Source organism: Pontibacter sp. YIM B11418 (assembly GCF_059278805.1).
Genome location: NZ_JCAEMH010000001.1, coordinates 172,436 through 229,270, shown reverse-complemented (window position 1 = coordinate 229,270; position 56,835 = coordinate 172,436). Strand labels below are relative to the sequence as shown.

Annotated in this window: 56 protein-coding genes and 1 tRNA gene (2 of these 57 only partly in view); 25 read left to right on the top strand and 32 right to left on the bottom strand. The window is 49.1% G+C overall.

Translation table 11 applies throughout. The annotated features are described in order from the left end of the window. Window positions 1-148, bottom strand: partial view of a peptidylprolyl isomerase gene (locus tag AC4QZR_RS00970; protein WP_494479251.1) — the 5' end (the start) only. 311 nt of this gene lie to the left of the window's left edge; only the first 148 of its 459 coding nucleotides appear in the window; the start codon lies at window positions 146-148; its stop codon lies beyond the left edge, outside the window. Window positions 149-344: 196 nt separating this feature from the next. Here AC4QZR_RS00970 and AC4QZR_RS00965 point away from each other — a divergent pair, with 196 nt between their 5' ends. Continuing rightward, window positions 345-974 (top strand): fasciclin domain-containing protein, encoded by a 630-nt coding sequence (locus tag AC4QZR_RS00965; RefSeq protein ID WP_494479250.1) that lies wholly within the window; start codon window positions 345-347, stop codon window positions 972-974. Window positions 975-976: 2 nt separating this feature from the next. On the opposite strand, the gene AC4QZR_RS00960 is transcribed toward AC4QZR_RS00965, so the two are convergent. From AC4QZR_RS00960 to AC4QZR_RS00950, 3 genes are all read right to left on the bottom strand, one after another. Further along, window positions 977-1,678: an SDR family oxidoreductase gene (locus AC4QZR_RS00960; protein ID WP_494479249.1), complete on the bottom strand. Its 702-nt coding sequence runs from the start codon at window positions 1,676-1,678 to the stop codon at window positions 977-979. A 632-nt stretch (window positions 1,679-2,310) separates the two neighbouring features. Next, window positions 2,311-3,234 carry a ribosome small subunit-dependent GTPase A gene (gene rsgA / locus AC4QZR_RS00955; protein ID WP_494479248.1) on the bottom strand — a complete coding sequence of 308 codons (924 nt, stop codon included), beginning with the start codon at window positions 3,232-3,234 and terminating at the stop codon, window positions 2,311-2,313. A gap of 5 nt (window positions 3,235-3,239) precedes the next feature. Further along, window positions 3,240-4,481, bottom strand: a complete 1,242-nt coding sequence (locus tag AC4QZR_RS00950) for a 3-deoxy-D-manno-octulosonic acid transferase (RefSeq protein ID WP_494479247.1) — start codon at window positions 4,479-4,481, stop codon at window positions 3,240-3,242. 214 nt (window positions 4,482-4,695) lie between these two features. On the opposite strand from AC4QZR_RS00950, the gene AC4QZR_RS00945 reads away from it, so the two are divergent. From AC4QZR_RS00945 to crcB, 6 genes are all read left to right on the top strand, one after another. Continuing rightward, entirely contained in the window at window positions 4,696-6,105 is a 1,410-nt protein-coding gene (locus AC4QZR_RS00945; protein WP_494479246.1) for a leucine-rich repeat domain-containing protein, read from the top strand. 133 nt (window positions 6,106-6,238) lie between these two features. Further along, window positions 6,239-6,721: a GNAT family N-acetyltransferase gene (locus AC4QZR_RS00940; RefSeq protein WP_494479245.1), complete on the top strand. Its 483-nt coding sequence runs from the start codon at window positions 6,239-6,241 to the stop codon at window positions 6,719-6,721. Continuing rightward, complete coding sequence (locus AC4QZR_RS00935) at window positions 6,718-7,332, top strand: class I SAM-dependent DNA methyltransferase (RefSeq protein WP_494479244.1); 615 nt, start codon at window positions 6,718-6,720, stop codon at window positions 7,330-7,332. The genes AC4QZR_RS00940 and AC4QZR_RS00935 overlap by 4 nt, the downstream gene beginning before the upstream one ends. A 151-nt stretch (window positions 7,333-7,483) precedes the next feature. After that, a complete protein-coding gene (locus AC4QZR_RS00930) occupies window positions 7,484-8,110 on the top strand; it encodes an HAD family hydrolase (protein WP_494479243.1) in 627 nt (208 codons plus the stop codon). A 114-nt stretch (window positions 8,111-8,224) separates the two neighbouring features. Further along, entirely contained in the window at window positions 8,225-8,656 is a 432-nt protein-coding gene (locus AC4QZR_RS00925; RefSeq protein ID WP_494479242.1) for a VOC family protein, read from the top strand. A gap of 18 nt (window positions 8,657-8,674) precedes the next feature. Beyond that, window positions 8,675-9,046: a fluoride efflux transporter CrcB gene (gene crcB / locus AC4QZR_RS00920; RefSeq protein ID WP_494479241.1), complete on the top strand. Its 372-nt coding sequence runs from the start codon at window positions 8,675-8,677 to the stop codon at window positions 9,044-9,046. A 3-nt stretch (window positions 9,047-9,049) separates the two neighbouring features. On the opposite strand, the gene AC4QZR_RS00915 is transcribed toward crcB, so the two are convergent. Then, on the bottom strand, window positions 9,050-9,364 hold the full coding sequence (locus AC4QZR_RS00915; RefSeq protein WP_494479240.1) for a winged helix-turn-helix transcriptional regulator: 315 nt from the start codon (window positions 9,362-9,364) through the stop codon (window positions 9,050-9,052). A 123-nt stretch (window positions 9,365-9,487) separates the two neighbouring features. Between AC4QZR_RS00915 and AC4QZR_RS00910 the strand changes: the two genes are divergently transcribed. Together AC4QZR_RS00910 and AC4QZR_RS00905 are read left to right on the top strand one after the other, a co-directional pair. Then, window positions 9,488-10,399, top strand: a complete 912-nt coding sequence (locus AC4QZR_RS00910) for a ClpXP adapter SpxH family protein (protein WP_494479239.1) — start codon at window positions 9,488-9,490, stop codon at window positions 10,397-10,399. 116 nt (window positions 10,400-10,515) lie between these two features. Then, the gene (locus tag AC4QZR_RS00905; RefSeq protein WP_494479238.1) at window positions 10,516-11,553 is read left to right on the top strand and encodes a DKNYY domain-containing protein; all 1,038 of its coding nucleotides are present in this window, start codon (window positions 10,516-10,518) and stop codon (window positions 11,551-11,553) included. 86 nt (window positions 11,554-11,639) lie between these two features. On the opposite strand, the gene AC4QZR_RS00900 is transcribed toward AC4QZR_RS00905, so the two are convergent. The 5 genes from AC4QZR_RS00900 to AC4QZR_RS00880 form a co-directional block, all read right to left on the bottom strand. After that, window positions 11,640-12,269: a peroxiredoxin gene (locus AC4QZR_RS00900; protein WP_220625553.1), complete on the bottom strand. Its 630-nt coding sequence runs from the start codon at window positions 12,267-12,269 to the stop codon at window positions 11,640-11,642. A 32-nt stretch (window positions 12,270-12,301) separates the two neighbouring features. After that, on the bottom strand, window positions 12,302-12,766 hold the full coding sequence (locus AC4QZR_RS00895) for a Fur family transcriptional regulator (protein ID WP_494479237.1): 465 nt from the start codon (window positions 12,764-12,766) through the stop codon (window positions 12,302-12,304). 416 nt (window positions 12,767-13,182) lie between these two features. Next, a complete protein-coding gene (locus tag AC4QZR_RS00890) occupies window positions 13,183-13,956 on the bottom strand; it encodes an enoyl-CoA hydratase-related protein (RefSeq protein ID WP_253400621.1) in 774 nt (257 codons plus the stop codon). A 136-nt stretch (window positions 13,957-14,092) separates the two neighbouring features. After that, complete coding sequence (locus AC4QZR_RS00885) at window positions 14,093-14,242, bottom strand: hypothetical protein (RefSeq protein WP_494479236.1); 150 nt, start codon at window positions 14,240-14,242, stop codon at window positions 14,093-14,095. Between the two features lie 172 nt (window positions 14,243-14,414). Then, entirely contained in the window at window positions 14,415-15,680 is a 1,266-nt protein-coding gene (locus AC4QZR_RS00880; protein WP_494479784.1) for an aspartate kinase, read from the bottom strand. A 92-nt stretch (window positions 15,681-15,772) separates the two neighbouring features. On the opposite strand from AC4QZR_RS00880, the gene fbp reads away from it, so the two are divergent. Next, entirely contained in the window at window positions 15,773-16,798 is a 1,026-nt protein-coding gene (gene fbp, locus AC4QZR_RS00875; RefSeq protein WP_494479235.1) for a class 1 fructose-bisphosphatase, read from the top strand. Here the strand turns inward: fbp and AC4QZR_RS00870 are convergent. From AC4QZR_RS00870 to yihA, 4 genes are all read right to left on the bottom strand, one after another. Further along, entirely contained in the window at window positions 16,795-17,103 is a 309-nt protein-coding gene (locus AC4QZR_RS00870; RefSeq protein WP_253400618.1) for a hypothetical protein, read from the bottom strand. The two genes, fbp and AC4QZR_RS00870, sit on opposite strands and share 4 nt — an antisense overlap. A 71-nt stretch (window positions 17,104-17,174) precedes the next feature. After that, complete coding sequence (locus AC4QZR_RS00865) at window positions 17,175-17,678, bottom strand: DUF5606 family protein (protein WP_494479234.1); 504 nt, start codon at window positions 17,676-17,678, stop codon at window positions 17,175-17,177. Between the two features lie 21 nt (window positions 17,679-17,699). Beyond that, a complete protein-coding gene (locus AC4QZR_RS00860; protein ID WP_253400616.1) occupies window positions 17,700-18,098 on the bottom strand; it encodes an energy transducer TonB in 399 nt (132 codons plus the stop codon). Between the two features lie 74 nt (window positions 18,099-18,172). Next, on the bottom strand, window positions 18,173-18,775 hold the full coding sequence (gene yihA, locus AC4QZR_RS00855; protein WP_253400615.1) for a ribosome biogenesis GTP-binding protein YihA/YsxC: 603 nt from the start codon (window positions 18,773-18,775) through the stop codon (window positions 18,173-18,175). A gap of 503 nt (window positions 18,776-19,278) precedes the next feature. Here yihA and AC4QZR_RS00850 point away from each other — a divergent pair. From AC4QZR_RS00850 to AC4QZR_RS00830, 5 genes are all read left to right on the top strand, one after another. Continuing rightward, entirely contained in the window at window positions 19,279-21,276 is a 1,998-nt protein-coding gene (locus AC4QZR_RS00850) for an OmpA family protein (protein WP_494479233.1), read from the top strand. Between the two features lie 136 nt (window positions 21,277-21,412). Continuing rightward, the gene (ubiE, locus tag AC4QZR_RS00845) at window positions 21,413-22,135 is read left to right on the top strand and encodes a bifunctional demethylmenaquinone methyltransferase/2-methoxy-6-polyprenyl-1,4-benzoquinol methylase UbiE (RefSeq protein ID WP_494479232.1); all 723 of its coding nucleotides are present in this window, start codon (window positions 21,413-21,415) and stop codon (window positions 22,133-22,135) included. Beyond that, complete coding sequence (porT, locus tag AC4QZR_RS00840; protein WP_494479231.1) at window positions 22,084-22,842, top strand: type IX secretion/gliding motility protein PorT/SprT; 759 nt, start codon at window positions 22,084-22,086, stop codon at window positions 22,840-22,842. Before ubiE ends, porT begins: the two co-directional genes overlap by 52 nt. Window position 22,843: 1 nt before the next feature. Further along, window positions 22,844-23,596 carry an SDR family NAD(P)-dependent oxidoreductase gene (locus AC4QZR_RS00835; protein WP_494479230.1) on the top strand — a complete coding sequence of 251 codons (753 nt, stop codon included), beginning with the start codon at window positions 22,844-22,846 and terminating at the stop codon, window positions 23,594-23,596. A gap of 96 nt (window positions 23,597-23,692) precedes the next feature. Next, a complete protein-coding gene (locus AC4QZR_RS00830) occupies window positions 23,693-23,911 on the top strand; it encodes a hypothetical protein (RefSeq protein WP_494479229.1) in 219 nt (72 codons plus the stop codon). 73 nt (window positions 23,912-23,984) lie between these two features. On the opposite strand, the gene AC4QZR_RS00825 is transcribed toward AC4QZR_RS00830, so the two are convergent. The 5 genes from AC4QZR_RS00825 to typA form a co-directional block, all read right to left on the bottom strand. Next, entirely contained in the window at window positions 23,985-25,571 is a 1,587-nt protein-coding gene (locus AC4QZR_RS00825; protein WP_494479228.1) for a hypothetical protein, read from the bottom strand. A gap of 84 nt (window positions 25,572-25,655) precedes the next feature. Beyond that, window positions 25,656-27,254, bottom strand: a complete 1,599-nt coding sequence (locus AC4QZR_RS00820; protein ID WP_494479227.1) for a hypothetical protein — start codon at window positions 27,252-27,254, stop codon at window positions 25,656-25,658. A gap of 252 nt (window positions 27,255-27,506) precedes the next feature. Then, a complete protein-coding gene (locus tag AC4QZR_RS00815) occupies window positions 27,507-28,721 on the bottom strand; it encodes an OmpA family protein (protein WP_494479226.1) in 1,215 nt (404 codons plus the stop codon). 419 nt (window positions 28,722-29,140) lie between these two features. After that, window positions 29,141-30,010: a DUF4349 domain-containing protein gene (locus AC4QZR_RS00810; RefSeq protein ID WP_494479225.1), complete on the bottom strand. Its 870-nt coding sequence runs from the start codon at window positions 30,008-30,010 to the stop codon at window positions 29,141-29,143. 188 nt (window positions 30,011-30,198) lie between these two features. Beyond that, window positions 30,199-32,010, bottom strand: coding sequence for a translational GTPase TypA (typA, locus tag AC4QZR_RS00805; RefSeq protein WP_494479224.1), 1,812 nt, complete (start codon window positions 32,008-32,010; stop codon window positions 30,199-30,201). A 213-nt stretch (window positions 32,011-32,223) separates the two neighbouring features. Between typA and msrB the strand changes: the two genes are divergently transcribed. The 3 genes from msrB to AC4QZR_RS00790 all read left to right on the top strand — a co-directional run bounded on the left by msrB (window position 32,224) and on the right by AC4QZR_RS00790 (window position 33,741). Further along, window positions 32,224-32,772, top strand: a complete 549-nt coding sequence (gene msrB, locus AC4QZR_RS00800; protein ID WP_494479223.1) for a peptide-methionine (R)-S-oxide reductase MsrB — start codon at window positions 32,224-32,226, stop codon at window positions 32,770-32,772. Between the two features lie 279 nt (window positions 32,773-33,051). Then, entirely contained in the window at window positions 33,052-33,318 is a 267-nt protein-coding gene (locus AC4QZR_RS00795; RefSeq protein WP_253400602.1) for a hypothetical protein, read from the top strand. Between the two features lie 90 nt (window positions 33,319-33,408). After that, window positions 33,409-33,741, top strand: a complete 333-nt coding sequence (locus tag AC4QZR_RS00790; RefSeq protein WP_494479222.1) for a hypothetical protein — start codon at window positions 33,409-33,411, stop codon at window positions 33,739-33,741. 43 nt (window positions 33,742-33,784) lie between these two features. Here AC4QZR_RS00790 and AC4QZR_RS00785 read toward each other — a convergent pair whose 3' ends face one another. Then, on the bottom strand, window positions 33,785-34,045 hold the full coding sequence (locus AC4QZR_RS00785) for a hypothetical protein (protein ID WP_494479221.1): 261 nt from the start codon (window positions 34,043-34,045) through the stop codon (window positions 33,785-33,787). 152 nt (window positions 34,046-34,197) lie between these two features. Between AC4QZR_RS00785 and metG the strand changes: the two genes are divergently transcribed. Beyond that, window positions 34,198-36,237: a methionine--tRNA ligase gene (gene metG, locus AC4QZR_RS00780; protein WP_494479220.1), complete on the top strand. Its 2,040-nt coding sequence runs from the start codon at window positions 34,198-34,200 to the stop codon at window positions 36,235-36,237. Window positions 36,238-36,305: 68 nt separating this feature from the next. Here metG and AC4QZR_RS00775 read toward each other — a convergent pair whose 3' ends face one another. Beyond that, window positions 36,306-37,484 carry a Pycsar system effector family protein gene (locus AC4QZR_RS00775; RefSeq protein ID WP_494479219.1) on the bottom strand — a complete coding sequence of 393 codons (1,179 nt, stop codon included), beginning with the start codon at window positions 37,482-37,484 and terminating at the stop codon, window positions 36,306-36,308. A 442-nt stretch (window positions 37,485-37,926) separates the two neighbouring features. On the opposite strand from AC4QZR_RS00775, the gene AC4QZR_RS00770 reads away from it, so the two are divergent. Continuing rightward, complete coding sequence (locus AC4QZR_RS00770; protein WP_494479218.1) at window positions 37,927-39,936, top strand: adenylate/guanylate cyclase domain-containing protein; 2,010 nt, start codon at window positions 37,927-37,929, stop codon at window positions 39,934-39,936. Window positions 39,937-39,969: 33 nt separating this feature from the next. On the opposite strand, the gene AC4QZR_RS00765 is transcribed toward AC4QZR_RS00770, so the two are convergent. The 5 genes from AC4QZR_RS00765 to AC4QZR_RS00745 form a co-directional block, all read right to left on the bottom strand. Then, entirely contained in the window at window positions 39,970-41,253 is a 1,284-nt protein-coding gene (locus AC4QZR_RS00765; protein WP_494479217.1) for an MFS transporter, read from the bottom strand. Between the two features lie 73 nt (window positions 41,254-41,326). Beyond that, on the bottom strand, window positions 41,327-41,890 hold the full coding sequence (gene pth, locus AC4QZR_RS00760; protein ID WP_494479783.1) for an aminoacyl-tRNA hydrolase: 564 nt from the start codon (window positions 41,888-41,890) through the stop codon (window positions 41,327-41,329). A 245-nt stretch (window positions 41,891-42,135) separates the two neighbouring features. Then, a complete protein-coding gene (locus AC4QZR_RS00755) occupies window positions 42,136-42,723 on the bottom strand; it encodes a 50S ribosomal protein L25/general stress protein Ctc (RefSeq protein ID WP_253400593.1) in 588 nt (195 codons plus the stop codon). Between the two features lie 206 nt (window positions 42,724-42,929). Then, window positions 42,930-43,859 carry a ribose-phosphate pyrophosphokinase gene (locus tag AC4QZR_RS00750; RefSeq protein ID WP_253400592.1) on the bottom strand — a complete coding sequence of 310 codons (930 nt, stop codon included), beginning with the start codon at window positions 43,857-43,859 and terminating at the stop codon, window positions 42,930-42,932. Between the two features lie 161 nt (window positions 43,860-44,020). Continuing rightward, window positions 44,021-44,093 (bottom strand) — tRNA-Gln (locus AC4QZR_RS00745). Window positions 44,094-44,679: 586 nt separating this feature from the next. Here AC4QZR_RS00745 and AC4QZR_RS00740 point away from each other — a divergent pair. Next, window positions 44,680-44,916 (top strand): hypothetical protein, encoded by a 237-nt coding sequence (locus AC4QZR_RS00740; protein WP_253400591.1) that lies wholly within the window; start codon window positions 44,680-44,682, stop codon window positions 44,914-44,916. 324 nt (window positions 44,917-45,240) lie between these two features. Here the strand turns inward: AC4QZR_RS00740 and AC4QZR_RS00735 are convergent, their stop codons facing one another. Further along, window positions 45,241-47,751, bottom strand: a complete 2,511-nt coding sequence (locus AC4QZR_RS00735; protein WP_494479216.1) for a S9 family peptidase — start codon at window positions 47,749-47,751, stop codon at window positions 45,241-45,243. Window positions 47,752-48,072: 321 nt separating this feature from the next. On the opposite strand from AC4QZR_RS00735, the gene AC4QZR_RS00730 reads away from it, so the two are divergent. From AC4QZR_RS00730 to atpC, 3 genes are all read left to right on the top strand, one after another. Continuing rightward, on the top strand, window positions 48,073-48,366 hold the full coding sequence (locus AC4QZR_RS00730) for a hypothetical protein (protein WP_494479215.1): 294 nt from the start codon (window positions 48,073-48,075) through the stop codon (window positions 48,364-48,366). 317 nt (window positions 48,367-48,683) lie between these two features. Beyond that, window positions 48,684-50,189, top strand: coding sequence for a F0F1 ATP synthase subunit beta (gene atpD, locus AC4QZR_RS00725; RefSeq protein WP_494479214.1), 1,506 nt, complete (start codon window positions 48,684-48,686; stop codon window positions 50,187-50,189). A gap of 74 nt (window positions 50,190-50,263) precedes the next feature. Continuing rightward, entirely contained in the window at window positions 50,264-50,509 is a 246-nt protein-coding gene (gene atpC, locus AC4QZR_RS00720) for an ATP synthase F1 subunit epsilon (RefSeq protein WP_116542831.1), read from the top strand. Window positions 50,510-50,753: 244 nt separating this feature from the next. Here the strand turns inward: atpC and AC4QZR_RS00715 are convergent, their stop codons facing one another. From AC4QZR_RS00715 to AC4QZR_RS00695, 5 genes are all read right to left on the bottom strand, one after another. After that, window positions 50,754-51,272, bottom strand: a complete 519-nt coding sequence (locus AC4QZR_RS00715; RefSeq protein WP_494479213.1) for a hypothetical protein — start codon at window positions 51,270-51,272, stop codon at window positions 50,754-50,756. A 118-nt stretch (window positions 51,273-51,390) separates the two neighbouring features. Further along, window positions 51,391-52,746, bottom strand: coding sequence for a hypothetical protein (locus tag AC4QZR_RS00710; RefSeq protein WP_494479212.1), 1,356 nt, complete (start codon window positions 52,744-52,746; stop codon window positions 51,391-51,393). Window positions 52,747-52,824: 78 nt separating this feature from the next. Then, window positions 52,825-54,441, bottom strand: coding sequence for a serine hydrolase (locus AC4QZR_RS00705; RefSeq protein ID WP_494479211.1), 1,617 nt, complete (start codon window positions 54,439-54,441; stop codon window positions 52,825-52,827). 16 nt (window positions 54,442-54,457) lie between these two features. Then, on the bottom strand, window positions 54,458-54,802 hold the full coding sequence (locus AC4QZR_RS00700; protein WP_494479210.1) for a hypothetical protein: 345 nt from the start codon (window positions 54,800-54,802) through the stop codon (window positions 54,458-54,460). Window positions 54,803-55,045: 243 nt separating this feature from the next. Then, window positions 55,046-56,188: a flavin reductase family protein gene (locus AC4QZR_RS00695; protein WP_494479209.1), complete on the bottom strand. Its 1,143-nt coding sequence runs from the start codon at window positions 56,186-56,188 to the stop codon at window positions 55,046-55,048. A gap of 70 nt (window positions 56,189-56,258) precedes the next feature. On the opposite strand from AC4QZR_RS00695, the gene AC4QZR_RS00690 reads away from it, so the two are divergent. Further along, window positions 56,259-56,835, top strand: partial view of a trans-sulfuration enzyme family protein gene (locus tag AC4QZR_RS00690; RefSeq protein WP_494479208.1) — the 5' portion only. 557 nt of this gene lie beyond the right edge of the window; 577 of the gene's 1,134 nt are visible here — the first part of the coding sequence; it begins with the start codon at window positions 56,259-56,261; its stop codon lies beyond the right edge, outside the window.

Genomic DNA, 56,835 nt, shown 5'->3' with positions numbered 1-56,835 from the left:
AGTCCGGAATAACGCGGTGGAAGGTAAGGCCATTGTAAAAGCCTTCTTTAGCAAGCTTTATAAAGTTGTCTACCGTCTTTGGAGCGTCTTTCTCATAAAACTCTACTTTCATGACGCCTTTACCGGTATGGATTTCTGCGGTTTTCATAATTCTACTTGTTTAAGATAATGTAATACTAACAAGTACAAAAGTACGCAAAATATTAATTGGCAGCCAGGCACCGCCCGGCGATTTGGCTAAACATAGGACTGGCCCGGTATTTGCCAAAACTTGTAGCGCTCTAAAACAGTAATTGTACTATAGCCCGACCCCTGTATCTATCTGATTAAAACCTGAGCCTACTATGCGAGCCATTCCCTACTTGATAACCCTATTTGGACTAGCCATACTACTGATAACCGGCTGCGACCAGTCCAACAATAGCCGAACCGGAAACGAAGCCGCCCAGCAGGAGAGGGCCGATGCCCTGCTGGCAGACGGACCTGTTGAGTCGCAAGCCAGTAACGCGCTTCAAAATCCGGGCAGCACAAAGTCTTCCCGCGTATCTTCCCGAAGTTTATTGGACAATATAGCTGCCGACAGTGATTTGAGCACTTTCAACTCGCTTTTGCGCAAAGCGGGCGTATCCAAAGGATTGAGTGGCACGGGTCCGTACACAGTTCTTGCCCCCACTGAAGCCGCTTTTCTGGACCTTCCCGACAGCCTGCGCGACAACCTGGAAAGTGCGGAGCATCGCGAACTGGTGCAGCAACTGCTCAACAACCACATCATTGCAGGCAAACTGACTACGAGCGACCTGCAGGATGGCGCCATTCTAAAAACAGCGGCCGGACATCAGTTGAAAGTGGCAAAGCGTGAGGAAAAAATTCAGATCGGCAATGCCTTGATGGATAAGCCCGACGGCATGAGCAGCAACGGTGTGCTGCACACGATCAACAGGGTATTGGTACCCGTAAAAGAAACGGCCCTGTAAACTTAGAATGGGTTTGTCGCCCACACCGCTAGTTCAGGTATAAAGCCCCGGTCGTCAAGCTCGAGTGCTCCTTTTATAGCCCAGGCAATCTCTTGGCCGCGTAGTTTGTTTGGCTGGCTGCTGCGTTCTTCTCTGTCTTCGCGGCCAAAGGCGGTAGTCACTTCGCTGGGGTTGAGTAACATAACCCTCACATTATACTTCCGCAACTCTGCTTGCCAGCACTGGGTCATACCGCGCAGGGCGAACTTAGACGAAGCGTATACCGAGCCGCCTTCGTAGCCTTTGGTCGCGGCCGTGGAGCCGATGTTGATGATGTTGCCGTAGTTCTGCTTTTTGAAAATCTCTGCCGCATGCTTGCCCATCATGGCAGCGCCAAACACGTTCACGCTGTATACCTGCTGAAAATCTTCTAGCTGTACGTCTCCCAGCTTTTTGGAAATGCCTATACCTGCATTGTTGATGAGCACATCGAGCCGGCCATACTCGGTCATGAAAGTCTCAAAGGTCCGCTTCACGTCTTCTGGGTTTGCCACATCGGCTGTGATCGGCATTGCCCCTAGCTCCCGTGCCGCCTTGTTGGTCCGTTTCTCGTCACGACCCGTTATGGCCACGTTCGCGCCATGCTCGATGAGTAGTTGAGCAGTAGCGTAGCCAATGCCGAGGGTTCCGCCTGTGATGAGGATATTCGCGTTTTCGATTTTCATAGTGGTCGTGGTGAGGTTGATTTTTAATAACGGAGTGGGGGAGCTTGTAGTTTGCTTTTCGCCTAGCCGGCGGGGCGGTTTTGCAGTTATAGTTTAATGGCGCGAGCGTCCACGCTCGTGACTACTATCGTGGGGTCTCTGGCCTAGGTATAGCTTATTTTGCTTTGTGGTAATTGCTGTTGCAGGTATAGCTACTTGAGTTGTTTCATTGCTTCGCCTGTGCGGCGGGCACTTACTTTTTTCCTTGATGAAAAAAGTAAGCAAAAAAATCAAGACTCCCCAAACTCGCTGAACGCTCAAACAGTGGGTAGTCGTAATGGTGCACATGGCTCATGCTGTCTGTTTCATTGCTTCCGGGGCAAGTTACTCTTGCTATACCTGCCAAGGGTATGTGCTACGAAGCTATACCTAACAACTGGCAGTTACAGAGATTCCCCCTTCGAAGGGGGCAGGGGGATGTTGATCGTGCACGAAGATTCCCCAGTTCAAGGGAAGGATGGCCTAAAGGTAACTCACTCCTGGAAATCCTTACTAATCCTGTAAATCCTGATTCAGACAAATTAAATTGTGCACGATTCGGACAGGTCGCGACCTATTCCTACAGGTTTACCTTTCAAACTCTTAAACTCAAATCACTTTCGATTGTCTTCCCCGTGCATCATACTCAGGTAACTCTCATACCTGGTCAGGGCGATTTCGTTGTGGCGGACGGCTTCTACTATGGCGCAGCCGGGTTCGTTGAAGTGGGTGCAGTTGTTGAAACGGCACTGGTTCAGGCGCTCGCGCATTTCGGGGAAGAAGTGGCCGAGCTCTTGTTTGGGGATGTCGACGATGCCAAGTTCTTTGATGCCAGGTGTATCGATGATGAAGGTTACGGGATCGATTTCGAACATCTCGGCGAAGGTGGTGGTGTGCACCCCTTTATCGGAGAAACCGGAGATTTCGGAAGTTTTTAGGTCGAGATCGGGAACGATGAGGTTGATGAGCGTGGACTTGCCTACGCCGGAGTGTCCGGAGAAAAGGGTGGTTTTGCCGTGCAGTAACTCCTTGAGCTCGTCTATACCTTGGTCGGCATGGGCAGATACGCCCATAACTTTGTAGCCGATACGTTCATACAGGTAAGCGATCTGCCGTTGGTATTCCTGCATGTCCTCGTCGTAGAGGTCGGTTTTGTTATATACGATCACAGTAGGTATACCATAGGCCTCGGCTGTTACCAAGAAGCGGTCGATGAAGCCGAAGGAGGTGCGTGGCGACACCAGTGTGGCAATCAGCAGGGCCTGATCGAGGTTAGCGGCGATGATGTGGGCGTGCTCGGCTTTGTGTGTGGATTTTCGGATGATGTAGTTTTCGCGGTCTTCGATTTTGTGAATTACAGCCGTTTCTTCGCCGGTGGTTTCCACATCGAACTCCACACGGTCGCCGACGGCCAACGGGTTGCTCACCTTCATGCCCTTGAGCTTGAACTTGCCGCGCAGACGCGCCCGGTGCAGCTTGCCCTCCGCGTCACGCACCAGATACCACGATCCCGTCGATTTTACTACAACTCCTTTCATTCGTTTTATGTCAACAGCTGGCGCACATCAGCCATGATTTTAGCTGTGGCACCTGCCTGTTCGTGTACGTAAGTTTTTTCTTTGTCGGTTATACCCTGGCGCAGCCCCGGCGTGGTATGTACCCGCTCAAAAGCCTGCAGCAATTCCTCCGCATTGTTTATCGGGAAGGCGCAGCCCAAAGCCACCAGATCCTTCGCCTCCTGAAATTTTTCGAACTTCGGCCCAAAGAACAGCGGCAGTCCAAACACAGCCGCCTCCAGTGTGTTGTGCAGCCCTTTGCCAAAGGCCCCGCCGATATAAGCGTAAGTGCCGTAGCTGTAAAGCGACGAGAGCATGCCAATGTTGTCGATCACCAGCACGTTATACCTGCCCACATCTGCCTCCGTGGCCTGTGAAAAGCGCACTGCCCCCTCACTGAGTTGTTGCATGAGCTGACTAATACCGCTGTCATGAATCTCGTGCGGCGCGATGATGTACTGTATTTTGTGTCGGTGCTTCTGAATCAGGGGCAATAACACTTCGATATCCGCAGTCCAGCTACTGCCGACCATGAACACCACCTTGCCCTGCGCAAAAGCCTCCACCACAGGTATAGTTTTTACGCTGGCGGCCGTCTGCAACACCCGGTCGAAGCGGGTGTCGCCGGCGATGCTGGCTTTGGCTATACCTATACCTTGGAGCAGCTTCAGGGAAGTCTCGTTTTGGGTATAGATGTGCGTGAAGCGCTGCAGCATACTGCGGTTGAAGCCGCCGTAAGGTTTGAAGAACACCTGGTCAGGCCGGAAAATAGCCGAAATGGACAGTACAGGTATAGCCCGCTCCTGCATGGCCTGCAGGTAGTAATGCCAGAACTCGTACTTTACAAATACCGCAAGCTTTGGCTGCACGATATCCAGAAAACGGTTGGCATTGCTGTGGCTGTCGAGCGGCAGGTAGAAGATGTAGTCGGCACCCGCGTAGTTTTTGCGCACCTCATAGCCCGAAGGCGAGAAGAATGTCAGCACCACCTTGTACTCTGGAAACTCCTCCCGAAACGCTTCAATCACCGGCCGCCCCTGCTCAAACTCCCCCAGCGAGGCGCAGTGAAACCACACCGTAGGAGCCGTGTTGCTCTGTAGTTGCTTCGCCATCCGCTCAAACTGCCCTGCACGCCCCTCCTGCATCAGCTTCGCCTTCTGGTGAAAAGGCGAAGCCAAAGCAATAGCCGTCTGGTAAGCTTTCAGTCCAATGTCGTAGAGTAGTTTCAAGATGTAATTTTCTGGCAATGACCTCGCAGTGTCTTCCAGACCTGCGAGTGTCTGCGTACTGGTTTCATGCTGCAAATATAGGGTATTCTGAAGGGATAGTGGTAAAGGGGTTTTAGTTTGTGAAAGGGAAGGAGGGATGTGGTATATTTGATAGGTTGAACATAGATTGATTCGTTTAGCCGACCAATATTGGGGATAATATCAAAACGTAACAATGAAGCGGATAGTAAACTCACCACTAAAAATCACAGGATTTATAACATTCGTTTTCGGATTGTTCGGTGTGTTAACTTTCAGTTACCTTTTCTTTATCGGTATTTACCTTATTGGTATTGCCCTGCTTATATATCTTGTAGACTTCTTCACGCTAAAATTAATAAGGAACAGAAGGGTTTATAGTATAACGCAATTGATATTGACAACTGCCTATTTAGCTCTCGCCTTTGTGACATACATGAAGTGGCAAGAGCACAATTACATTGTATTCCAAAAGGACTTCAATGGGCAAGCAGGAATTGTTTTCGGAGTAGAAGGATATCCTGAGCTATCAGAGACTAAATTCTGGAAGAAAACAATAGAAATACCTAAAGACGGAATTATAATAACATCAACCAAGGTAGAAGATATTCCGAGCACAATTCGCTTTGCATTCACCGATAATTCAGAAGTTAATTATCAGAGTATTGATTGGGATCCGAATTTTGAAATTGACTGTATTGTAAATGATAGCAAGGTAAAGAGTTGGCTTTTTCAGGTTAAAGGGAATAAAAGTATTGCTGTAAAAGAGGTAATGACGTCATTGTGCAATGAAATCTCCTCAAACATGAAGAAGAGTGTTTATAAGAGTGAGTATTCCCCTATAGTAGCGGATAGCAGGGGAAAGTATTTATGGCTTCAAAATAAAGGCTTGACTTCCCTGCCTGACGGACTCGGAAGCCTGGATATTTATAAAGTAATACTAACTGGAAACAACTTCAATGAAATTCCGGAACAGATTTTTGAAATAGGTACGCTCGAAGATTTGATAATGGCAGTAAATCCTATCAGTGAATTTCCTTGTAACCTTACGCAACTAAAAAGTCTAAAAAGTATATCATTTGCAGCAACCGGAATTAAAGAAATTAACTGCGATCTATCTCAACTTGACAGTTTAGAACATATTTCAATTTCACGTAATGAATTGACAACATTCCCTGACCAAATTAAAACCTTGCCTAATTTAACCTGGCTATCATTGAATGATAATCAGTTAACGGACATTTCATTCATTGACGAGAGACTTAACAAGCTAGAAACGCTTGACTTGTACACTAATAAGGTTAGTCGCATTTCATCGGAAACAAAGAACCTCGGAAATTTAAAAGAGCTTTTAATCTTTGACAACGAAATAGATAGTATCCCAGATAATATTTCCGACTTGAAAAGTCTAGAAAAACTTGAAATTTGGAACAATCCAATAAAACATATTTCGCCTAGAATTGCCGAGTTGACTAGATTGAAATCTATGCGAATTGACGACGACTATTTAACTCAGGCAGATAAAGAGAATTTAAAAATATGGCTTCCAAATTGTAATATCAGTTATCAGACAAGGAGTGGAAAGTTAGAAATTCTAGAACGATAAAATGAACTGGTTTTCGGGTAACATTTCGCATTCTGACAAAAAAAGGTTTAACAGTAAAAAGATCCGGCAGTAGAGATTCTTGGTCAGGCAAAATTCACAGGGATGTTCATCCCTAATTCAACAAACCAACCACATGCCCCTCACTATCCGCCCCATTCAACCCTCCGACAACGAACCGCTGGCAACCCTAATCCGGCAGGTTTTCCGCGAGTTCAAGATCGACAAGCCCGGCACGGTGTATACCGACCCGACCACTGACACCTTGTACGAACTCTTCCGGCAGCCCGGTAGCGCTTATTTTGTGGCCGAAGAAAACGGTACCATTCTGGGTGGCTGCGGTGTATACCCAACCGAAGGCCTGCCCACTGGCTGTGCGGAATTGGTGAAGTTTTACCTGGCCGCCGAAGCCAGAGGCAAAGGGATTGGCAATCAACTGATGCAGCAAAGTATAGCAACTGCCCGTGAGCTAGGTTTCAAACAGCTATACCTGGAGTCGTTCCCCGAACTGGCCAAAGCCGTATCTATGTATGAAAAAGCAGGTTTCAGACCCTTGCCGCATGCGCTGGGTAACTCGGGCCACTTTGCCTGCAACATCTGGATGCTGAAAGACCTATGACCGTAGAAGACGCTTATAATGACTGGGCCGCGCAGTACGACACCAACAAAAACCGCACCCGCGACCTGGAAGCCGTGGCCTTGCGCACGACGCTGGCAGCTATACCTTTCGACACCTGTCTGGAGATAGGTTGCGGCACCGGCAAAAACACCGAGTGGCTGGTACGGAAAGCGATGCACCTCACGGCGGTGGATTTGTCTGGAGAAATGCTGGAGCGGGCACGAAAGAAAGTGAGCTCCAACAAAGTGACTTTTTTGCAAGTCGATATCACCCAACCCTGGCACTTTGCCACACAGGTATACAACCTTGTTGCCTTCAGCCTGGTGCTGGAGCACATCCAAAACCTGCATTTTATTTTTGAGCAGACAGCAGCGGCACTGAAGTCCGGAGGGTATGTATACATCGGTGAACTACATCCTTTTAAGCAATACAGCGGCACCAAAGCCCGCTTCGATACGGAAAAGGGGCGTCAGGAAGTCGAGTGCTATACCCATCACATATCTGAATTTATACAGACTGCCAGCGAGCACGGCCTGAAAGTGGTCGACCTGAACGAGTATTTTGATGACCACGGAAAAACAGGTACACCCTTACCCGGTGCTATCTCTTAGAAAGAGGATACTGCAAGTGAGAGAACTATCCCCTTGAGGGGAGTATAGGGGTGTTAACGCTCGGTATATTCCTCACTTGTTTTAATCAGCCCAATCCACCGGTTTCCCGTAAACTCCATACCTGCCCCGGCAGGTATAAACGCACCTTCGCATGACGGAAAATAAGCAAGACAACATTAAAGTCGTGGTCTTCGACCTGAACGGCACATTCTATAACAAGAGCTCCAAAGAGGAGTTTTTCAAGTTTATCAGTAAGAAGAAACCGCACAAGCTGGCCTATTATTTCCAGATGGTGTATTACAAGGCGCTCCTCAAAATGAACCAGATCCGGATGACCGAGTTCAAAGAGAACTTCTTTAACTACCTCGACAACATTCCGCCCGAGCAGGTAGAAAAATATGCGCGTGAGTTCTGGAAAGAGGAGTTCCCTGGTGAGTTTAATAAAGAGATAAAAGCCAAACTGGACAGGTATAGGCAGGAAGGTGTGCAGGTGATCTGCGCCACCGGAGCGCTGGAGGTATACGTGAAGCCGTTGTTCGAGCTATACCCAATCGATGCGTTCTTTGGTACGCAAACCAGGTATAACGGCGAAACCTACCTCGTGGAAGGCAAAGCCTGCAAAGACGAAGAAAAGATAAAGCGCCTCGATAAGCACTTCAAGGTTAAGTCCTACAAGATTGTGGAGGCTTTTTCGGATGCCAAAGAAGACATACTGGATCACGCTGAAAAGGCGTGGCTGGTAAAGGACAGCGGGAAGTTGGTCAACTATGAAAAATGAGCTCACCATACCTGGCAGCAACCGATCTTTAAATTTGCGGGCCTCTGACGAATTATATGCTGATTATGGTATAATAAGGGTAAATTGCCTTATATAAATCAAACAAACAGAAAAATGGCAGCCATCAACCCTTACCTCACCTTTGCGGGTAACTGCGAAGAAGCGTTTAGCTTTTACAAATCTGTATTCGGCGGCGATTTCCCTTATGTAGGCCGTTTTAAAGACATGCCATCTGAGAATCCGCTTCCGGAAGCCGAAGGAAACAAGATCATGCACATTTCACTGCCGATCAGCAAAGAAACCACCTTGATGGGCAGCGATTCTTCCGAGGCCTTTGGTCATGCGACCATCATAGGCAACAACTTCTCGATCTCCATCAACGCGGAAAACGAGGACGAATCCAAGCGCTTGTTCGATGGCTTATCGGAAGGTGGCAAGGTAACCATGCCGTTGAACAAAACTTTCTGGGGCGCGCTGTTTGGCATGTTTACTGACAAATTCGGTATCCAGTGGATGGTGAACTACGATTACGAGCAAAAGCACTAAGCAGAACCACAGTTTAAGATGAAAATACTATTGGCAATTGGGGCAGGCAGTTTTATAGGAGGTGTCGGGCGTTACCTGCTGTCGCAGCTTATACAAACAAAAAACCTGACCCAATTTCCGGTAGGTACGCTGGTCGTAAACATAGTTGGGTGTTTTCTGATCGGGCTTGTATTCGGGTTTGTAGCCAAAGGCAATTTGCCGGATGAATGGCGCCTGTTCCTGGCTACGGGTATACTGGGAGGTTTCACCACCTTCTCAGCTTTCTCCCTTGAATCTATCACGCTGCTGCAAAACGGACAAACTGGGCAAGCTATCCTCTATATCCTGGCAAGTGTGCTGCTGGGGCTGCTGGCTACTTTCGTTGGTATGTGGCTGGTAAAACTGGCCTAACTCTTAGGTCAAGAAACTTTCCAAACCTCTAAACACTGACACCATCGCCTGTCCTTTCTCCGACAAGGTATACTCAATGTGCAGGGGCTTCTCCTGTATCACGGTCTTCACCAGAATATCCGATTCCTCCATTTCTTTTAGTGCCGTCGCCACCGATTGCTTGTTAGAGCCCGGTAATTGTCGCAGCAAACTGTTAAAACGTACCGGTCCATCCAGGGCCAGTTTGAAAATCTGCGGCTTCCATTTGCCGGATAACTGCTTCAGTATACCTTCGGCAGGGCAACTCGCTTCCTCTTGTGGTAAATTGTTGGTAGTCATGTTTTTTTGACTAATTGACTCTCTTAAAGGTTAGTCCGACCTTTGTAAAAGTAATTCAGCAAAGCCTGCTGGCTACGGGCTAACAGGCTGATTTTTATAAAGTTTAACACAAGATAGAGTATTATGGAGACGAAACCAACGATGCATTGCGATATTGAGACCGGGATATGTGAAGTTCCGGGAACTCAGAACACTACAGAAGATACTAACATTGCTGCAGCCCAAAAACCAATCAAGCTGCTATACTTTACCGACCCGATCTGCTCCTCGTGCTGGGGCATCGATCCGCAACTGAAGAAACTGGCGCTGGAGTACGGCCCATACTTTGAGGTGGAATACCGCATGGGCGGGCTGCTGCCGAGCTGGGAAGTCTATGGCGGCCGCGACGTGAACGGACCTGCCAGCGTGGCCCAGCACTGGGAAGAAGCCGGTGCCCACTACGAGATGCCGATAGACGGCGACCTGTGGCTGGAAGACCCGCTGCCATCCTCATATCCGCCATCCATTGCCTTTAAGGCGGCTCAACTACAAGGCGAGGATAAGGCCGGGGCGTTCCTGAGAAGAATAAAGGAAATGATCTTTTTGGAGAAGAAAAACATTGCCCGCTGGGAAAACCTGGCGCTGGCCGCCGAGCAAACCGGCCTGGACGTGGCGCAACTCAAGGCCGACTTCGAAGGCAAAGCAGTTGAACTGTTCCAGCAGGACCTGGCGCTGGCGCGTCAGTTGGGCGTACGCGGCTTCCCGACCATCTTTGTAACTGACGGAAACGATAACCGCATTCTGGTATATGGCTCCCGCCCTTACGCACAGTACGAGCAGGCACTGCTTCAACTGCACCCGGAGGCTACAAAGCAGCAGTATGACACAAGCTATACCTCGCTTTTCGGCAAGTATAGCACGCTTACCACCAAAGAGTTTGCGGTACTTTCAGGTATGAAAACCAGCGAGGCCGAAGCTCACCTGCAGGAACTGCAATCGCAGGGTAAGATCGGAAAGTATGCTTCCAAGAACGGCCCGCTTTGGAAAAGATTCTAAGTGGAAAGTCCATGTCATTATAAACAAAAGGGCCCCGGCAGTCGCCAGGGCCTTTTTGTTTTCGAATGCCTTTTCCTATACTTATACCTTGTTTGCATAAGCGTTATCAAAATAATATGTTCTTTATAAAGAAAATATCTCCGCTGTTTCTTTTCGTTCTTCTGTTCACTTCTTGTGCACCGGGAGAGCTCATAGACGAGGCAAAGTCAAAGTCTTACTACTATCTGGCCGGTCGGATATTTTACTCTCCTGGCGGCAACTGGTTTGAGATTGGAATAGAAAAGTGCGAAGCAGATAAGGCTACATTTCAGGTGTTATCCAACCATATCGCAAAGGACAAAAATTATATCTTTTATAGTGGGATAAGGCAGGAACAGGTTGACTATGAAAGCTTTTATATAGACAGAGGGGTCGCCAAGGATAAATTTTACGCTTATACACAGAGTTTTCAGGAATTAGAACCCATTGCTGGAGTTGATGCTGCTTCTTTTGAGTATCTGGATATTGATACGGTCAATAGAACCTGGTCGAGAGATAAGAACCATTACTACTTAAACCATAATAAGTTTCAAGTTGACCGGGACAGTTTCGTTTTTCTAAATGACAGATTCTCCCAAGACAAAGACTCCATTTACGCAGATTTTAATAGCTCGTATTTGGCTGCTGTAAAACCCAACTCGGGAAATATTGAAGTAATAAATGAAGAGTACATACGGGATTCAAATCAATTATACTACGTAGCTACTTTCCGTTATGTAGCTTTATTAACACATTCCTTCCAGTCTTTCGATACCGTTCGGATTGTGGACAGAGACGTAATTTGTGTAAATGATAAAGTGCTATACTATGGTAATGTTTTCAAGTATAAGGAAGTTGACGCTGCGTCCTTTGAACTGTATTTCCCCAACAGAGTAAGCGGTTATGCAAAAGATAAAAATAAGGTATATTACAGAGAAGAGGTCATCGAAGATGCTGATCCTCGAACTTATGTGCCACTAGAGTTAGGTTTTGGGAAGGACGCCAGACATGTATTTCACGAAACTAAGTTATTGAAGGGAGTAGATCCAAAAAGTTTTAGGGAAGCTGGCAGATTTGGGGTAGAGTATCAGGATGATCTTGGAAATAAGTTTGACTGGGAAGGTAACAGACTATAGCTTACCTGCTATATTGTATTCAGCCAAAAACAAGAAGCCCCGGCAATTTGCCGGGGCTTCTTGTTTTATCAATAAGTTATTAAAGCTTAGTGCTTTGCAAGGTAGTTAGATACACCTTCTTTTGTAGCGCTCATGGCTTCTTTGCCTTCAGACCAGTTTGCTGGGCAAACTTCGCCTTTCTGCTCGAAATACTGCAGGGCGTCTACCATACGCAGGGCCTCGTCGATAGAACGGCCAAGCGGAAGGTCGTTTACAACCTGGTGACGAACAACACCTTCTTTGTCGATCAGGAACAGACCGCGGTAAGCAACCGGCTCACCTACAAAGATCGCTTCGCCTTCTTCGTTGTAGTCGTAATGACCAGCCAGTACGTCGAAGTTCTGAGCGATTGTCTTAGCTGCATCAGCAACAAGCGGATACTCAACTCCTTCGATACCACCTTGGTTACGTGGAGTGTTCAACCATGCAAAGTGAGAAAAATGCGTGTCGGTAGAGCAACCAACTACGGCAACATTCTTACGATCAAACTCTTCCATTCTGTCCTGGAACGCGATGATCTCAGTCGGGCAAACGAAAGTGAAGTCCATTGGGTAAAAATAGAATACCACGTGCTTCTTGCCGATGTACTGGTCAAGAGAGAAGTCTTCTACGAACTCGCCGTTTACTACTGCTGTTGCCTTGAAAGAAGGTGCTTTTTTACCTACTAATACTGCCATTTTGTTTTGTTTTTATTGGGTTTTGAAATAATCTATTTAGAAACTTTTGTAATGCTTATCTTTTTATCGGGCTCTACCTTACAGCCTGTCAGCTGAATCGAAAAGCCCTTGATTTCGAAGTTCTCCACCTGGCGCTCACTGAAAAACCTGATCAAGAGCTGCTCCAGTTCTTGATCCTCAAAGTCAACAATTTCCTTGGTCTTGCTGCAGTAGATGTGGCTGTGCGTCATCGTATTCGAATCGTAACGCTTACTGCCACCTTCTGAAACCACGCGCCGCAGCATACCTGTCTCGGTAAAAGTATCCAGCGTTTTGTAGACTGTACCGAGCGAAATCGTCGGGTTTGCAGGCCGTAGTCGCTGGAAAACATCCTCTGCGGTTGGGTGCGACCCATGCAGTTCCGTCACCGCTTCGAGCACCACAATGCGCTGCTGTGTCGCCTTCAGGCCACATTCAGTCAGGCTTTGTCGTATTTCGTCTCGGGTCAGGTGTTGCATACTGAGATAAGAATGATTCTTAACTAGGAATAGTTCCGTAAAGGTAAGACTTATTATTAAAAGTTAAAAGTGAAGCGTTAAAAGTTGTTCGTGAATGGGGGAACTTTGGGAGTTGAGGAGTTTAAGAGTTTATTAGTTGTGGAAAGTAAGATGCCCTCGCTCGCGTCCCGCGAGTGTGAGCTATCGGGTGGCCACTGACCGCTTCGCCAATACCTTTCGGTACAAGTAGCGGGACACCAATAAAACATACGCTCGCCAAAGGGGAGAGGCCAGGCATTAGCTTAAATTGTCATTTCGAACGCAGTGAGAAATCTGAAGTGTTCCGGTACTTTATCCAGATTTCTCACTGCATTCGAAATGACAAATGGATTTTAACTCCAAAACTCTTAAACTCCCCAACTCCTAAACTTAATGGCCTAACGGCCTTTAAACTCCGGCTTGCGTTTTTCCACAAAGGCATTCATGCCTTCGGTCTGGTCTTCGGAGGCGAAGCAGAGGTAGAAGTTTTTGCGCTCGAAGTGCAGGCCTTCGTCGAGATTGGTTTCGAAAGAGCGGTTAACGGATTCTTTAGCAAGTTTGGCTGCTACCGGCGACATCTGCGCAACTTCTCCTGCCAGCTTAAAAGCTTCTTCCAGGTATAGCTCCACCGGCACCACGCGGTTGATCAGGCCGTGTTTCTCAGCTTCGTCGGCAGAAATAAATTTGCCGGTCAGCACCATTTCCATGGCTTTGGCTTTTCCGATGGCTTTGGTCAGACGTTGGGTGCCGCCCGCGCCCGGCATCACACCTATTTTTATTTCCGGCTGTCCAAACTGTGCTGTTTCAGATGCCACGATCATATCGCAGGTCATGGCCAGTTCGCAACCACCGCCCAGCGCAAAACCTGATACGGCCGCGATGATCGGTTTCTTTGTTTTGCGGATCTGATCCCAGGTGGAGAACTGGTCGATGTTGAGCATGTCGATGGCCGTTTTGCCAGCCATTTGCTTGATGTCGGCACCGGCAGCGAAAGCGCGTTCGTTGCCCGTGATGATAATGGCGCGCACTTCATCGTTCTCGTCAAGTTCCTTCAGGGCATCGCGCATTTCGCCCATCAGCTGCAGGTTCAGGGCGTTGAGTTCTTTTGGTCGGTTGAGTTGGATCAGGGCCACATGCGGGCGGGCCTGTGGTGTTACAAGTATAAATTCCATAGTTTAGTCTTTTTTGTTCGGACTAAGTTACGGCTTTTAGGGAATAGGGGAAAGGCGATTCCATGTTATATGGCGTAGTCGGGCACAGCCGAAATAGGAATTAACTTGGTGCTAAGGTATAGGGTCGGGTTTGCGACTATACAGGAGTAGAGCGCCTGATAGGTATAGGTATAGGTATAGGTATAGGTATAGGTATAGGTATAGGTATAGGTATAGGTATAGGTATAGGTATAGGTATAGGTATAGGTATGGCGCCAAAGTCGGGCATTACAAACCTGTTGCGCAACAGACTCAACTTTATACCTGGCTATACCTGGACATAAATCAGGAGTTTCATCTCAGTTGTATTTTTGAGCTTTCAGGCGGAATACGGTTGCTGCGTATAATGCTTCAAACACAGGCGACAGGAGATTAAGCGCAATTTCGGCGAGTGAGGGTAGTTTCGTGCAGGCAGTAATTTATCGGCACACCACCTGAAACGTCGTTCTGGTCCGCTGTTCCATCAGTATTTCCTTGCCTTTCGTGATCTCCTGTATACTCTCGTTGTCGTAATTTTTGATGGTAAAAAGTTGCAGCCTGGTGTTGTAGTGAATTGTGAACTGGTCTGTTAAAGTATCAAGCAACTTATGGAGGCGTTCTTCATTATAATCAGTACAGATCGAAAACGAGATGGCTGAGTTCTGCATGAGGTTGATCTTGAGCCGCAATTCCGACAAAGCATTAAAAATGGTGCCGAGGTTCTTCTCGCTGATAAAGGTAAAATCCTTGGCGCTGAACGACACCAGACACTGGTTATCCTTCACTATATACGCCGGAGCCAGCTTTTCAAAGCGACAATCGCAGATTTTGGTGCCTTCAGCCGTTGGGTCCAGGAAGGATTTTACATACAGCGGAATCGACTTGTTAGCCAGCGGCTTTATCGTTTTGGGGTGAATGACCGAGGCGCCATAATAAGCCATTTCCACTGTTTCTTGGTAGTCGAGCTCGCGGTAGCGCACGGTATGGGCAAAGCGTTTCGGGTCGGCGTTGAGCAGGCCGGCCACGTCCTTCCAAATATAAAGCCCTTCGGCATCGAGGCAGTAAGCAAAAATGGCGGCGCTGAAGTCAGAGCCCTCGCGGCCAAGTGTGGTGGTGAGGCCATTATTGGTTCCGCCCAAAAAGCCTTGCGTCACGATAAGCTGCTGTGAAATTATGTCAGGCAGATCGCGTTTGATCACCCGTTCGGTCCAGGCCCAGTCTACGCGGGCTTCGCGCCAGCTACTATCCGTCTGAATATATTTTCGGCTGTCCACCCAGGCGTTGGCTATACCTTGTTCCTGCAAAAAATAATGCACGATAACAGAAGATAGTAGCTCCCCAAAACTCACGACCTGGTCGTAGCCTTTGTCATAATTAGTAACTGATTGTCCTTTAGAGGCTTGTAGTACTTGGTGTAATTTAGCGAACAGATGTTCGAGTCGTTCGTATACAGGGTGTTCCCTGTTCGGGAAAAGCTCATGAACAATAGCTAAATGATACTGACGGCTCTGATGCAGGGCGTCACTGAAATCATGACCCGCAGCGGCCAGGTCGTATACCTGTTCCAGGGCATTAGTCGTTTTGCCCATGGCAGACACTACCAGTAGCAGTTCCTTTTCGCCGCCTTGTGCGGACACGATCTGAGCCAGATTTTGCAATGCACTGGCGTCTTTTACCGAGGCGCCGCCAAACTTAAATACTTTCATCAATTGAGACTATTACTGCGTAAATGTAAGTATCCTTCGGTTATGTTTCAAAATGTCATATTTTTGTAGCTATATATTTAAATTTCACCATAATGAATGACAAACTAGCGCTTCCTGTCGGTACCACACTAGACAGGTTTATCATGAGAAAGCAGGAGGACTTCCCTTTTGCGACTGGAGAACTATCGCAGTTGCTGCGCGACATTGCCCTGGCAGCCAAGATCGTGAACCGTGAAATTAACCGTGCCGGCCTGATTGACGTGACCGGAGCCTACGGTCAGCAGAATGTGCAGGGAGAAGAACAACAGAAACTCGACGTGATCGCCAACATCCGCTTCATACGCGCCCTTCGTAATGGCGGCGAGGTGTGTGCCATCATTTCTGAGGAGGAAGACGAAATCATTCAGACAGGCAACCTCAAAGGCAAGTACATAGTGGCCATCGACCCGCTGGACGGCTCTTCCAACATCGACGTAAATGTGTCGATCGGCACCATCTTCTCTATTTACCGTCGTGTATCAGAAGCAGGCAATGAAGGTACGATGGAAGACTGTATACAGAAAGGTGTCAACCAGATTGCGGCCGGCTATGTGGTTTATGGCTCGTCAACTATGCTGGTATATACCACGGGTCATAGCGTAAACGGCTTTACCTATGAACCATCGCTGGGCGAGTTTTTCCTTTCTCACCCCAACATGCGCACACCAGAAACAGGCACCATCTACTCTTGCAACGAAGGTAGCTATAACAGCTTCCCGGAAGGCATCAAAAACTACCTGAGCTATTGCAAAGAGAACGGTTACTCGGGTCGTTACATCGGCTCGCTGGTGTCTGATTTCCACCGCAACCTGATCAAGGGAGGGGTATACATTTATCCGTCTACTGCGAAAGCGCCGAACGGCAAACTGCGCCTGTTGTATGAGTGCAACGCACTGGCCTTTATTGCAGAACAGGCAGGAGGAAAGGCTTCTACGGGCAAAGGCCGCATCATGGAAGTAGAGCCAACAGAACTGCACCAGCGCTCTCCGCTCATTATCGGATCTTCGGAGATGGTGAACAAAGTGGAGGAGTTTATAAAAGCAGAAGTGGAAAAAACAGAAGCAGTTGTAGCAAACTAATTCTGACTATATCGGAAGCGGATCTGCGCTTTGAGCAGCTCACGCTCCACAATTAAACGGGCTATGTTGTCGGCTACCTCTTCTTCGGAGGCCGCGAGCATAGCCTGTTTTAATTTGTGCTCCTCCACATCGATGCGGTACAGAATATTGAGCAGTTGGTTCAGACTATGGCGAAGCAGGTATAGCACCATGCGGGCTACCTCTCTTGTCAGGTCACTTTTCTGGGAAGGCAGCTGGTGTTCTGATTCGAAGACCCGCTGCAACTGACGCGCAGCGCTCTCAAGAAGGACAGGGGAGTAGATCATGGTTGTAAGCGTAAGGTATAGCGATAAAAAAAAGCCCTCCTGTCCGGAGGGCTTTTGTATGGGGCAGGTTCTTATTTCTTGGCCTTCTTTGCCTTTGATTCAGCCTTCTCTTCTTTCCCTTCCGCTGCTTTCTTTTCTGAAGCAGCTTCTGCTTTCTCTTCCGGGGCAGCTTCTTCGTCTGCTGTAAAGCCTATGTGCTTGCTCGCAATGCTGTACCAGGTAGCCAGTTTGCGCATGTCAGACACATACACGCGGTCTTCGTCATAGTCAGGCAGTACGTCCGACATAAAGCTTTTCAGTTCCTCGTCAGATGGCTTCTCGCCGAATGGCAGCTCACCGTTGTATTTCTGGTGGATGCGGTCCATTACATCGGCCAGCGGTACGGTTGCCTCCTCGTCGTTGGTATAGATCGATATTTCGTCCAGCAGCGACATACGGTGGCGCGCCTGTGCCACCATGCGGGTAGGCGTATCAGAAAGGCTCTCCACAATTACGCCGTTGCGTGTAGGCTTTACGATGCGGTAAAGTCCGCTCATGCCGGCAATGGCTGAAACTTGTCTTAAATCAATAGGCATAATCAGGTATAAAAACTTTGGTTATAGTTTAAACATTATGGGCACGCTGGCCATCATGCCGAAGCCTGGGCCGGGTGCTTTGAATTTTAGCATTTTGGCGATGCGCATGGCCTCCTCACCGGTGCCTGCACCTGCATTTTTCAGTACTTTGAAGCCCGAAGTGGAGCCGTCTTCATTTAGCGTAAAGCTGATGATGCACTCGCCCTGCACACGGTTTTTGCGGGCCATAGCCGGGTACTTAATCTGCTTGTCGATGAACTGGTACATAGCCTCCTGGCCACCTTTGTAGTACTCCGCCACAGGTATAGACTTAGACGGCATCCATACCACTTTCTCCTTAGCCGTATCAGCTGACTGGGCAGTGGCGGCAAAGCTCACAAAGGCAAATAAAAGAAACAAAATTGAGATTTTACTTTTCATAAGGGTAAACAATTTAAGTTTAAGTTGGTGCACACCCGGTATACCTTCTTCCTAAACCGCAAACCCCGTGCCTGTTAGGGCTGCACCTGCGCGTTCACCTCGTCTATAAAATTGAGGATCTCGTCGCGCCCGGCTTTGTCTACAGCTGAGGTTTTGAACATGCGGGGAAGTTCGTCCCAGGTTTCCTGCATCTTACGGGCGTAGGCGGCTATGGTTGAGTCGGTCTTGGTGGCCGACTGCTTGTCGGTTTTGGTGAACACGATCACAAAAGGAACGCCAAGGTTGCCCAGATAGTGTATAAAGTCGAGATCGACCTTCATGGGCTCGTGTCTTGAGTCGATGAGAACGAACACACAGGTCAGGTTTTCGCGCTTCTGCAGGTAATAGTTGATCATCTTGCGCCACTGCTCCCGCGACTCCCTGCTCACCTTGGCGTAGCCGTAGCCCGGCAAGTCGACGAGGTACCACTTGTCGTTGATCAGAAAATGGTTGATGAGCTGTGTTTTACCCGGAGACTGAGAGGTTTTCGCCAAGCCTTTCTGCTCGGTGATCATGTTGATGAGCGAGGATTTGCCTACATTGGAGCGGCCAATGAAGGCGTACTCCGGTTTGTTGGGTTCGGGGCATAAGTCGACCCGGGTATTACTTATTAAGAATTTTGCTTCTTTTATAACCATGCTGTTGCTAGCTTAAGCCACCGGGCCATTAGTTGGCCTGCTGATGTGGCAATTTTAATTTACGGTACGCGTTTGCCTGAGATGGAAGGCGCGTGGCGGATTTGTCAAAATTACTATTATTTTAGTTAACATGTATTGATTGGCCGCAAGCTGTACCAGCCAGGTATACCAAGGTGACACTAAGAGGAGTTGCAAAACGTTTTACTAAATAATCCAGAAACGTATATAGTTTATATGTATATTTTAATATATTTGCTCTCTGATCTGGAGTTGGGTTACTGCGATAGTATATAAAAATAGATATTAGTGAATCTATTATGGCGTTAGTAGCGTAAGGGGGATGTTGTTGGGTGTGGGGAAGGAATGAAATAACATAGTAGGATAAGGGTAGTAAGCCGCCGGCATACCGGATCAAACAGGTGGGCAGGCCTTTGTCGCGTTCTTCAAGAAGAGATTAACACATATTTCCAAACAAACAATAAGTATAAAAAACCCTTTACAGCATGAATAATTTAGCCAAATTATTTTCACGGCTTTCCTTAGCACTAGCGGTTACCTGTGTGAGTGCCTACACAGTAGATGCACAGAGCAACAGAAAGCTGGTACGGACTGGAAACAAATTTTTTGACCGTGAAAACTACCGCGCTGCCTTGCCTTATTATGAGCAAGTGCTTGCCAACGACCCAAACAATGCTGAAGCCCTCTACTTTGCGGGTATCAGCTACATGACTTTCGATAAGGAGAAAGCTGCAGAGTACATCAACAAAGCACAGTCTGTAAAGCCTAATGTAGATCGTGACATTGAATACTGGCTGGGCCGTATCAATCACATCAACTACCGTTTCGACGATGCTATTAAGCACTACCAGGCTTACATTCCGAACGTGCGTAAGCGTGATGACTGGCGCCGCGAAGAGGTAGCTATGCTGATCCAGCACAGCCGCAACGCCCAGAAGGAAGTAGCTAATCCGAAGGACATCTTCGTGAAAAACCTTGGTGGCGTAGTGAACACGGAGTACTCCGAGCACAGCCCGGTAATCTCTTCTGATGACAACTACCTGCTGTTCACTTCACGCAGCGCCGGTAACAATCAGAATAGTGCCAAAGCCTCTGACGGTGAGTATTTCGAAGACATTTACGAAACACGCCGTGTCCAGGGCGACGAGTGGGAGCAGCCGCGCTCTATCGCCGGTAACCTGAAAAGCTCAGGCCACGATGCTTCTATCCAGTTGTTTGACAACGACACCAAGATGCTGCTCTACCGCTCTGTAAACAACGGTGACATCATGTACGCTGAGCGTCAAGGTGACGGTTCGTGGGGTGATGCCAAGAGCATCGGTTCTAACATCAACACGGCAGACTTCGAGTCAGATGCCTTTATCACGCCGGACAACCAGCGTCTTTACTTCTCAACCAGCCACTACTCTGAAGACGGCGACCTGGATATTTACGTATCACAGCGTCAGCGCAACGGTGAGTGGGGCAAGCCTCGCAACGTAGGTGCCGCCATCAACACTAAGTTTGATGACGACAGCCCGTACATGGCTTCTGACGGCTCGATCTTTTTTGCTTCACGCGGACACAACACCATGGGTGGTTATGACATCTTCGTAGCCAAATACGACTCTGTTGCCAAGCGTTTCGCGCGTCCTGAGAACCTGGGTTACCCGGTTAACACGCCAGACGACGACACCTACTACCGCCTGAGCCCAGACGGAAGCTACGCTTACCTGTCTTCTTACCGCATCGGTGGCTACGGCGAAAAGGATATCTACACCATCAACTACATCCGTGCCGCCCGCGTGACTGGCCGTGTGTATGCCACCAACGACAGCCTGGCTATACCTGGCCTGGAGCTTGTTTTCAACGGACAGCAGGCTGACAAGCGTCCGATTTCTTACCGCGACGTGACCAAGCAGGAAGATGGTCTGTATGACCTGCGTATCCTCTCTGGACGTACGTACCAGGTGGAGATCACAAAAGATGGTCAGGTGCTGACGACAGAGTCTTTCGAAATGCCAATGGTATTGAATGACACGGCTACCATCGAGCAGAACTTCTACATCGATTTCGGTGATTCGACGCGTGTAAGCCCAGGTGCTCCTACCTTGGCAGGTAAAGACGCCATCGCTGCTATGGAGTTCAAAAACATATACTACGATACTGATAAGTACGAACTGCGTGCCGAGTCTATTCGTGAGCTGGATGCAGTGGCAGCCTTCATGAAAGCCAACCCGGACGTGAACGTTAGCATCGAAGGTCACACCGACTCACGCGCCAGCGAGCAGTACAACATGACGCTTGGTGAGAACCGTGCTAATGCTGCCTACGATTACCTGGTGCAGCAGGGCATCTCTGCGCGCAGACTCGTGACAGAGAGCTACGGCGAGCGCCGTCCGGTTGCTACTAACAACTCTGCAGACAACATGCAGCTGAACAGAAGAACAGAGTTCAGAATCATTCAGCGTCAGGACACAGAGCAGGAAGTGCCTGTAAACTAATTTGCCTGATCAGATTGTATAAATAAAAACAGGCTGGGCATTCGCCCAGCCTGTTTTTTTATAATAATGGAACACAAACGGTGCATAATAGTTACAGTTAGAGTATTTTTGTTCTTTTATTACATAAGCATAACCCATGGCGGTAGTACCCTACAAAGACCAGAATAACGACAAGAAATCGCAGGTTGCTCAGATGTTCGACAACATTGCGGGCAAATACGATTTTCTGAACCACTTCCTGAGTGCCGGTATCGACATCATCTGGCGCAAAAAAGCAGTGAGCCTGCTTAAGGCCGAAAAACCGAAGCAAATGCTGGACATTGCCACAGGCACAGCCGACTTTGCGATCGAGGCACTGAGCCTTAACCCTGATAAGATCACAGGCGTTGACATTTCGGAAGGCATGCTGGCTGTGGGTCGTGAAAAACTGAAGCGCAAAGGACTAGCCCACAGAATCGAGCTGAAGTACGGGGACTCTGAGAACCTGCCGTTTGAAGATAACAGCTTTGATGCGATTACGGTGGCCTTTGGGGTGCGTAACTTCGAAAACCTGAAGCAGGGCCTGTCTGAGATGCAACGTGTGCTCAAACCGGGCGGTACAGCTGTGGTGCTGGAGTTCTCCAACCCGCAAAGCTTCCCGATGAAGCAGCTGTATCAATTTTATTTTAAGAATATACTACCGATGGTAGGTAAATTCGTTTCTAAGGACCGTGCCGCCTATACCTACCTGCCCGAGTCGGTGCAGGCCTTTCCGGACGGCAAGAAATTCCTGAACATCTTTGAAGAAGTTGGCTTTAAACAAACAAAATGGCATTCACTTACATTTGGCATCAGCTCCATCTACACCGGAAAAAAATAAGCTTTACGGTATTTTTACTGACTTTTCTGGCTAGTGCTACACAGGTACAGGCCCAGACTCAGAAAGTAAGAGGCGAGAATAAGCCTGGCTACGATGAAAAGCGCATTCATTACGGCTTCTACCTGGGCATGTCTTATTCGAAGTACTACATTGAGCACTCACAGGCGTATGCGGATCAGGTAGCTGGTGGCACGCAGGTAAACACCATGAACAGCCTGGGCTTTTATCCTGGTCTGGTGCTAAACGTGCGCCTGCTCGAGTACCTGGATGCCCGCTTTGTGCCGGGTGTGGGCTTCTATGGCCGCAGCATCGATTTTGAAAGCGGAAGTGTGCCGGAAGGTGAAGGCGGAAGCTTTGATAATACGACCTTTGCCTCGCCGGTGATCGAACTGCCGGTGCTGCTCAAGTATAGAGCGAAACGCCGTGGCAACTTCAGGATGTACATGGTAGGCGGAGTGAAGGCGAGCCGGGTGCTAGGCAATACCAAGCATACACAGAATAAGGACCTGCTACGCATTAATCGCAACGACCTGTCAATAGAGTATGGCGTTGGTCTGGATGTTTTCTATCCGTACTTCAAGTTTGCGCCGGAGCTACGCTTCTCTCACGGACTCATGAATCAGAAAAGTAACTCCGGGGGGGAATACAGTTATCTGATCGATAAAATGACTACCCGTAACGTTTCATTAATCTTCCATTTCGAATAATATGGCACGCATTGCACTTGTAACAGGAGCTACATCAGGTATAGGCCGCGCTACGGCAGTTGCTTTGGCCAAAGCAGGCTATCACATCATAGCAACTGGCCGCAGAACTGAGCGCTTGCAGGAGCTGCAGCAGCAGATCACAGAGGTGCCGGTGCACACGCTAGCTTTTGACGTGCGCGACCGCGAGGCCGTGGCTGACGCCTTCAGCAGCCTGCCCGATGACTGGAAAGGTATAGACGTGCTGGTGAACAACGCCGGCAATGCACATGGCCTGGCGCCGGTGCAAAGTGGTAGCCTGAGCGACTGGGATGCCATGCTCGATATCAATGTGAAGGGCTTGCTCTACGTGACGCACGCGGTGCTTCCACTTATGATTGCCCGAAAGCAGGGCCATATCATCAACATCGGTTCTATTGCCGGGAAGGAGGTATACGCCAACGGGAACGTGTATTGCGCTTCTAAGTTTGCAGTGGATGCCATCTCCAAAGGTATGCGCATCGACCTGGTGCAGGAAGGTATAAAAGTATCGGAAGTGAATCCTGGTCTGGTAGAGACGGAATTTTCGGAAGTTCGCTTTAAAGGCGACAAGGAGCGAGCTGCCGGCGTCTACCAGGGCTATGAACCGTTGCGCGCAGAAGATATTGCCGATCTGATTACCTTTATGGTCACGCGTCCTGCCCATGTCAACATCGCTGAAGTGTTGATCTTGCCGGCCGCGCAGGCATCAGCTACCGTGCTGAACAAACAGCTGTAGCCAACTTACGCTGACAACCCACCCTCAAGCTGGCCGTACTTAAGGGGGAATGTCCGTAATAATTGCGGGCTTGAGTTGAAGAAAAACAGCAGAAATATGGCTACAAACAAGCATAATTCAGAAGAGAAAAAGAACAGACAGAAACCAGAAAAAGGCGCAAATTCACAGCCGATGCCTAAGGATTATTCGAACGAGGCGAACCATAAAGGTGCTACCGATCTAGGTACGGCTGGCACAAAAGCCAGTGCCAGCCAACAGCAGGGGCAGGGCGCCTGGAACGCAAAAGACTCGAATGACCAAGATAAAAAGAAATAGTCTGATAATTAGATACAAAAAAGAAGGAGCCAGTTGCTAAGACTGGCTCCTTCTTTTTGTGCTTGTTATTTTTCTAATCCAGATAGTAGCGCAGCAGCCAGCCTTCGGCATCAAACTGGTTGGCCTGTGGGTTTTGATTGGTCTTTTGGCGCGTACCATGGCTCAGGTCATAGGAGTTGCGGTATTCCGTGTCTTCAATCCAGATGCGCCGGGCCATGGACTTGGGCCCTTTCACGGTATAGCTGTCCTCACCAGCGCCTCCCCATACCCTCACTTTGATTTTTGGCCGGGTTTCTCCCTTCACTATAAATTCATCGTCTCCGTTGAGGCCGTATAGGTGGATCTCTTTTGTGTCGGAGGCCTGAAACACCCGGTCAAATAGCTGTCGTCGCTCTTCACCCTTTTTGTTGATCTTGTATACCTGTACCCGCACTTCGTTGGCAGACAGAATCTCAATTTCAAATCTCTCGTGCTTGTCAGTACCCACGACGATCGTCTCCCGCATTAAACTCTTGTAGTACTTTTGGATGGACTTGTTCAGTTTGTCGCGGCGGGACTTCAGTTGGGCCATAATGGGAGTAGCCGTGAGTTGGTAAATATTATCGGGCATTTGCCGGAACGACTGCTCAATTACCTCATCCGTAAGCGCGCTGCTTACGCTGTCAGCCACTTCCATCCAATCCTGATAGGAGAGACTGGCGAGTATGGTTTCGTCCAGGTTGCGGCCGCTTCTGTTCAGGTCATCCAGGTTTGACAAGTTATCACTATACGTCCGGAAGTGTTTTTTTAAGCCCGTGCGCATGAAGAGCCAGGGAATGATCGCATCATTGAGCTTGTAGAATACATTATCACGGTCGCGGGGAACGGCCTGGTATACTTTTATGTCGTCGTGCTTATACTGCGCCCAGCGCCAGTTGTCTTCGTGCCGGCTCCAGTCACCGATCAGCATATCGAAGAGGCGGGCACGCAGGTAGTATCGGGCGTCCATGTGGCTGTCATTGTCAAAGAAGCGGTCCTTGAGCATGGCCCGGGTGCTTTTGATGTTTTCAGAGTTCCCCATCCCCGGCTCGCCGGACAAGTCATCGTTTGGTCTGATTTCCATCAGCGCGACCATGCCCCCGAAGTCCTCTAAATACTCGCCCAGGCGTGGATCGTGCGGTATATAAACCAGTTCCGGCTTGGTATGGTGTATGCCGATGGCTTCGGCCATAGGAGGCAGTACTAACGCAGCATAGGGGTGCGTGGCGGAAGTCGCATCGCGGATGATGTTGGCGGCATAGCTTTGCTGCCACTTTTCAGGAAGTGCCGTGGCAGGATCTTTATTAACCGAGCGCAGCACGTATTCTATACCGTCAGCAGTCTCCAGGCGCAGGTTCCTGGTCTGCCGGCTGCCGCCCTGTTGGGTAGGCGTCAGGCCACCTTTCTCGGTGCTGAGGTCCAGTACCCTGAATTCAACTGGCTTAGTCCAGGCAGGGCGGTAGTGCTTGCCATAGAAGAACGTGTGCAGCTCACCGCGACCGTAGTGTTCCCCAACAGCTACCATGATGGTGCTGTCGGTGTAGGCAGATATAGCAGCAGCAGGTTGGGCAGGAGGGGGCACCTGCTGCAGGCTGTGTGTGTACTTGTTGCCGATACAGCCTGCCATAAACAGGCCTAGCAAACAGAAAAGGGTATTAGTAAAGTGATAATAACGTTTAGGGTACATGGTACGGGGTGTCAGTTGGTGCTTTGCGGTAGGGTTGGATTAGTGGCCCTCCCTGTCAAAGGCGTGTACTCTTACGTCGCTGGTGGTTTTATCGACGGTTTCTGGTCCAAATTCGATTTCGGTACCCCGTTTGGTGTCATACACAATGGTTTTGCGGCGCCAGCCTTTCACATTCGATTTGTCTTTGATCTCGTCTTCACCGCGGCCACCCACAATCACGATGCGTATACCTTTGCTCACATCACCCTTCACTTCAAATTCATCGTCCTCGGCCAGCCCCTGCAGGGTGATCTGTTTGGTTTCGCTGCGTTTGAACACCCGGTGGTATACCTGTTTATCGTCAGACAATCGGATCACCTTCACTTCTGTCTCTTCGTCGTTCAGGCGCTCCACCTCAAACCGCTCTTCCTGATCAGTCCCGATCACCAATGGGTTCTTGGCCAGGTGCAGGTAAAATTCCTGAGCGGCCTGCGGTAGCAGGTCGCGGCGGCTTTTGAGCGTGCGGATCGTCCGTTCACCCAGCTGGTCGTATACCTTGGGCGGAAACTGGCGGATAGCCCGTTCAATGACCTCGTCTGTCAGGGATGCCTGCAGTTCGGTGGCAAGTTGCCGGAAGTCCTCCGCAGTCAGTTCAGTCAGGGCGCGCTGGTCAATAAAGCTGGCATTCATCATCAGGGCATACACATCCCTATACTCAGGGCCAAAGGTCTCGAACTTTCGGATGGCCCACTTGCGGCTGAAGAGCCAGGGAATGATGCCATCGTCAAACTTAAAGAAGGCGTTGTCGCGGTCTTTGGGGATGGCGCGGTAGCGTTTGTTGTTGCCATCGTCGTACACCGCCCATTCCCACTGGCCTTCGTGCCGGTCCCAGTCGTTGATGAACAGGTCGAAGAGACGGGCACGGGCAAACTCGCGCTGATCGATAAAGTGGTCATCTTCGCCAAACCGTTTGTTGAGCATCTTTTTGGAGCTGGCAATATCCACGGCGTTGCCGAGCATGGGCGTGAGGGTGCGATCGTCGTTGTATTTCTCCTCGATCATGAACACGCGGTCCTGAAACCTGTCGCTGTATCCTCTGAAGGTGCTATCGGATGGAAGCACGTATACCAGCTCTGGTTTTGAGTGTGGTATACCTGCTGCCTCCGCCATGGGGGGCAGTACGAAGGCGGCATAGGGGTTGATGGCCGATGTTTGATCGCGGAGCACATTTGCCACAAAGGTTTTGCTCCAAAACTTAGGCAGAATGCCAGCCGGGTCCTTGTCCAGCGAGCGTAGCGCGTAGGTAAAGCCCTTGTCATCAATCAGGGTGAGGCTGGTGGTCTGCATACCTCCTCCGAGCTTCTCGATAGACAGGCCGCCTTTGGCCTTTTTCATATCGAAGACGCTGACTGTGACAGGTGTGGCCCATACCTCACGGTAGTGCTTGCCCCAGAAAAGATTATGGAACCCGGAGCGTTCGTAATGCCTGCCAGCCATTATGGTCACACTGTCTACATCGGCAGGAGATGCAGTTTTAAGCTGTTGGTATTGCGTCTGGTCAACGACAGGTGTTTTAGCGAAGAAATTCCTCCGGGCGCAGCCTGAGGAAAAAAGGAGGATGCACGCGAGTGAGAAAACGTGCAGGTGGTAGCTTTTCATGCAAAGTAGGTTATCAAATTTATTTGCCTATCTAACGTAAATCAGCGCTAATGTTTACAAACGAGCTGTTGTATAGACAATATTTTCGCTGTGAAACCCATGAAGTAGTGCAAAGCAGCGACAGATGAAAGTGAAGCGTGCGCAAAGACTCAGGTTGGCGCTATACCTGAATAAGGATATAAAACGCTATAAAACAACGGGGGCTGCCGCATCGTGCGACAGCCCCCGTTACCGGCAGGTATACCTGCTGTTTTATTTTTTCACGAACTCCACCCGCCTGTTATTCGACTTGGCTTCGGCCGTAGCGTTCTTGTCGATGGGTTTGGACTCGCCCAAGCCTTTGGCCTCTAACCGCTCTGCTGCAATGCCCTGCCCGATCAGGTAGGTCTTAACTGCCTCAGCCCGCTGCTGACTGAGTTTCATGTTGGCATTGTCGTCCCCATCGCTGTCGGTGTGGCCTTCCACGCTGAACTTAAGGGCAGGCTGTTCCTCCATGAGTTTGGCGATGCTGCTGAGCGTTCCCGCTGACTCTGGGCGTATATCAGCTTTGTTTACATCGAACTTGATGCCGTAGGTAATTATTTTGCCGTCGGCCGCCATCTGGTCGTACAGTTTTTTGCCGCCTTCCGCAATCAGCACATTCTTCACCATTGTGTTCGCATCAATGCGCTTGTCTATTTCTATGCGGAGTCCGGTTGGCGTACCTGTCACATTCGGGATGTTAATGAGGCGTTCTTCGTCCAGGTATACCTTCATGCTGCGCTTGTTAAAAGCGATGGACAGGTGGCGCCACTGGTTACTCACCCCTTTTGCTTCCAGCTCCTCTGACACAGAGCCATAGGTTTTGAACCGGAGGCCGTTCGCTCGCACATCTATCGGTTCCCAGAAGTGCCCGTTGATCTCTTCCTTATAATCATTAATGTCGTCTACCAGGAAAATTTCATAGGCCACGTTGGGGTTGTCGCTGTCAAAATAGAGGTCCATCTCGATGGTAAATGTTTCGGGGAGCCAGTTTTCCCGCTTCATGAGGGGCTTTATGCTCGTGCCGGTGGCTACCATGTTGATGACGGGTTCACCTCCGAAATCGGCTACCTCGGCGTTGCCCTTGTTCAGGTCCCAGCGCGATGGAAACTCACTGTTCTCTTCACCCGAAAGATTATCTGCAAACAGTACCTTGTCGCCCGGCACAAAATCGTACTTGCTCCAGGCTTTCGTTTTCACTTCCCCTGCTCCTGACCCGCTTGCTTTGGCAGTACCGCTCTTTCCATCGCTTTTGTCGGCAGAAGCTTCTTTTTTGCCTTCCAGCGTTTCGTCTATAGACTTGTCAACCTGCTGATCCACCTTCTGGTTGATCTTAGAGTTGATCTTATTTTTGAGGTTTTTCCCCACGTTGAATTGGGCTGCAGCTGGCGTGAAACATAAAAAAACCAGTGCAAGAAGTCCGGCAAAGAAAGCATGTTTTCTCATAATATAATAGGTATGGTACTATGAGAAAGGTATGGTGTATAATTATATTTTAAATGCGTAAAATTATAAAATAAGCATAGGTATACTTTTTAAGAGTAAGCGTACAGTAGTAAAGGGTAAAAAGCAGCTAGTTCGAGCTCTACTCCGGCTGTAATTTTCTTTTTGATGATCATTACTGCACGTTGTACCAACGCTCCCTTGCCTGCTTTGGAATCTTTAGCAGCCGTTTTTACCTCCACATCTGGTACAATTCTTATACGCTGATCATGCCTTCAGTCATGGTACCAGTTGCCTATACCTGATAGCATGGTCATTGGGCAGGAGATAGGTATGGACTTAGCGCAAAGAGAATCTTTTGAAGCATAGAGTCAGGCGTAAGGCTGTTAGTTCAACTTTATTTTTGGCTGCTGCATGTGGGGCTATTTTTTGTATCGCTTTCTATAGACGTTTAGCCCGAACAGCAACAGGAGCCCCAGGAGTAGAAAGGGCCAGATGTTGGTAAGGAACACAAAGAACCAGATCAGGTTGTCCCAGCCATTCCGGAAGCCGGCCTTAAACTCTTTCGAAAACTCGGTATAGACAGGGGCGCTTTCGTAAAAAGTCATAGTCAGGGTAGAGAGGAAAACCTGGTTTTCAAGGTATTTCAGACGCCCTTCAATTGATTCGATGTCAGAGCGCAGGGCTGAGATTTGCTTCTCGATCTCCAGCACCTCCGTTACGGTATTTGCTTTCTTGAGCAGCTCCAGGAACCTGGCTTCGAGCTCCTTCTTAGTTTTAAGGTGGGCTTGTATGTCCAGGAACTCTTCTGTAACATCTTTCACATTTACTTCCCTGGCGTCAAACTTCTTCACACCTGCAGTAGCTTCACGCAACAGGTTGTCAAAATTGTCGGCGGGCACTCTGATGACCAGGGTATTGCTGGTCCTTCCCGGAGATTTAAACTCATTGTCAGAGGCAATATACCCTTTGTGTTTTTCTACCACAGCGAACACTTGCTGACGAGTTTGCTCAATCTGGTCAGTCTCGTATTCCACCTGTCCCTCTTTAATCAGCTTGCGCTGCAGTTCCATTGGCGGCGCTTCGGGAGGCGGAGGCGCCATCATGGACGCAGCAACTTCGTACTCAGTCCCCTCATTTTGTGACTGGCATCCGGAGATGGAGAAAATGAGCATGAGTAAAATCATCCCGGCAATGGCCGGAAGGCTAGATTTCGTGCGACTGGTTGCCGGTTTGTGAAGGCGGCTGAAGGCTGGGTGCAGACCAGTTTTAGAGAAGAGCTGTCGTAACATGGCAAATTTTTAGGGTGTGATTATATAGCAGCTTAAAGATGCAGTTGGCCCTGGAATTCCACACGAACTACTGAAAAAATGTTTTAAGTCCCGTGCAGGTATAAGGGCGTGCGTTCACAAATTCTCCAAAACAAAAAGCCCCGACCAGGTATACCGGTCGGGGCTTTCTTATTTAGAGCAGGCTATACCTACGCTACTTCTTCTTTTTTGCTCATGCGGTTACGCTCGTTCTCGTCGAGGTAAATTTTACGCATGCGCAGGCTCTTAGGTGTCACTTCCAGGTACTCATCTTTCTGGATGTATTCCATGGCTTCTTCCAGCGAGAAGTTCTTGGCCGGAGCGATCTTGGCGTTGTCATCAGAACCGGAAGCACGCATGTTTGTCAGCTTCTTGCCCTTCTGGATGTTCACCGTGATATCGTTCTGGCGGTTGTGCTCGCCAATTACCTGACCCATGTAAACGTCTACACCCGGATCAACGAAGAAGGTACCTCTGTCTTGCAGCTTGTCAATTGAGTAAGCTGTGCCCGGACCTGTTTCCATCGAAATGATAGAACCGTTGTTACGTCCAGGTATAGGACCTTTGTGCGGCTCGTATGACTGGAAGCGGTGGTTCATGATGGCCTCACCGGCAGTGGCGGTCAGTACGTTGTTACGCAGACCGATCAGACCACGCGCTGGAATTGTAAACTCCAGGTGCTGCAGGTCGCCCTTCGGCTCCATAATGGTCAGTTCACCTTTACGCATCGACACCAGTTCGATTACCTTACCGGCAGTCTCCTCCGGAACGTCTACTACCAGGTGCTCGATTGGCTCGTGGCGTACGCCGTCAATTTCTTTATAGATTACCTGTGGCTGACCCACCTGCAGTTCGTAACCTTCACGACGCATCGTCTCGATCAGTACTGACAAGTGCAGGATACCACGACCAAATACTAGGAAAGAATCCTCACGGTCGGTTTCCTGTACGCGCAGGGCCAGGTTTTTCTCAGTTTCTTTAAACAGGCGGTCACGCAGGTGGCGCGATGTCACGAACTTGCCCTCTTTGCCGAAGAAAGGAGAGTTGTTGATCGTGAAGAGCATGTTCATAGTTGGCTCGTCAATCGAGATTCGTGGCAGTGCCTCCGGATTCTCTGCATCAGCAATGGTGTCGCCAATGTCGAAGCCTTCTATACCTGTCACAGCACAGATTTCGCCGGCAGATACTTCCTCTACTGATTTTCTGCCCAGGCCTTCAAATACCTGAAGTTCCTTGATACGACCTTTCTTAACAGAGCCGTCTGCTTTCATCAAATTGATTGGCATACCTTCTTTCAGGGTACCACGGTGCACACGACCGATAGCGATACGACCTACGAATGAAGAGTAGTCAAGCGAGGTGATCTGCATTTGCGGCGAACCTTCACGGTAAGGCGCAGCAGGAATCACATCAATGATAGCGTCAAGAAGCGGCGTGATGTCAGTTGTTGGCTGTGTCCAGTCAGTACTCATCCAGCCCTGCTTAGAGGAGCCGTAAAGCGTAGTGAAGTCCAGCTGGTCTTCAGATGCCTCGAGGTTGAACATCAGGTCGAACACCTGCTCGTGCACTTCATCAGGACGGCAGTTTTCTTTGTCTACTTTGTTTACTACCACGATCGGCTTAAGGCCCAGCTGAATGGCTTTGCCCAATACGAAACGTGTCTGTGGCATGGCACCTTCAAAAGCATCTACCAGAAGGAGTACACCATCAGCCATTTTAAGTACACGCTCTACCTCACCACCGAAGTCGGCGTGACCAGGCGTGTCGATAACGTTAATTTTAACGCCTTTGTAACGAACCGATACGTTCTTGGAAACGATCGTGATACCGCGCTCGCGCTCCAGGTCATTGTTGTCCAGAATGAGGTCGTCAAAGTGCTGGTGGTCAGCGAATAGCTTTGAAGCGTGGATGATCTTGTCCACGAGCGTCGTCTTGCCGTGGTCTACGTGTGCGATAATCGCGATATTTCGAATATTTTGCATTGAATAGATTTTTCGAGGTGCAAAGGTATGTAAAACCCTTCGTATTTTTAGTAGTCCGCTCGAAATAAACAGGTTAGGTAATTATTAAATCTTCTCTTTCAGCACGATGGCTATTGTTAAGGAGCAAACATTATGCAGGCTTCCTTTGTTCAATGAAGTATAAAATAATCAAAAGGGGCCTGCTTTTTGCTCTGTAATTTCGTAAACAACTGTATGAAAATGTTTTATGTCTATACCTTACTGTTGCTGCTAAGCCTTCCTGCGTGCGGCCAACAGGACCAACCCATTACCGATTCTGAAGCTGTTCTTGTCGCCTCAACTCAGGCAGAAACCACACAAAATGGCAGCTCCCAAAAATCTATGAAGACCTACGAGATCAATAAAACGGATGCCGAGTGGAAAAAGCAGCTCACGCCGGAGCAATATTTTGTACTTCGCCAGAAAGGAACCGAGCCTGCCTTCAGCGGCAAGTATAATGATCACCACGAAAAGGGCGTCTATACCTGTGCCGCCTGTGGCAACGAGGTTTTTAGTTCCGACACCAAGTTTGACTCCGGCACCGGCTGGCCCAGCTACTTCAGGCCGATCTCCGGCAAAAATGTGAAAGAAATCACTGACCGCAGTATGGGTATGGTGCGAACCGAAGTCGTGTGTGGCAAATGCGGCGGGCACCTGGGGCACGTGTTCGACGACGGTCCGAAGCCGACCGGTCTGCGCTATTGCCTGAACTCAGCCGCGCTTGGGTTTAAGAAAGGTAGTTAAATTGCTTAATTGTTGAATGGTTAAATTGTTAGGAGAATTATTAACCCGTCCCTGCCCCTCCGAGAAGGGGAATTTGGTATACGATTTAAGGTATTGCGGTGTATAATTAGTGTAAAATGACTCGGATAGGTATACGGGTGCATGATTGCCGATGCACGATTCGGACAGGTCGCGACCTGTCCCTACAAAACCCTTTTCAATAATTTAACAATTACTCAAATTTCAACTCTAAACTCCCATACTCCGTATTTTCTATCCAACACTAATGAGAAAACAGACATGACTGAACTACACTCTGAATCGGAGAACATAGAAAATCTGGCGCAGACCATTATGGCGGCTTTCAAGGCGAGAAACATACAGGCAGGTGAGGTGCTCCAATACCAGGAACTCTATCCATACCTGCAGGAGCGCTATCCGAAGTACAAAGATGTGCAGAAGGAAGCAGAGCACCACCTGGCAAAATTAGCTTGGGTGACACCCGCCCCTGAGGGACTCATGCTAACGCAAGTGGGGGAAAGTAGCCTCGCTGATACAAATGAGTAAATAGCGGCGCTTTTATACTTTTTCATCCGTATACATAGTATAGGGCATTTTAACAGGTGTCTTTATTTTACTATTTTAAGATGAAACGAGATGGAAAGGTATAGAAGCTGGATAGGGGGAGTCGTGCTACTGGGAGCCATGGGCTGCACCTCGCTCTCGGACGGAGGCGCAGGTACATTGCCACCCGATCCGAACCACTCACAACGTGTCAGGTATAGCGGGGGCGATCCGGTGCGTAGCCAGATGTATGAGCAGGCGAGCGACATTAACCGTAAGCGAAATATTGAAGAGTATGACCGCAATGCGCCCGTTAACCTGCCACCTGAAGTGCGACCTCAGCAATTGCCCAACGCTCCCGTAGATTCTACGCGACACCGCATCCTACGTATACTCCCCACCAAACCGCCAGTTGGAAACAACTAAGGTATAAGCAAGAAGCGCTGCCTCTCGGGGCAGCGCTTCTTGCTTATTTTTTCTTCTTGTTTTTATCCTTATTACTGTCTTTGTCTCGTAGATCGCTCACATCCTCAATTTCAATTTCTTCGTCACCAATGTGTAGTTCGTCCGGTTCCAGGTTCACATACACTTCGTGGTCGGGGGGAGTGGTCTCCGATTCCCGGTCGGCACTTTTAGGAGCGGGCTTGTCGCTTATTTTCTTTTTGTCGCTGTCTTTTCCCAAGTGTCCGCTGTCGCGCTTCTTCTCGTGAAAATTATCTTGGTTCTTCATATACTTCGAGTGATTGGGTTCCTGATGGTTTGGTTTACCGTTTACGAAAAAGTAGCGGACTTGTCAGTTTATAATTGCCATTTTTTTGTATTAGGTAGCATGTCGCCTATCAATCCGACCGGTATTTGTATATTTGCGTTTTTACGAGAACTATGGCTGAAAACTATAAACGATATACCGTAACGGCGGCCCTGCCTTACGCCAATGGTCCGGTGCACATTGGTCACCTGGCGGGCGTATACCTGCCTGCCGATATTTATGTGCGCTACCTGCGCTCACAGGGCAGAGATGTGAAGTTCATCTGCGGCTCCGACGAGCATGGCGTGCCGATTACGATCCGGGCCAAAAAAGAAGGCATCACGCCGCAGCAGGCCGTGGACAAGTACCACGAACTGATCAAGAAGTCGTTTGAGGACTTTAACGTGTCATTCGATATCTACTCCCGCACCTCTTCCCAGACACACCATAAAACGGCCTCTGACTTTTTTCTGAAGCTCTACAACGACGGTAAGTTCATAGAGCAGACCACGCAGCAGTATTACGACGAGAAAGCGCAGCAGTTTTTGGCTGACCGTTACATTGTGGGCACCTGCCCGAAGTGTGGCAATGAGAACGCCTACGGTGACCAGTGTGAGAGCTGCGGTACTTCCCTCAATGCTACCGACCTGATCAACCCGAAAAGTACGCTGAGCGGCGCTGTGCCCGTAATGCGTGAGACCAAACACTGGTACCTGCCGCTGAACGAGTATGAGACCTGGCTGCGCGAGTGGATCGTGGAAGGCCACAAAGGCGACTGGAAACCGAACGTGTACGGTCAGTGCAAAAGCTGGATCGACCAGGGACTGCAGCCGCGCGCCGTAACCCGCGACCTCGACTGGGGCGTGCCGGTGCCGGTAGCAGGCGCAGAAGGCAAAGTACTCTACGTATGGTTTGATGCGCCGATCGGCTATATCTCTGCTACCAAAGACCTCACCCCGGACTGGGAAATCTACTGGAAAGATCCGGAGTCGAAACTGGTGCACTTCATCGGCAAAGACAACATCGTGTTCCACTGCATCATCTTCCCGAGCATGCTCAAGGCACACGGCGACTACGTGCTGCCCAACAACGTGCCGGCGAACGAGTTCCTGAACCTTGAAGGTGATAAGATTTCTACGTCCCGCAACTGGGCGGTGTGGCTGCACGAGTATCTGGAGGCCTTCCCGGGCAAAGGCGATGTGCTGCGCTATGCGCTGGCTGCCAACATGCCGGAGACCAAAGACAACGATTTCACGTGGAAGGATTACCAGGCCCGCAACAACAACGAACTACTAGCCATTCTGGGCAACTTTATTAACCGCGCTGTGGTGCTCACGCAGAAGTACTACAACGGCGAAGTACCCGCCCGTGGCGAGCTGCAGGACTATGATAAGGAGGTACTGGGTGTGCTGGAAGGTATGCCGATGGTGATTGCCACCTACATTGAGCGCTACCGTTTCCGCGATGCCCTGAGCGAACTCATGAACCTAGCCCGTTTGGGTAATAAATATTTGGCTGACACCGAGCCCTGGAAGCTGATTAAGACAGACGAGGAGCGCGTGAAGACCATCATGAACATTGCGCTGCAAATCTCTGCCAGCCTGAGCATCCTGATGGAACCGTTCCTGCCAACTTCAGCACAAAAGCTAAGCAACATGCTCAACCAGCCCCTTGGCGATTGGACGGCTGCCGGTTCAGCAGATTTACTGGCTACTGGCCACGTGATCGGTACTCCGGAGCTGATGTTCGAAAAGATTGAAGATGCTGCTGTAGAGGCGCAGGTACAGAAACTCCTCGACACCAAAAAAGCCAACGAAGTGGCCAATGCCGTAGTAGAGCCAGCCAAGGAAAATATCTCGTTTGAGGATTTCTCGAAGATGGACATCCGTATCGGTACGATCATAGAAGCCGAGAAAGTGGCCAAAACCAAAAAACTGCTGAAGCTGAAGATCGACACAGGTATAGACCAGCGCACGGTGGTGAGCGGTATAGCTGAGTTTTTCAACCCGGAGGAGATCGTTGGGCAGCAGGTGAGTATTTTGGTAAATCTGGCGCCGCGTGAGATCAAAGGCATCACCAGCCAGGGCATGATCCTGATGGCCGAAAATGCCGACGGCTCGCTGGCTTTTGTGCAGCCAAGCAAAGAAGTGAAAAACGGTGGCACAGTAAGCTAATCACTCGTTCTGTTAAAGTATAAAACCTCACTTACCTGATGTTGGTAAGTGAGGTTTTTCATTTTAGGCTATGCCAAAAACAACCAGGCAACAAGGTAACTGAGCAAAACAGCCCCCAGGCCAAACGCAAATACGGTATAGGCCAACTTTAAAAGGCGGTATTTCCTAGAGAGCACTTTTCCCTGTAAGTAGATATTATCCGCCATGCTGTTATAAAGCAGGTTATGATCCCGCATCATATTCCGGATACCTTCTCTGTAGGTATAGGAATCGAGCTGAATGAAGTTTCCGAAGAATAAGAAGTCGATCTTATTCTCAGGCATGGCTGTGTTTTTGGTATTAGGGCGTGTAGACCGTATGGCCAGGATAATAGTAACCAAACAAACTACTGTAAGCAAGATAGATGGCAACAGCAGATGCGGCACGTCCTGAAACTTGTTGAAGAAGGACGAGATCATAATGGAGGCAATGATGGCGTTAACAGAAATAAGCATGTTCGCTTTATTGTCGGCTATCACGCTCAGCTGAAGATGACTGGCCATGGTCGTCCGGAACATCGTCTCGATCCCTTTGCTGGCCTTTTGCTCTTTCTCCTTTCTAAGGTCCTTTTTCAGGGCTTTGTTTTCTTCCCATAGGGCCTCCAACTCTTCATTCTCCTTACTAAGCTCTCTACGCTTTTTCTTCAGCAGTTTGATGTTTTGCTCCTTGCCCGCAGAGAAAGCCCTTTTGGCGTACTTTGTATAATAATAGTGCTTCTTGAGCAGGGCCAGATGCCTGTCTATCCAGTCGTACTGGGCCACTTTGGTATCTGGGTTAGCTGCCTTCCTCTCGGCTCTTGTCACGTAATCTTCAGAAGCCAGGAAGCTGGCAACAGCATCACAGAGTGCTTCCTCTAACAGGTCGCGCGGGCGCTGCGGGTAGTGGGTAGCGGCAATGCACTGCGATATTCTGAGGATTTCTGCCTGACTCAGGTTACAGCTTACCAGAAACTCAGTAATCGGTGCGATCTTTTGCTCATCAAGTAGTTCTCCGGAATCACTGTAGTAGAGGTCATGTAGCCAGGCTGCAAGCAGAAGTAAACGGGTTTCTTCGTCGTTAAAATCACAGAATTTACTGATCGCCTCGGCGACGGCAACTAGTGTTTTTGTGTGGTGCAGGTCAAAACCAACAGCTTCGTTCGTGCCATTTATTGGAAGGTTCAGCCCCACAAAGGCATTTGCTCTATCCAGAATATCATCTTCCATCATAATTTTAGTCTTTAGCGATTCTGCAGCTTTTCATCTTCATCTTATTCCGACACCAGGCTAGGTATACTGAGTCAGTTTTACTGATGAAGTTAAAATTTAAAGCAATATAATCCTAATAAAATTCACTTTATTGTATTGATGATTAAGTACTTATGAATCTGTGGCTATATATAATTAAAACATTTTTGGAAGCCATGAACTGTGTGGGATATGGCTGTATCGGGGAGCTTCGTAACGGAAGGAAACAATTGCAAATTGTTGATTACATGTTGTTTATGCCGCATTCCTCTTTGCTTTCTACACTGCTTGTAGCTGTCGGAGTCAATAGGTTCTGTGATATTGTGCGAGGTGGCGCTATTCATTTTAATAAGATTACCGTAAATATAAAGTATGGGTTATAAATATGGATTATATTTATTATAAAGCTTAAGTTTTTCACGTTATGAGCCAACACCGTCAGCTTGCCGCTATCCTATTCACTGATATAGAAGGATATTCTGCCATGATGCAGCAGAATGAGAAGCAGGCCTTGACTATTAAGAACCGGCATCGTGAAGTGCTACAGCAGAAGCATAAACGATACCGCGGTCGGGTCGTGCAGTACTATGGAGATGGTACCTTGAGTGTTTTCCATAGTGCGGTGGAGGCAGTGGAGTGTGCACTGGCCATGCAACTGGCTTATTTGCAGGAGCCGCTGGTTCCCGTTCGCATGGGTCTGCACATGGGGGATGTGATTTTTGATGAAGAGCAGCTGTTCGGGGATGGGGTGAATCTTGCTTCCCGCGTTGAGTCACTGGGAGTGGCAGGCAGCGTATTGATCTCCGATAAGGTGAAGGATGAGATTGCGAACCATCCGGATATAAAAACTTATTCCGTGGGAATTTACCGACTGAAGAACATAGCGCGGCCAGTCGAGGTATTTGCCTTGGATCACGAAGGTTTAGTAAAGCCAAACCCAAATTCCCTGAAAGGAAAAACAGAAGAGAAGAAAGCACCAGCACTTCGAACAGCTAAAAGGGCCCCTGCCAAAAGCATTGCCGTACTACCGCTCGTGAATCTGAGCAACGATCCTGAACAGCAGTACTTCAGCGAAGGAGTTGCGGAAGAGATCATCAATGCATTGTCTAGCCTCAAAAACCTGAAAGTGGCAGGCCGTACCTCCTCGTTCAAATTCAGTAGGGAAAACGCTGACCTGCGGGAGGTAGGAGAGAAGCTGGGCGTGAGCACGGTGTTAGAGGGAAGTGTGCGCAAACAAGGCAACCGGTTGAGAATTACGGTGCAACTCACCAAAGTAGAAGACGGGTTTCACCTGTGGTCGGAGCGGTACGATGGTAGTATGGATGATATCTTTGCGATCCAGGATAAGATTGCGACGGCTATCACAGAGAAAATGAAAGTGACGCTGCTGGAAAAAGGTCGGGGAGGGCTCAGAAAAACGACGACCCACAACACCGAAGCCTATGAGCTATACCTGAAAGGAAGGTTTTACCTCAACAGACGCGGCTCCTACATCATAACCGGCATTAAGTATCTTCAGAGAGCCCTGGAACTGGACCCTGACTTCGCTTTGGCGCATGCAGACTACGCAGACGCTAATGTGCTGGCCGGGCTTTATGGTATGCTGCCACCAAAGCAGGTCATGTTCAAAGGGAAGCAGTCAGCTGAGAAAGCTTTACAGCTTAACCCGTCTTTGTGTGAGGCTTATACCGCGCTGGGTTCTTACTACTGCTACATCTGGGACCTGCCAAAAGCTGAGAAACACTTCTTGAAAGCATTGCAACTGAATCCGAGCCATGCGCAAACACACCTCCGGTATGGGCTCAACTACCTCGCCTGGATGAAGGGCGATTTTGCAAAGGCAGAGGAACATGGCAGAAAAGCGATAAAGCTCGACCCTTTGAGTTCGCTTTGCTTTGGCATATATGCCCAGATCCTGCACGCAGCCGGCAAGTTTAAGGAAGCGCTTGCTGCCTGCAAAACCGGACTTGACCTGGATTCCTATTCCTTTTTATGCAACCTGTATGAGGGATATTCTTACCTGTTTTTGCACCAACATGAGGAGGCGCTCGCTGTGTTTGAACGCCTGATGGTACTCTCGAACAAGCACAGCTTTACTCATGGTGCCTTGATCATGACGCTTTGCAAAATGGGAAACTTAAATAGGGCGAGGGCGGAATTGAAGGATCTGAAAGAGCGGGCAAAAAAGGAGTACATTGTGTGCACTGTAATAGGTATAGCAGCAGGGTGGTTGAATGATGATCTGGACGAGGCCTTTCACTTTTTCGAGAAGGGTCTGGAAGATCACGACCCTTTGCTTATCTCGCTCAAGCACGAGCATTGGACACCGGAGACGGTCAGGCAGGATCCCCGCTACCAGAAATTGCTGGACAAGATGAATTCGCCGGAAAGATTGCTTTCTGATAGTATGTACAAATATGGCTTTGGGATCTAAATGATTGGTTTTTAAACCAATCAATTGCAAAAACTATTTTGCAGCCATACCTGCTTCAGGAGTCACTACAGGCTGTAAGCTCAGGCGCTCCCGCTCGATGTACTGCACCACAAAGTACAGCCCCACACTTACCACAATGGCAAAAGCGCCAAGCCCCCACCACAAGGTATCAAAACCGTAGCGCGCAGCAACCGTGGTGCCCATGTAGGGAGCCACCACATGCGCCGCAGCGTACGATATCGTGTACAGGCCCATGTAAGAGCCCCGGTTACTGTTGTTGGAGCGCTCCACTGAAATGGTTGCCATAAAAGGCATCACCAGAATCTCAGAAAAGCTTAGCAAGGTCATCGCGATGTAGAGCAGGAAAAGGTGATGCCCCATGTTCAGCGTCACAAAGGAAAAGCCCAGTATCAACACCCCGATCGGTATCAGCCACGATTTCTTGACTTTATCCCCGATCAGGTATACAAAAATCATCTCCACCATAAACACGATGAAACCATTCAGGGCAAGCAGCCCGCCGATCCACTGCTCGGGCAGCGCGTATACCTGACGGTAATAGAGCGGTAAGGTAGAAAGGAGCTGAAAGAACAGAATCGCAAAGCCAGCGTTCAGCACAACAAAAATCAGGTATAGCCGATCTCTGTAAGGGGAACGGACCTTTTCTGTTACGCCTGAAGCCACCTCTTTGATAACAGCTTCTGCTTTAGCTTTCTGCTGTGGCCGGTGTCCCTGCTTTTTCCGGAAATAAATGTAAAAGAACAGGCCCGCCATCATACAACCTGCCGCATCGCCTATAAAGAGGAATTTATACGAGATGGCCGCCACCATACCGCCCAGCGCAGGACCGATGGAGAAGCCCAGGTTCAGGGCCATCCGGTTCAGTGAAAAGGCCCTGGTCACGTTCTCGGGTCGGGCATAGTGCGCAATGGAAGCTGAGTTAGCAGGCCGCAGCATGTCGTTGACCAGGCTCAGAATAAAAACACCTGCTGCCATGTGCTCAAACTTCTCCAGGAACAGGAACATCAGGTATAGGCTGCCACCAACCGTCAGGCTGAAGGACTGCACCTTAAAGTGCCCGATCCTGTCGGTTAGCCAACCGCCCAGAAAGCCGCCGCACACCGCGCCAAGCCCGTAGATGCTCAGGATGATACCGGCCTCCTTCATCGTGAACCCAAGTGACTCCGTAAGGTATACGCCCAGGAAAGGAATCACCATAGCGCCGCTTCGGTTAATGAACATCATCAGCGATAGCATCCACGCCGGGCGTGAGAGGCCACCGAAGGCATTGCGGTATAGGAGGAACAGGCGTTTCATTGTTTTGGTCGCTGGGCGCGTAATGCTATTTCTATAAGGCGGGTATGCGTGGCTTCAATCAGGAGCCTGCCCTTTATTTCGTGTTAAACTGGTTCATGGTGCGTTCCAGCCCGATGCTGCCAAAAGCGATCGCAGATTCCGCTGCTTTCTCAATAATGCCTGGCAGATCGATCTTCTCGTCGTCGCTGAAATTGCTGAGGACATAGTCAACCTGCTTGCCTTTGTGGAAAGCGTCACCTACTCCAAAGCGCAGGCGCGGGTAGTTGTTATGGCCCAGTGTCTGCTCGATGTGCTTCAGGCCGTTGTGCCCGCCGGCACTGCCCTTGGCGCGTATGCGGATCTTGCCGAATGGCAGTGCGATGTCATCCGTAATCACCATCATCTGATCCGGCGTCAGTTTCAGGTTGCTCAGCCAATGGCCGACGGCTTTGCCGCTCAGGTTCATGTAAGTGGTGGGCTTCACCAGTACATAGGTGCGGCCCTTGCTTTTGATCTCGGTCACGAAGGAGTGGCGACCAGTATCAAACTTCGCATCAAATTTCTGTGCCAGATGGTCCAGCACCATAAAGCCAATGTTGTGACGCGTTTCCGCGTACTCCGGGCCAATATTGCCGAGGCCCACGATCAGGTATTTCATACTTGTATCTTCAATGCTTGCTACCGCCTTTTGCTCCAGGCCCAGCCATTGTTTTAGTTTTATGATGGTTGAATTGCTCAAAATTAACTGGTTAAATGGCTTTATGGTTGATTCCAAAATAATGTAGCCTGTTTGGCTGGCAATTTAACCATTTAACAATTCAGCCATTTGATTTCCATCAGAAACAAAAAATCCTGCCCTGCTCGGAGCAGGACAGGATTTTGTTGCTATTGAAACAGCAATACTTATTTCTTGCCGCCGCGAGCTTCTTCTGTCTGTGCACTCTTAAGAGCACGTGGAATCGTAACGGTTGCTACCGGAGCAAGTGGGTTGGTCAGGATTTCGTAATCGCCCTTCGCAATTTTGCTTACTTTGATAGACTTACCAAGCTCCAGATCAGAGATGTTCACCTCGATATAGTCTGGCAGGTTAGCAGGAAGCGCTTTGATTTTCAGTTTACGCAGTTTCGTTACCAGCTTACCACCGGCCATTACACCTGGAGAGTTGCCAACAAACTTAACCGGAACATCGATCTTCACTTCTTTGCTTTCGTCCAGCTGCAGGAAATCAACGTGCAACAGCATTTCGTTTACTGGGTGGAACTGTACGTCCTGAAGGATCGCTCTGTAGTGCGTGCCTTCGATATTCAGATCAACTTCGTATACTTCTGGAGAATAAACCAAGTCTCTGAACAGGATAGCTGGGGCGTAGAAGTGAATCTGCTCAGTGCCACCATAAAGTACTCCTGGTACAAAAGACTCATTGCGCAGCTCTTTCGTCTGTGCTTTACCGAGATTTGCTCTTTTAAACCCTATAATCTCTAAAGTTTTCATAAAATGAATTTTGTTAAAATTTTCAGGCAGCAAAGGTATGGATTTAATTGTTGATTGTTAAATTGTTAATTGTTTTTTTCTTGTACTACACAATCAACCCAACAGCCAACTTTCCCGATATCCTTTCGACCTATTTGGATACTATATGAAATTGCTGATTGTTAATCGTTGGGAACAACAATTAACAATCAGCAATTAACAATCAATTAAATAAACAGTGAGCTGATAGACTCGTGCGTCACTACGTTGTTGATGGCGCGGGCGAAAAGCTCGGAGAACGAAAGCACCTTGATCTTGGAGCAATCCTGGCGCAACGGAATGGTGTCAGAAACCACCAGTTCCTCCAGCACAGAGTTTTCGATGCGCTCGTAAGCCGGGCCCGACAACACAGGGTGCGTTGCAATGGCGCGAACGGTTTTGGCACCTTTGTCTTTCAGAAGTTTGGCGGCCTGCGTAATCGTACCGGCTGTGTCTACCATGTCGTCTACAAGTACCACGTCCATACCTTCCACGTCGCCGATCACCTGCATCGAGGCGATCTCGTTAGCCCGTTTGCGGTGTTTGTCGCAGACAACCATTTCAGCACCGAAGTTTTTGGCGAAGGCTCTTGTTCTTACCACACCCCCTACGTCAGGAGAGGCGAAGATCAGGTCGTTGCCCAGGTTGAGACTGCGCAGGTAAGGCACGAAAATGGCCGAACCATCCAGATGATCAACAGGAATGTCGAAAAAGCCCTGGATCTGGCCGGCGTGCAGGTCGCAGGTCATCAGGCGGTCGGCGCCTACTGACTGGATGGCGTTGGCCAGCACTTTAGAGCCGATGGAAACACGTGGCTTGTCTTTGCGGTCCTGGCGGGCGTAGCCGTAGTACGGCATCACCACGATCACTTTGTGGGCTGAGGCGCGCTTGGCGGCGTCTACCATCAGCATAAGCTCCATCAGGTTGTCGGCTGGCGGAAACGTGGACTGCACCAGAAATACTTCTGCACCGCGAACAGATTCATTGAAGTGTGGTGCCATCTCCCCGTCGCTAAAACGTAGAAGCTCAAGGTCACCGAGTTGCGTACCGTATGCAGTAGCAATTTTTTCGGCTAGGTACTTGGAGGCGGAGCCAGCGAAAATTTTTACCTGTGGCATAATAATGCTAAATGTTAGTAGGGTTTGGTTTAGGTTATTATGCCTGCAAAGCTACGAAATTCCGCACATATGCTATCTGATATTTCTGATTTTTAATTAGTTAGGAGGGAGGGTGAAAAGCAAAAAAGGCAACCCACATTGCTGTGGGTTGCCTTTTTAAGTTGTCCGACCAGGTTTCGAACCTGGACTCTTCTGAACCAAAATCAGACGTGTTGCCAGTTACACCATCGGACAAGCTACCTACTAGATTTCAGGATGGAAGCCCCTTCGTCGTTCAGTGATGCAAAGATAGGCAGGCTATTTTAAACTGCAAACATTTGCCTTAAAATTTTTTGAAAATCTTAGCCCAAAATCTGCTTTAGCGCCGTGTTCTCGTACTTTTTGAGGTATACACACAACCCTAAACGTAGCAGAAAAGGTGGTCACAGTAGGCTGTTACTCTGCCTAATTGAGTGAAATTCACGGCCTTATTCTATAACGATTTCCTGAAACCGGGCTGATCCTCTGGACTGGCCTACACCTTGATAAGGTTTCTGGCGGTAGATTTAAAAATATGTGCCTGTGCTGAAATTTTTATCAGGCAAGGTATAGAAGCACCTGTTTGCCAGCTTGGCGGACTCCTGCCTATTTAGGAAAGCAGCATTTTAATTACGGCGTATGCCTCCCAGCTTATCGTGGTAAAATCACCTTTTAAATTGTAGTATAAGGTATAGCACGGGGTCTTGAGGAGATGATGTGGATAAGTTTAACTGATTTTATAGCTTTTGTATGTCACCATCTGGCAAGTACTGCGTAAAGAACCTTGCTAAATCTTCCAATTATGTATTCAACTATCATGACGGTCAATTCTGACATCATTACCACGACCTGCGGTCGTGCGCTCGATCTAAGCCGTACGGAACTGGTTATTGAGCGATCTAACAGCCTGTTTAGTTACAACATCCACAAAATGGATACCGGGGAATATGTGATAGCTGAGAAGTTCTATGCCAACCCTTTTAACAACCGCTACATCCTGCTCAATGATGAGCAGATCGAAATGCTGAAACATTTATAGCGTTTGTCTCGAATACGAAATTTCCATAAAGAACATTTTTAATAAGATTACGCTTACAATTATGTTTAAATTTTTAGCCTTCCGCTTATTCCGGGCCATCTGGGCTCAGATTCTCTAATTTTAACAACCACTTCTAAAATAACAGGCCATCTCCGCCACGCACCGTTTGTTCGCAAGCTGCGCATGGCGGAGATGACTTTTTATACGCGTATACATCAGGTATAGCTTCGTGCCTTGCCCAGATATAGCCCTATAATATAAACACAACAGCCGCAGCAAGAATCATCTCACTGCGGCTGTTCTGCGTTCATACGCTATACCTTGTTATTCCTCCTCAGGAGCGGTTACAGCGCCGGTTCGTCGCTTGTTGCCCACGTTTTCAACCTCGCGGTTTATCTCTTTGATGTCAACTGGCTGCGAGAAGTCGCCGATGAGGTGCTTGGTGAAGTAATCGCCCATCATCCAGAAGAAGTACTCAGTCATGTCGCCGAAGGCGTGGCGCTGGCCAGGCAGCATCACAAAATCGAAGCGCTTGTTGGCTTTAATGAGGGCTTGCGCCATGCGGATAGTGCCGGCCGGATGCACGTTGTTGTCCACGTCGCCAGTTGCCAGCATCAGGTGCCCTTTCAGGTTGCGTGCCAGATCCGGGTTTTTCTCTATCGCATACACAAAAGTCGTATCTCCCTTAGGCGTTACCACTTCCTTCACACCGTGATGCTTTTCGCTCCACCAGCGGTTGTAAATGTTGTTTTCGTGGTTACCTGCTCCCGACACGGCTACCTTGAAGAAGTCAGGGTATACGAGCATCGCCGCCGTAGACATAAAGCCGCCACCTGAGTGGCCGGTTATACCTACGCGATCAATGTCGATGAAACGGTGGCGGTCAGCCAGTTGCTCAAGGGCCGCTTTCTTATCAGCCAAACCGTAATCGCGCAGGTTGCCGTAGCCATAAGTATGGTACCACTTGGAGCGGGCCGGGTGGCCACCGCGGTTACCTACCGTTACCACCACAAAGCCCAACTGCGCCAGGCGATCAATACGGTCCATGCTGCGGCCGAAGGCCTTGTTCACCGCCTCGGTCTGCGGGCCTGGGTATACATAAGTAATAATCGGATAGGTCTTGGTTGAGTCGAAGTCGAACGGCTTGTACATCACGCCATAGAGGTCGGTGATGCCATCGTCTGCCTTCACCGTGAACGGCTCCGGGAATTTATACCCTGTCGTCATCAGGCGGCTCAGGTCGGCTTTCTCAAGGTCCATTACCTTGCGGCCTTTGCTGTTGTACAGGGCTGATACCGGCACGGTGTTCACACGCGATGCAGTGTTCACGAAGTAGGTGTTGTTGTCGTTCAGGCTGATGGTGTTGTCGAAGTTACCTTTGTTGAGAAGCGTCATACCGCTGCCGTCGAAGTTGACGCGGTAGAGGTGCATGAGGTATGGGTCTTCGTCCTTCTCGCGGCCATTGGCGGTAAAGTAAAGCACACGGTTTTTCTCGTCTATACCTACCAGGTCCTCTGCATGGAAGGAACCACTGGTGATGCGGTTTTTCAGGTTGCCCTTGCCATCATACAGGTAGAAGTGGCCCCAGCCATCGCGCTCAGACCAGTGAATGATCTCATTGCCACCTTTCACCAGGCCGATGCGGTTGATGTCGATGTAGGTGTTGAAGCGCTCTTCGATAACAGGGGTTACCTTGCCCGAAGCGATGTCCAGCTCGCATACGTCGATCTTTTTCAGGTCGCGGCTGGTGCGGGTGAAGTATAGCTTGTCTTTGGTGCCATGCCATAGGATCGGGCGGTGCTCATCGTCACGCTGCTTCTGCAGGGCAGGCGCCGACCATAAGGAAACCTCCTGGTCTTTAAAAGCTGCCGTGTTGATTCTGCGTTGCGATTTGTTGGCGAAGTCGAAGATCAGCAACTCTCTTTTAGGCGCTTCCTTCTCGCCTGGCATCTGGTATTTGTAAGTCTCCAGTGCGGGGCGGCCCTGCGCTGTGTGATGGATTACCCACAGGTCTTTCACTTTGCGCTCGTCTGTGCGCACCATGGCAAACTGCTTCGAGTCCGGTGACCACATGATGAAGGCCGGCTTGCGGTTTTTCCTGTTCTTCGCACGCTCCACGTTTGTTTCGCCACGTGAGTCGCCGTAGGTATAGTACTCCACACCATCCTTAGTGAGTTGGTGCTCTACAATGGTCGAGTCTTTCTCATTCTTCAAAGCCTTTTCGTAGTTGGCCTTGTCCATCCAATACAGGTTGTGCTCTTTGGCAAATATCACCACCTGCTGGTCAGGGGAAATAGATGCCCAGCGCGGCTTGGACTTTGGCTTTTCGAAATCTTTCAGCTCCACTACCTGGCCGGTAGAAAGGTTGTAGCGGAAGTAGAACGTCTTTTTCTCAAGTGAGTCAGCCGCTTTTTTGTCCAGACGGTCTTTCTTCACCTGGTCGATTGAGCTCTTGATCTCAAACTGCACGCTTTTTTCGTCTTCCGTGAACTTAAGGTTCTGGATAGGCAGGTTCTGCGCATCAAATGGGTCCTGCACGACCATGGTCACGGCCGAGGCTACCTTCGCGTTGTCGAAGATCAGCTTCTTGGATTTGGTGGCCGGGTCTACGATGTACCAGTTCTTGCCATTGCTGGTCTCATACTCATACCAGAAGCGGTCGGAGTTTTTGAGCCAGTGTGGATCGAGATTGGTGGTAAAGATAAGTTTCTCCAGCTTTTTAGGCGAGAAGCGGGAAGCCAGCTGGTAGTTTCCCTTGGTCGGCGTAGCAGGCTGCTGTGCCTGTACGCTGATGCCCGCTATCAGCAGCATAGCGAGGAGGTAAATTTTCTTCATGAAAAGGTTGGTTTGGGTGATTAGATCAGGTGAACAGGTATAAGCCGCTCGGTAGGTATAGACTGCCAGACAGTAGAATAGTTTAAATCATGTTATTATAAAATATAGCTCCTTACTGCGCATCCTGCCAGAGGTATAAGTGGAGTCGGTTTTTCGGAACAGGAAGGAAGCAACGTACTGCTGCAATTTAGGGTCAATAAATTAAAAATTAGCGCTGTATCATGAGAAATCTGCTGTTTGTAGCTTTCGTTTGCCTACTGCCTCCCTGCTTAAAAGAAGACTTGGGCACTATTAACGCATACCTGGGGCAGGAAATCTATATTGAATGAACGGCAGACGACGCTATACAATAACAGCAGATTTGATGCGGTTACGATTGTAAAGTTGAAAGTAGCGGATGTGAACGACAGCAGGTGCCCGAGTGATGTGGTATGTGTGACCTATGGCAAAGTAGAGGTGCCGCTTGGACTGGAAACGGGAGAAGGTATAGGAGAAACCTCCACGATGTGCCTGGGCGATTGTGCCGACGGCAGCCGATCTGAAGATGTAGTGCAGGTGATGTTAGGTGCTATACCTTATAAAAGAAGATTGCTGGACGTCCCTGCCAAGCCATAAGGACAAAACCGGTAAAACCAAGAAAGTACGGCTGGTGTTAGAGCGTACGTAGGCTGTCCTCCGCTTAGGGCTTTTTTCTGCAGTTGGCCTCAACTGTACAGTAGGTATGCTAAAGTAATCTGTCCTGCTACCGGCGTAGCACTGGGCTTTTTGTGCAGGCAGGGGCTCTGCTGCGGTAGGTATTGCGCAATGGGGCTATGGTTTGATATTGAGTAAGTTAAAACTTTTTGGGGTGTTGTGTGGAATTGTCCTCAATATACCTTAGTTTTGCGCCTTGAAATAACTCCGTTATACAGTTAATCAATATAAAAAGTCAAATGGCGAATATTGGCAGAATTACCCAGGTTATCGGTCCGGTGGTGGACGTTAGCTTTGCGGGTGAAAACGCAAAATTACCAAACATCCTCGATGCGCTTGAGGTAATTAAAGAAAACGGCCAACGCATTGTGCTGGAAGTGCAGCAGCACCTCGGCGAAGATCGTGTACGTACCATTGCGATGGACTCCAGCGAAGGCCTTACCCGTGGTGCACAGGTAACTGACCTGGGCGGCCCGATCACGATGCCTACCGGCAACGCTATCAACGGTCGTCTGTTCAACGTGATTGGCGAAGCGATCGACGGTATTCCACAGCCCGCCACTACCACGCGTCTGCCAATTCACCGCGCTGCGCCGCGTTTCGAAGACCTGGCAACTTCATCTGAAATCCTTTATACTGGTATCAAAGTGATCGACCTGCTGGCCCCTTATGTAAAAGGTGGTAAAATTGGTCTGTTCGGTGGTGCCGGTGTGGGTAAAACGGTATTGATCATGGAGCTGGTAAACAACATTGCCAAGGCCTACTCAGGTCTGTCAGTGTTTGCCGGTGTAGGTGAGCGTACCCGCGAAGGAAATGACTTGCTTCGTGAATTCTTAGAATCTGACATTATCCGTTACGGCGAAGAGTTTAAGCACTCTATGGAAGCTGGCGGATGGGACTTGACAAAGGTGGACATGGCTGAGCTGGAGAAATCGCAGGCGACGTTGGTGTTCGGTCAGATGAACGAGCCTCCTGGGGCGCGTGCACGTGTGGCCCTGTCTGGTCTTACAATCGCTGAAAACTTCCGTGACGGTGACGGTACCGGTGCTGGTCGTGATATCCTGTTCTTTATTGACAACATCTTCCGCTTCACGCAGGCGGGTTCAGAGGTGTCGGCCCTTCTTGGTCGTATGCCATCAGCGGTAGGTTACCAGCCAACACTGGCAACTGAGATGGGTGCCATGCAAGAGCGTATCACGTCTACTAAGCGTGGTTCCATTACATCTGTACAGGCCGTTTACGTACCTGCGGATGACTTGACTGACCCAGCTCCTGCGACAACGTTCGCTCACTTGGACGCGACTACAGTACTTTCCCGTAAGATTGCCGAGCTTGGTATTTACCCTGCGGTGGATCCACTGGACTCTACGTCACGCATTCTTTCTGCCGACGTTCTGGGCGAAGACCACTACGGTACAGCACAGCGCGTGAAAGAGATTCTGCAGCGTTACAAAGAACTTCAGGACATTATCGCCATCCTTGGTATGGACGAACTTTCTGAAGAAGATAAGCAAGTGGTACATAGAGCGCGCCGTGTGCAGCGTTTCCTGTCTCAGCCTTTCCACGTAGCAGAGCAGTTCACAGGCCTTGCAGGTGTTCTGGTAGACATCAAAGACACCATCCGTGGCTTCAACGAGATCATGGACGGTAAGTACGATCACCTGCCTGAGGCAGCCTTCAACCTGGTTGGTACCATTGAAGACGCCGTAGCGAAAGGTGAGAAGTTGATGGCCGAAGCAAAATAAATTCATTAAACAGTTAGCAGTGATCAGTAAACGAATGCTGATCGCTGCTAATTGTTAACTGTTAACTGAAACAGATGTATTTAGAGATAATCACACCTGACAAGAAGGTTTTTGCCGGTGAGGTAGAGTCAGCTCAGTTTCCGGGTTCAAACGGTTCGTTTGAAGTCCTGAACATGCACGCTCCCCTTATCAGCACCATGGAAAGTGGCAGAATCCGTATCACTACCAAGCAAGGACAGGAGTTCTTTACCGTGGATGGTGGTGTGGTAGAAGTGCTGAACAACAAGATCATTGTACTGGCTGAGTCCGTTACGGAGTAGTACAGCATTAGCTAAAGCATAAAAAAATCCCTTTCTGCTTGATAAGAGCGGAAGGGGATTTTTCATTTAAGCTGTCACTCTCGCAGTGTTTGTTCAAATTCTTCTTTTATGACAAGAGCGATGATTTTTATCAGGATGGGGTCGGGCCGCGGCAAAATTAGTCAGACAACAGGTTTGGTAATGATGCTGGAATTTAGGAGGTTGGTTCCGGGGCCGTTTCCGGTCTCCAACCTGGACGTGCTATTTAAAATTGACTTCCAGACGCTATAACCAGAATTATAACTGCCATTTTTCGAGCTCTTCGCCAACGTGTCATTTGCCGGATAAAGAGCCCGCTGCTGATGAGTAGCTTTTCCATTTCAACTGGCAGGGATTTCTCTAAACTTATTGATCCCCTTCCCATCGAACTCATGGTCGCTTGCCAGTATTGGACGATCGTGTTACCCTCTTCAGTCTTCCAATAAACCTCTTGTTCCCAAAGGCTGGTAGAAATGGTGAATTTTTCTCCTGACACTAGCCTGAGTGCCTTTTCTCCAAATAATCCGCTGTGAATCTCACCAATTACCTCCCTATCCTTGGTTACTAACACATTCCTGTCCCAAAAGCTCTTTTGGGCAAAATTCAGCTTTGTTTCCTCGTCGGTATAGAGCGCTTTAAAATTCCAGGAACTGTCAATGGTCAAATTCCCGATAATTTGCTGTTCCATAGTGAATATGAAATCCTTTGCAAACCAACCAGTATGCCGCCAGTTTAATGTTTTCATTTATAATCCCATTTTATTTATTCTTCATTCTTGATTAGAGGGCCAATCTAATTTGCTGCAGTGGACTTGTATACCCTGTGTGCGAGCCCATCGGCCGAAGCGCACAGCATATGCATGGTTAGCTACTGTAATTTTGTTTTTTTACCCACTCCAGCATTTCAGGATATAGCTCTGGTACCTTCTTTTTGCCATCATACTTTTGGAACAACTCCAACAGGTGCTCGTTAAAAGCTCTGAATTTTACAAATCCCCTGCTGTTTTCCATAAAGTCTATTGGCTGAAGCATTACTTTTTCATAGTCGCTTTCCCCAAATCTGTCATAAACGTAAATACCGAAAACAGCCCACGTCATGTACTCATTGAATGTCTCGTAAGGGCTATTGTAGCTGCTTTTTGTGTTCCACTTTCCTACATCTGCCATGGCATCATTTATGGCATCGGCAAAGTTGTCTGATATAGGGTTAACATAGTTGTGGTCTATTTCTGTGAATGCCCTCCTTAAAGTCAAAGCATCTGTTATACCTTGGCTCACAGAATCTTTGCTTGCTAGGGAAGGGGCGGACATGAATATAATATTTTCTTTGAAGCCGTTGTTTTCGAAAAGGCGGATACTGTGGGAGGCACCTGCCAGAGGGCTCATGATGATTCTATAGGAGTCCACCCTGTCGGGGAATTGACCTTGCAGCCAGTTCCAGGCTTCCTTCACTTGTGCTCTCTCATGCTCTAGTGACTTCAGCTTATCATAGAATGGCTTTTCGCTTTGGTAGAAGAAAAGGAAATTGCTTGCAATGGCAAAGTCCTGGATTAAAGGCATTAACTTTTTGAACTGGTTTCTTGCCCTAAAGCCAGCGTATGTGCTCGATCTGACTATTCTTTGCCCGTCAAACTCATAAGCGGCACTGTTTTCCCTAAAGTTGAGATAAGTGCCTGTTGATAGTAGCGTATTTAAGCTCTTGATGGCAGGGTGGCTCTTGTAGGGTGTGAAGTATTCTAAAACACGATTGTGATATTCTGTATCCTTGTTTACCCAGTTGGGTTGTGCGCTGTCTGCAAGTGCCACCATCGCATTGGCAAGCTCATACACTTGTGGTATTACCACGTTTACCTTCCCCTGGTTTCCAGCTTTATAGTAATCGTCATAAGTGCCGGGGTTAAACTGCTTGTAAATATCCAGCAGTACAGTATCACCTTCGTTGACCCAGTATATGAACTCCTGCTCTACACCGTTATTTGTGATGAAGATAGTATCACTGTTGGAGTAGAATTTAGAATCCTTCCAGCCGCCCCAGTAAGTAAAATCAAAAGAGAGGGTATCGTCTTTGATATTTTTCTTTTCCAGCGTGCGTACTAAGGCTCCTTGATAATTAACCTCTAAAGTTTCGGTTTCTAAATAACTTTTGGGAGGTACTTGGTTGTATATTCCAGAGCTGCATGAAGTTGAAAATACAACAAGTATGAGTATAAGCTTTTTCAAATTTTTACTTTTATTGTAGCTAACTAGCGGATATATGATAATACAAGCTAATCTACACTATAGCCAAACTTGCGCCTCCTACTTCTTACCACTGCCTGCAGGTATAGCAGAACTCTGCGGTACCGCCTGCACCTTGGTGAAATCCAGGTCGTGGAAGTCGTAGCTGAAGTCGGTGAGCGGGGAGACGGCCTTCATGCTTATACCTGAGAGATTGCCCTGCTGATCCGGTACAAACACTACGAAGGCATCAGCCTCAAAACTTCGGTCCGTCCATTTCACAACAAAGGTATTGTCTTTATAATAAAGCATTTCGCCCTGCAGCCTCGGCGATCGCAGTGACTTGAAGTATAGCTTATTCTTCTGCTTGTAGATCTCGACGAAGCCAAACCACTTGTCTTCGAAAGTGCCTACGTAGTTGTCGAAGGCTACTTTCGATTTTTTCTCTTTCAGCACCTTGTTCACATCTCCCCATATCTTGTCGGTATAAGCGGTGGCTTCTGCCACGTACTCATCCTCTTCCTGCTTCAACTCCGCCACCCAGTCGTGCGCTTCCATACCCAGGTAGGCCTGCTTGATGGTGTTGGTGATGGAGCGGAAAGCCTGTCCGTTTTGCTGGTTTGTGAGCACGATGATGCCCAGGTTCAGCTCTGGCAGCATGGTTACCTGGCTCACCATACCTGGCAGACCGCCTGTGTGGCTGACTTCTTTGTGGCCCTTCACATCGCTCAGAAACCAACCGAGCCCGTAGGACCGGAAGTGCGTGTTGAAAGGGCTCTTGCCGTTGTAAGGGATAATGGTTTGCGGCGTCCACTGCTCCCGGATGACTTTTTGCGTGAGCAGACGCTGCTTCAGATCATCGCCATACCTGCCGTCATTCATCAACATGATCAGCCACTTACTCAGGTCGTGCACACTGGTGTAAATCCCTCCGGCAGCGGCCCCGAAAGGCAGGTTGTAGCGGTCAATGATTTTCAGCTTGCCCTCGATCACAGCATGGGCCTCGATGGTGTTGGTTAAGTCCTGGAGTCTGTCGTAGCTGGCGGCACTGCGCGTCATACCGAGCGGTTGTAAGATGCGTTTTTCAGTGAAATCCGACCAGCTGGTGCCCGTCTCCCGGGCCACTACCTCACCGGCGACAATGTACAGCAGGTTATCATAATCGTACTTCGACCTGAAATCGGACACCGGCTTCAGGTACTGTATGTTGCGGATCAGGTCGTTTGCTGTGAAGTCGTTTCCGTCGGGGAACAGCATCAGGTCACCGGCTCCCAGGCCCAGGCCACTGCGGTGCGTCAGCAGGTCCCGGATCGTGAATTCCTCTGTCACATAGTCGTTGTAGAGGCGGAACTCAGGTATGTACTTCACCACCTTGTCATCCCATTTGATCTTGCCCTCTTCTACCAGCAAACCCAGCGATGCAGCCGTGAAAGCCTTGGTGTTGGAGGCCACACCGAACAAGGTATGCTCCGTGGTTTTCTCCCCCGTTTTGATCGAGTTGACACCATAGCCCTTCATGTGCACTACTTTACCATCCTTCACGACCGCTACAGCTATACCTGGCACCTGAAAGGCCGTCATGGCCCGTTCCACTACCTGATCGATTTCCTGTGGGCTGATGGACTGCGCCTGAAGCGGAAGAACAGAGCTCAGCCAAAGCAGCGTGAGGACAAGCAAAAGAGGAGTAGACTTTTTCATAAGCATCAGGTATAGGCTAAGGTTTTAGAACTGGCATCGGAAATGCGATCGTGGAATCAGGTTTTAAGGCAAGGATCGAAAATTGGATGGTCGAGTCAGATTTCATGACAGGCATGGTAGCCCCTGAGGCGATGCCTTCTGCCGGAGCAGCGCTTTTTGTGGAAGACTTTGGGAAGAGGCTATACCTGCTGCCTGGCTTTGCAAGCGGATTCAACTTGCCCGTGGAGGAGTCTTGCTCCAGAGAACGCAATTCCAGTTTCTTGTAAAGCGGTTTTAACCGTAGCTGCGGATGATCTACATCTTGTGCTCGAGCTGACAGGGATAAAAGCACTAGTCCGGCGATGGCGGCTATTGTTTTCATTGGGTTGTGCGGTTAAGTGGAACCGTTTTTAAAATAGCTTATCACTCCACTTGGGTCTGGACTGTTGCTGCCTCAGGATTGTTTTAGCTACCGGAATTTAATGCAACGCATCACCCTAACATGCTAAGCCTCACTAAATATAGCAAAATCTACATTCAGTGTATAAATCATACCACACTTTTTAGGAGATATTGCAGGACTTCGGAAAGTGTACCTGCAGATGTATTAATCGGATAGGTATAGCTACAGAATTTCCATCTCCACATCTCCCCCCACCGGGAAGCCCACGCAAGTCAGCGTCATACCATTTTCGATGTCACGTTCGGTGAGCACTTCGTTGTAAGACATCCATACCTTGCCTTTTAACACCCGGGCCAGGCAACTGCCGCACTTGCCGGTTTCGCAGCTGTAGGGCATGGAAATACCTGCCTGGCGGGCGCTTTGCAGGATGTTATTGGGGTAGCGCGAAACGATCTGGTGCGTGTTGCCGCCGATATGTAGTGTTACCCGGTGGGCTGCCGTGTCGGGCGGTATAACTTTGGCCGGTTTGCGGATGTCAGTGTTGAAGATCTCCTTCCGGATGTTGGGCTCCGGTATACCGAACTGCCGCAGCGCAAACGACATCAGACGCATGTAGTTATCAGGACCACAGATGTAGAAAAGCAGCTCGTCGTACGGTACTTTAGCAAGGGAACTGATAAAACGCTGCAGCAGGTCCTTGTGCAGTCGCGCCCGGCTTAGGTCTGGTGAGTTGCTGTACAGAAATTCGGTGTGCAATCTTTCAGGGAATTGAGTCGACAGCTCTTGCAGAGGTTTCAGGAACATGGCCTTCTCTGGGTAGCTATTGCTGTAGAAGAGCACCGCCGACAGTTCCGGCCGGGCGTGCAGCAGCGTTTTGAGTAGCGAGTAAATTGGCGTAATGCCACTGCCGGCTGCCAGAAAGAAAATCTGTTTATACACGGTGCCTTCTTCCGGCAAGGTAAACAAACCAGCTGCTCCGGTCGTGATCAGTTTGTCGCCCACGCGGGCGTTGTCGATAAGCATGCGGGAGAAGAGGCCGTTTTCGATGCGTTTCACACCTATCGTGAGCGGCTCCTGCATCGCGGGGGAGGAGGTGATGGAGTAGGAGCGGCGGACTTCGCCCTGCGTGCTGTGGTGCACCAAAGTCAGGTATTGGCCGGCTTTGTACGGAAGCGGCTTACCATCCTCAGGCTCCAGCGCGAAGGTCTTCACGCCGGGAATTTCCTCTTGTATGTGGCGGATGATCAGGCTGCGGTAGTATCGGTTGTCGTCAGGTATAGGGTGTGTCATGTTTTGCTTGCGAAACTTATTGGCTATACGAATCAGGCTGCCCATGGTGAAAATAGCAGCGATGCCTTGTCTCAAAAATAAGCAGGATTGCCGGTCTATTTCCAAATACTGACTATATTTAACGATAAATACGCTATACCTGCCCATGGCACAGATCCATCCGAAAACCACTCCCATTTACCAGACCTCAGTGTTCACCTTCGAAAACCTGAACGATCTGGAGCTTTACTTTGAGCAACCGGACCAAAAGTACATGTACACCCGCTACGGCAACCCCAATTCGGATGAGCTGGCCGAAGAGGTGAACAAGCTGGAGGCCGGTGCCGGGGCGGTGGCCACTTCGTCGGGTATGTCGGCTATCCTGACGGCGGTGCTCACGTACTGTCAGTCCGGCGACCACGTGCTTTGTGCCGAGGAAATCTACGGTGGCTCAGCGGCCTTGCTCTCGCAGGAACTGACCCGCATGGGTATAGCGGTGAGCTACGTGCCAAGCGACACGCTCTATACCTTGCAAGAGTTCGTGCAGCCGAACACCAAACTGCTGCTGGCCGAAACCATGAGCAATCCGCTGCTGCAGGTGGTGGACCTGAAGCGCCTGGCAGAAGAGACGAAGCGCACGGGTATAAAGCTGGTGGTGGACAATACGTTTGCGTCACCCGTTATCACCAGGCCTCTCGCGCTGGGCGCTGACCTGGTTATCCACAGCGTGACGAAATACCTGT

Excerpts from the sequence above, each read along its gene's own strand:
- rsgA (WP_494479248.1), bottom strand. The coding sequence starts at position 3,234 with ATGAAAGGAGTTGTAGTAAAATCGACGGGATCGTGGTATCTGGTGCGT.
- AC4QZR_RS00965 (WP_494479250.1), top strand. The coding sequence starts at position 345 with ATGCGAGCCATTCCCTACTTGATAACCCTATTTGGACTAGCCATACTA.
- typA (WP_494479224.1), bottom strand. The coding sequence starts at position 32,010 with ATGCAAAATATTCGAAATATCGCGATTATCGCACACGTAGACCACGGC.
- AC4QZR_RS00835 (WP_494479230.1), top strand. The coding sequence starts at position 22,844 with ATGGCACGCATTGCACTTGTAACAGGAGCTACATCAGGTATAGGCCGC.
- AC4QZR_RS00810 (WP_494479225.1), bottom strand. The coding sequence starts at position 30,010 with ATGTTACGACAGCTCTTCTCTAAAACTGGTCTGCACCCAGCCTTCAGC.
- AC4QZR_RS00785 (WP_494479221.1), bottom strand. The coding sequence starts at position 34,045 with ATGAAGAACCAAGATAATTTTCACGAGAAGAAGCGCGACAGCGGACAC.
- AC4QZR_RS00820 (WP_494479227.1), bottom strand. The coding sequence starts at position 27,254 with ATGAAAAGCTACCACCTGCACGTTTTCTCACTCGCGTGCATCCTCCTT.
- AC4QZR_RS00900 (WP_220625553.1), bottom strand. The coding sequence starts at position 12,269 with ATGGCAGTATTAGTAGGTAAAAAAGCACCTTCTTTCAAGGCAACAGCA.
- AC4QZR_RS00830 (WP_494479229.1), top strand. The coding sequence starts at position 23,693 with ATGGCTACAAACAAGCATAATTCAGAAGAGAAAAAGAACAGACAGAAA.
- AC4QZR_RS00905 (WP_494479238.1), top strand. The coding sequence starts at position 10,516 with ATGTTCTTTATAAAGAAAATATCTCCGCTGTTTCTTTTCGTTCTTCTG.
- AC4QZR_RS00935 (WP_494479244.1), top strand. The coding sequence starts at position 6,718 with ATGACCGTAGAAGACGCTTATAATGACTGGGCCGCGCAGTACGACACC.
- AC4QZR_RS00910 (WP_494479239.1), top strand. The coding sequence starts at position 9,488 with ATGGAGACGAAACCAACGATGCATTGCGATATTGAGACCGGGATATGT.
- atpD (WP_494479214.1), top strand. The coding sequence starts at position 48,684 with ATGGCGAATATTGGCAGAATTACCCAGGTTATCGGTCCGGTGGTGGAC.
- AC4QZR_RS00715 (WP_494479213.1), bottom strand. The coding sequence starts at position 51,272 with ATGAAAACATTAAACTGGCGGCATACTGGTTGGTTTGCAAAGGATTTC.
- porT (WP_494479231.1), top strand. The coding sequence starts at position 22,084 with ATGGCATTCACTTACATTTGGCATCAGCTCCATCTACACCGGAAAAAA.
- AC4QZR_RS00750 (WP_253400592.1), bottom strand. The coding sequence starts at position 43,859 with ATGCCACAGGTAAAAATTTTCGCTGGCTCCGCCTCCAAGTACCTAGCC.
- AC4QZR_RS00850 (WP_494479233.1), top strand. The coding sequence starts at position 19,279 with ATGAATAATTTAGCCAAATTATTTTCACGGCTTTCCTTAGCACTAGCG.
- AC4QZR_RS00890 (WP_253400621.1), bottom strand. The coding sequence starts at position 13,956 with ATGGAATTTATACTTGTAACACCACAGGCCCGCCCGCATGTGGCCCTG.
- AC4QZR_RS00925 (WP_494479242.1), top strand. The coding sequence starts at position 8,225 with ATGGCAGCCATCAACCCTTACCTCACCTTTGCGGGTAACTGCGAAGAA.
- AC4QZR_RS00755 (WP_253400593.1), bottom strand. The coding sequence starts at position 42,723 with ATGAAAACTTTAGAGATTATAGGGTTTAAAAGAGCAAATCTCGGTAAA.
- fbp (WP_494479235.1), top strand. The coding sequence starts at position 15,773 with ATGAATGACAAACTAGCGCTTCCTGTCGGTACCACACTAGACAGGTTT.
- AC4QZR_RS00705 (WP_494479211.1), bottom strand. The coding sequence starts at position 54,441 with ATGAAAAAGTCTACTCCTCTTTTGCTTGTCCTCACGCTGCTTTGGCTG.
- AC4QZR_RS00870 (WP_253400618.1), bottom strand. The coding sequence starts at position 17,103 with ATGATCTACTCCCCTGTCCTTCTTGAGAGCGCTGCGCGTCAGTTGCAG.
- msrB (WP_494479223.1), top strand. The coding sequence starts at position 32,224 with ATGAAAATGTTTTATGTCTATACCTTACTGTTGCTGCTAAGCCTTCCT.
- AC4QZR_RS00765 (WP_494479217.1), bottom strand. The coding sequence starts at position 41,253 with ATGAAACGCCTGTTCCTCCTATACCGCAATGCCTTCGGTGGCCTCTCA.
- pth (WP_494479783.1), bottom strand. The coding sequence starts at position 41,890 with ATGAAATACCTGATCGTGGGCCTCGGCAATATTGGCCCGGAGTACGCG.
- AC4QZR_RS00915 (WP_494479240.1), bottom strand. The coding sequence starts at position 9,364 with ATGACTACCAACAATTTACCACAAGAGGAAGCGAGTTGCCCTGCCGAA.
- AC4QZR_RS00735 (WP_494479216.1), bottom strand. The coding sequence starts at position 47,751 with ATGAAGAAAATTTACCTCCTCGCTATGCTGCTGATAGCGGGCATCAGC.
- AC4QZR_RS00930 (WP_494479243.1), top strand. The coding sequence starts at position 7,484 with ATGACGGAAAATAAGCAAGACAACATTAAAGTCGTGGTCTTCGACCTG.
- AC4QZR_RS00740 (WP_253400591.1), top strand. The coding sequence starts at position 44,680 with ATGTATTCAACTATCATGACGGTCAATTCTGACATCATTACCACGACC.
- atpC (WP_116542831.1), top strand. The coding sequence starts at position 50,264 with ATGTATTTAGAGATAATCACACCTGACAAGAAGGTTTTTGCCGGTGAG.
- AC4QZR_RS00865 (WP_494479234.1), bottom strand. The coding sequence starts at position 17,678 with ATGCCTATTGATTTAAGACAAGTTTCAGCCATTGCCGGCATGAGCGGA.
- crcB (WP_494479241.1), top strand. The coding sequence starts at position 8,675 with ATGAAAATACTATTGGCAATTGGGGCAGGCAGTTTTATAGGAGGTGTC.
- AC4QZR_RS00795 (WP_253400602.1), top strand. The coding sequence starts at position 33,052 with ATGACTGAACTACACTCTGAATCGGAGAACATAGAAAATCTGGCGCAG.
- AC4QZR_RS00770 (WP_494479218.1), top strand. The coding sequence starts at position 37,927 with ATGAGCCAACACCGTCAGCTTGCCGCTATCCTATTCACTGATATAGAA.
- AC4QZR_RS00700 (WP_494479210.1), bottom strand. The coding sequence starts at position 54,802 with ATGAAAACAATAGCCGCCATCGCCGGACTAGTGCTTTTATCCCTGTCA.
- AC4QZR_RS00945 (WP_494479246.1), top strand. The coding sequence starts at position 4,696 with ATGAAGCGGATAGTAAACTCACCACTAAAAATCACAGGATTTATAACA.
- AC4QZR_RS00895 (WP_494479237.1), bottom strand. The coding sequence starts at position 12,766 with ATGCAACACCTGACCCGAGACGAAATACGACAAAGCCTGACTGAATGT.
- ubiE (WP_494479232.1), top strand. The coding sequence starts at position 21,413 with ATGGCGGTAGTACCCTACAAAGACCAGAATAACGACAAGAAATCGCAG.
- AC4QZR_RS00860 (WP_253400616.1), bottom strand. The coding sequence starts at position 18,098 with ATGAAAAGTAAAATCTCAATTTTGTTTCTTTTATTTGCCTTTGTGAGC.
- AC4QZR_RS00940 (WP_494479245.1), top strand. The coding sequence starts at position 6,239 with ATGCCCCTCACTATCCGCCCCATTCAACCCTCCGACAACGAACCGCTG.
- AC4QZR_RS00775 (WP_494479219.1), bottom strand. The coding sequence starts at position 37,484 with ATGATGGAAGATGATATTCTGGATAGAGCAAATGCCTTTGTGGGGCTG.
- metG (WP_494479220.1), top strand. The coding sequence starts at position 34,198 with ATGGCTGAAAACTATAAACGATATACCGTAACGGCGGCCCTGCCTTAC.
- AC4QZR_RS00880 (WP_494479784.1), bottom strand. The coding sequence starts at position 15,680 with ATGAAAGTATTTAAGTTTGGCGGCGCCTCGGTAAAAGACGCCAGTGCA.
- yihA (WP_253400615.1), bottom strand. The coding sequence starts at position 18,775 with ATGGTTATAAAAGAAGCAAAATTCTTAATAAGTAATACCCGGGTCGAC.
- AC4QZR_RS00815 (WP_494479226.1), bottom strand. The coding sequence starts at position 28,721 with ATGAGAAAACATGCTTTCTTTGCCGGACTTCTTGCACTGGTTTTTTTA.
- AC4QZR_RS00960 (WP_494479249.1), bottom strand. The coding sequence starts at position 1,678 with ATGAAAATCGAAAACGCGAATATCCTCATCACAGGCGGAACCCTCGGC.
- AC4QZR_RS00790 (WP_494479222.1), top strand. The coding sequence starts at position 33,409 with ATGGAAAGGTATAGAAGCTGGATAGGGGGAGTCGTGCTACTGGGAGCC.